Source organism: Paenibacillus doosanensis (assembly GCF_025060755.1).
Classification (GTDB): Bacteria; Bacillota; Bacilli; order Paenibacillales; family NBRC-103111; genus Paenibacillus_S; species Paenibacillus_S doosanensis.
In genome coordinates, this window is sequence record NZ_JANYUY010000062.1 from 1 (window position 1) to 41,164 (window position 41,164).

Genomic DNA, 41,164 nt, shown 5'->3' on the forward strand with positions numbered 1-41,164 from the left:
AGGGGGGAGTTATCCCCATGTGGATATTGGTTTCAAAATTTCGCTGGTCCCACTCCCACTTATTCACAGTTGTTGATCCGCTCCTGGATGATCGCCACCGCATTCTTATGCGCTTTCGAAATTCAGGTTTATAAAAAATAAAGCCCGTCTACAAAAATCGCATCAGCTCATACATAGCTTCGATCGCGCCCAGCGGCCGTACCTCCCGCTCCTCCATCCGAGCGGCTCCGGGGCCGTACGCCACGAACGGTACGCCGGCCAGCTGCGCCGCCATGCCGTCGATCCAAGAATCGCCCACGGATAACCAGCGATGCGGCGGGATGGCTTCATACTGCCGCAGGATGCGCTGCACGCCGTCCGGAGCCGGCTTCAGAGCCGTGGTGCCGTCCCTGCCGACAACCTTCGCGAAATACCGGTCGATGCCGGTTTCGCGGAGCGCCTTGAACGCCGCCGCATCCGCGTTATTGGTCAACACGGTGAGCACCAGCTTTCCGCTGATGGCCTCCAAACATTCGGCGACACCGGGTTCCAGGTCCGCTCCGGCCATCCCCTCCTCTTCGATAGCGGCCACGCGCCGCCAAACGGCCCGATCCACACTGTCCGTATAATTGCGGTGCGAACGCGCCGAGTCGATCATCGTTACTGTCGTGTGCCTGTCCCAAGCCGTCTCCTCTTCCATCACGCCGAAGCCGAGAAGCAATTCGCGCACTTCTCTTTTCATCCGGGCAAAATCAATATGCGACCGAAGCAGCGTGTTATCCATATCAAAAATAATTCCCGCGAAGCGAAGCGGTTTGGGATTCATTCCGGGCTCCTCCTGACCAGGTAACGATAATCGTCTTACTTAATACAATGCCGAATCGCGGGCGTTTTTGCAAGCCGGTTCATATATGGGGCGCAAAAAGGCCGCCGGTTGTGTGCACCGGCAGCCTCTTCCTGCATGTTTCAGTAAAGTTTAAACCCGTTTAAGCCGTGCCAAACGCACCGCAAAGTTAAATCGGTTCGCCAACCCGGCTATCGCTGCGGCTCAAAAATTCGGCGACTTCCTCGGCAGTCGGTATCGACTCTTGAGCTCCGGCCCGCGACACCGCAAGGGCTGAAGCGGCGCTGGCCTGCCGTAGCGCCTCCGTGATCGGCGTCCCCTGCTGCCCGGCTGCAATCAACGAACCGATGAACGTATCCCCGGCAGCCGTCGTATCCACCGCATGGACGGAGAATGCTGGAGTGAATATACTCTCTTCCTGATCGTTCATGTAGAAGGAACCTTTTTCCCCGAGGGTAATGATCACTTCCTGTACCCCTAGTGCGATAATCCGGCTTGCAGCTTGCTTTACATCGGATAATTCTTCACTAAGCCGAATGGAGGTAATGGATTCAGCCTCCGATTCGTTCAAAATCATAACATCCACCAGAGGAAATACGTCCCCTTCGATGCCTAATGCCGGAGCAGGATTGAAATAAGTCCGTACTCCATGATCCTTGGCCAGTTGCAAGGCGGCCCGCGTGCAAGTCCATGGAATTTCGTTCTGGACCAGCAGCACCGACGACGGGCCGAACAGCTCCGGCAGGTCTTTTAAATCTTCTACCGTCAAGCAACCGTTCGCGCCTTCGCTGATAACAATATTATTCTGGCCCGACTCCTCCACGGCGATAAAGGCCGTGCCTATATCACTCTTTTTCTGCATGATCCGGTCCGTATCGACGCGGTAATTTCTAAGCCCAAACACGATGTCCCTGCTGTAGGAATCGTTGCCGACCGCCCCGACCAAACTGACCTTCCCGCCGGAAAGCGCTGCGGCCACAGCCTGGTTCGCTCCTTTGCCCCCGGATTTCGTCTCCGTCCTGTAGCTTTGCACCGTTTCTCCGGGTTGCGGAAACCTGCGAATATAGCATACGAAATCCATATTAATGCTGCCGACGACTACGATATTTCCCATGGATACAACCTCCCCTGGCATCCAAGCCAAACCGATTTTTTTATCGCTCGCTGTAATCATTGATCGGCCGCTTTAAGCAAGCTACTCTTTCGATCCCGTGTTGGCGATCCCGTTGACAAAATAACGTTGAAGCGGCAGCAAGACAAGTACGGGGACGACGACGGCTATGATGATGCCGGCGAACATCTCGTTCCAGTACGTTGCAAATTCGGTGACAAAATCGCTTAAGGCGACCTGGATCACTTTATACGCTTTGGACCGGGTCGCAATCAACGGCCACATGAAAGACTCCCATTGATGGATGAAAATTAACAATCCCGCGCTTACGGTAACGGGCTTACAGAGCGGCAGAATGATCCCCGCATAAATTTTGAACCACGAAGCTCCGTCAATCCGCGCCGATTCGATAAGCGCCTTGGGAAGATCGAGGAAAAATTGCCTGTAGAGGAAGATGACCAGCCCGTTAGCCAACCCGGGAACAATGATGCCGGAATACGTATCGATCCATCCCAATTTATCGACGAGGCCGTACAAAGGAATCGCGATCACCTCAAACGGGATCATAAAGGTTAGAATCACGAGGAAGAACAGTAGAGTCCGGCCTCTAAATTCAAAATAGACGAAGGCAAAAGCGGCCATGGAAGCGATAACCAGCCCTACCACAACGTTGACCATCGAAACGTAAAACGTGTTGAAGAAAATCCGCCCGAAGCCTCTCTCCGTAAACAGCGAGACATAAGCGTCAAAAGTGATATGGGTCGGAATGAACGTCCTCCAGGAAACCGGCGACATATAACGGAAAATTTCATCCAGGGGGCGCAGCGACGAGACCATTGCAAACCCCAACGGAAGCAAAATGATAAGCCCCAGAAGGATATGTGCTATATACAGTACGGGAATCGAGCCCTTGTTGCGTTTCATGTGATCCCCCCTAGTGCTTGGCTTTCAAAAATTTAAACTGCAAGGCGACGATGCTTAAGGTTAAAAGCAGCAAGATAATGACGATCGCAGACGCTCTGCCGGAATCGGAATAGAGGAACGCGCTGTTGTAGCTCTCCAGCATCAAGACATTCGTGCTGTGCTCCGGGCCGCCCTGGGTAAGAATATACATCGGGGAAAACAGCAGGAAGTTAGAGACGGTAACCGATACCGCCACGAACGTGATGGACCGCTTCATCATCGGAAACGTAACCTGCATAAATTGCTGCCACCGGGAGGCTCCGTCCATGGAAGACGCCTCGTATAATGAAACGGATACCTCCTGCAAGCCGGCCAGAAAAAAGATCGCCCAATAGCCGATGCCTTTCCACGTCGAAATGCCGATAATCGATGCGAGAGCTTGCTTGGAGCTGGTGAGAAACGGCTGCTGCTCCAGCCCCAGCCCGACCAGCATGGAGTTCACGACTCCTTGTTCGGGGCTCAGCATAATATTCCATAAAATACAGGCAGTAGAAACCGATACGGCAACGGGAACAAAATGAATTCCCCGGAATATCCCGATATGCTTGAGCTTCGCATTAAGCAATAGCGCCAGCATAAAGGCAAGAATAACCTGTATCGGATTGACGAATACGTTGAATAATAGCGTAATTTTCAATGAATTCCAGAAAACCGGATCTGTAAAAAGAGTTGTATAGTTTTGCAATCCGACGAAGGCTTCGCTTGCGTTGAGAAAGGCCGGCGCATACAAGCTGTCCGTCAAGCCTTTAAACACCGGATACAGCTTGAACAGGAGCAAGCCGAGCATCGCCGGGAATAAAAATAAATAAGGAGTGATTCGCTGCGCTTTGATGTCATTCACCTTCTGTCGTCCAAATTTCTAGCTTCCTAAGAAAACTTATTGAAAGAAAAGGGACAGGACGGTTAGCCTATCCCTTGCCTTATAGTTACTTCACTACGGACTGATATTTCTTTAATTGACTGTCAATGAGCGTTGCAGCGTCATCCAATGCCTTTTTCGGGTCCGATCCGTTCTTAATATCCTCGAAGGCTTTGTTCACATTGGTTTCCCATTCCAGGTAGCCCGGCGTTTTGGGGCGTGTAGCCGCAGTTTCGCGCGCTTCCCCGGCCGCCAATTTCATAATGTTATTAGGAAACTCATTGTATTTGGGATCTTTATCGATCTGATCGAGCAGTTCCAGAGTAGCCGGAAGCGCCCCATTTTCATTGAACCAAATTTGCGAGCCTTTACCCAGCGTCAAATATTTGACGAACTTGGCTGCGGCTTCTTTTTTCGTGGAATATTTGGAGATGCCCACATGCCAGCTTCCTGTAGGCGTCACGACTTTCCCGCCTGCGAAATAAGGATGAGGAGCGATGCCGAAATTCATGCCTGCCTCTTGAATCCGCGGCATATTCTGGGTCGAAGCCAGGAACATGGCCACTTTACCTGAAATAAAGTAATCCAGCGCTTCCTCCCGTTTGATCTTCGGGCTCACTTTCTCTTTATTGAACAGATCCGAGTAGAACTGGAACGCGCTTACCATTTCGGGCGAATTCGTATAGCCCGTAGCCGTAAGGCCGTTGTCGCTCAGCAGCTTCGCATTTTTACTTTGCCCAAGAGAAATCAGCTGATAGGCTTTGCCAACCTGGTCGAAGCTGAAACCGAATACATCGTTTTGGTTATCGCCGTTCGTATCCTTGGATAATTTCCTGGCTACTTCCACCACATTCTCCCAGGTCATTCTATAATCCAATTGATCCGATGGAAACGGAATGCCCGCTTGCTGGAATAAATCCTTGTTATAGAACAGAACGACGCTGGAGGTGTTCATCGGAGCCGCCATTAATTGCCCCTGATACGAGCCCGCATCGGTGGCGGAAGGAATCCACTTCTGCTTGGCATCCTCGCCAATCAGCGAATCGAGCGGTTCCAAATATCCTTTCACCGCATATCCCATCGTTAACGGAACATCGACAGAGATAACGTCCAGATCCTGCGCTTTGGAAGCGAGCTTGATTTCTATCGTTTCGGTCAATTTGGTCGAAGGACTAAGCTGCAGATTCACCTTGATATTGGGGTTTTCCTTCTCAAATTCGTCAATGACCTTCTTGATCGGCTTCTCCCAGATCGAGTTGGCCAAATACGAAATTTCGGTCGTTCCGGAAGCGCTGTCCGCTTGTTTGGCGGACTGAGAATCTTTGCCCGAAGTGCCGGAGCAGCCTGCCAGAAGCAGCAGAGCCAGCGAGCAGGCGATGCTGGTTTGTAATTTTTTCAACGTGAAAGCCCCCTTTTTTATCTATCCAAGCCTATATCAGCTAAACACTCGTTCTTTAAGCAGCTGCAGGAACGATTCGCGGTCCACTTCAAGACAAACCTCAACATTCCCCTGCTCATCCAGTTCCCCTACCGTGATTCCCGTCGGATGTCGATGATCGTAATCGACCCGGACGCTCATTCTTCTCGTCGTCACCAATTCGCGGTTGATCAGAAGCGCTACGGCCAGCGGGTCATGCATGTAGGTGAAATCCCTTTGCCGGTAATCCATATATCCTTCAATTTGCTTGGTCAATGTAACGGCTAACGGGGTTCCCGAGACCGCAAGATCGTCCTTGTCCTCTCTTGTTATGGAAACCTGTCTCGTCACATCAAGCCCTACCATAAGAATCGGGGCCCCGCTCCCAAATACGACCGATGCCGCCTCAGGGTCGCATTTCACATTATGTTCAATCGGAGGAAGCTCTACGGCGGTGCTGCCCAAGCGAACGACGCCGCCCATCATAGCAATTTCTTTGACATTCTTCGCAATAGCGGGCTCCCGAATGATCGCCGCAGCTATATTCGTTAGCGGCCCGATAGGCACCAGCGTAATTTCGCCCGGATTGTTCATCACCGTCTCGATGATATAATCCACGGCATGCTTGCTGTCTTTCTCCTTAGAGTCCTCGATATCCAGCCCTTCACCCTCGATGCCGGCCCAGAACACCTCGCGGTTGCGCAGCAAAGTCTGTACGACCCCGGGGTACACGGCTACCTCTTCGTCTCCGGAGAGCCTCATGATTTTCCTGGCAATGTTCGCACGAACGTGCACATTCCCGTACACGGTCGTAACTCCTTCAAGCTTAATTTCCGGCGATCTCAGCGCGAGCGATAAAGCAACGGCATCATCCGAGTCTGTCCCTATATCCGTATCCAGTATAATGCGATTCACTATGAAGCCCCCTATTTGGTTTGAGTTGTTATAAAGCGGCGTTTCACCGTTCTTTTAAAGTATAAAATGGATAGGGGGCGGCGAACACGGATGATATTTTAAGATCCTAGTGGACAATCTAAAGATCTTGCTTACTCCCGGCCGACAAAAGCGCGATACTCTTGCGGCGATACTTCATAATAGTTCTTGAACAGCTTGGTAAAGTACGGCGTATATTGATACCCGAGCTGGGCCGCTATTTCGTAAATTTTGGCCTTCGAATTTCTTAACAGATAGGCGGCCTTTTCCATGCGGTACCGGTATATATATTCGCTCAAGTTCACGCCCGTTTCTTGCTTGTATGCCGCCGATAAATAAGCGGGATGCAGATGCACGTGCTCGCTAATCGCCTGGAGAGTGACATCCTCGGACAGATGGCGCTCAATATATTGATGGATTTGCAAAACGAGCGCGCTCTTGTTGACTTTAGCGCCGGCGCCGATCCGTTCTTTGATCCGCTCCAGCGCCTGAGACGCCCATCCGTGAAGCTGCTTGACCGTGCGAAATGCGGAGGCATGGGTTCCGCTCCTGTAGGAGTCCTCCAACACATCGGCCATCTGCAGCCCGTTCATATGAATCAGATAGGCGTAAGCATTCGATAACGATAAAAACACCTCCGACAATGACTCCGCCGTGTCCATCCCGTTGCCGCTCAGCTCTTCAAAAATATAGTCCAGCCGCTCTTCCGCATCCTGCCACCGTCCCGTTTCGATCAGCTGCAGTACCGTAGGCGGCTCATACAATCGCTGAAGAGGGCGCAGCGGCATATGCGGCGGCTGATCCCACAAGCGGTGGAACAGCTCCTGCTCGCTTTCGGGCATCCTTCTGAAGAGCGCCAATGCTTGCTGGTACCACTCGGCCACCGACAAGGGAAAGGTTGCAAAATCGCTGATGATGACAGAGATTTTCCCCTGGAGACACGATGCTATAGTCTGCTGCAATTGCGGGACCAGCTGCTCAAGAATCTTTTTGCTCGGCGCATCCGTCGAAACCCCGTTTCTCCGTTTGATCATGAAGGCCAGATAATGGCTGTCGTCTTGGCATGTCCAGACTTCGAAATATTCCTGCAGCACTTCCTCCGCGATATTGACGACGGCAAACTCGAATAAAGCGATGCTGCGCTCGTCATATTCCAAAAACCGGTTTTCAATGCGAATCAGCATAATAGCGACCTGCTCTCCGAATGAGAAGGGAATGTTCAGCTTCTCCGTTTGTTCCGTCCATTTCTCGGGAGTCCATCGCTTCCCTTTGAGCACATCCAGCAGGAGCGAAGCTTGGAGCTGGACCAGATGAGAGCGGACGGTCTCCTGCGCCTTTCGGCTGGCGAGCGCGGCTTCCCTCTTCTGCTTCAGCCTGTCCGCCGACTGCCGGATCGTCTGCAGCAGCTCCTCCTTCTTCACCGGCTTCAGCAAGTATGCCGCCGTATTGCTCTGCAGCGCCTGCCGGGCATATTCGAACTCCGCATAGCCCGATAAAAGAATGTATTCGATATCCAGCTGCTTTTGTTTGACATATTCGCATAATTCAAGACCCGACATCCCCGGCATGCGGATATCTGTCACCATAATATCTATGGGGGATTGCTCTAATATTTGAACCGCCTCGTGCCCGGAGCCGGCCGTATGCACATGGTCAAAGCACATCGTGTTTCTCATGAAAATTTCCAAATCCTCCAAAATCACCGGCTCATCGTCAACGAGAAGCAACTGCATCATAATCCGCATCCTTTCTCCAATATAAGGTCACACTAAGCCCCGTCAGGCCGGATGACGCCTTCAATTCCAAGCCTGCGTCTTCGCCGAACCAATATTGCAGCCGCTGCTGCACGTTCCAAAGCCCGTATCCCTTGGTCTCCTCCATAGGACGGTTAAGCTGCTCCGTGAGCAGCCGCAGCCTGTCGGCCGAAAGACCGACGCCGTCGTCTTCGATCGTAATTCGCCTGTATTCGCCGGAAGCCTCTCCCGTTATCACGAGAGTTCCTTTGCCCACTTTCATCTCCAGGCCATGGACAATCGCATTTTCCACGATAGGCTGTATGAGGAGTCTAGGCATGCGCAGGTTCATCATTTCTTCGGGAACATGAATGTCGTACCGGATTCTTTGCAGCCTTAGCTGATGAATCTCCAAATAGTTGGTCACCAGCTTCAGCTCATCCCGAAGACAAGAGTTATCGTCGTCAAGCCTTGTAATATAACGGTAATAATCGCTCAAATTGTAGGCCATGGCGATGACCGGTTCATTGCGCCCGAGATTGGCGGAACTAATGATGAAGTTCAGACTGTTATATAAAAAATGGGGGTTAATTTGCGCTTGAAGCTGCTTCAGCGTAGCCAGCCTCGACCGGTTTTTTTCTTCGTATACGTTTTCGATCAGATGCTGGATTTGCCCGGCCATATCGTTGAACCGAACAACGACAAAATCGAATTCGTTATGAAACCATTTGTTCAGCCTCACGCTAAAATCGCCGTGCTGAAATCTTTTCAATACCCCGGTAAGCGCGTGCAGCGGCTTCTGCACATGCTTGTACAGCAAGTAGGAAGCCATGACTCCCAGCACGAGCAGCAGGGCGATAAAGCCGTAAAAGAAATTTCGAATCTTGGTTAACGGAGACAGGATTTGCTCCAACGGCGTGTAATCGACAATATAATAGCCAAGCGCTTGGGAATACACGTAGCTGATCGAATACGTCTGACTGCCGATTTCCGTCACAACGTTTCCTTTATCCTCGAGCTTGTTTTGAAACAGAGCATGAACGACGGCGTCGGTCGTCTGCTTATCCGAGGTCCGGTTGTAGCTGATATGGTTTTGACGGTCCACCATAAACGGATCGCCCTTGCTGCCCGTCTTCAGCTGATCCATCAGCGATGTAATATTTTGCTCGTACAAAGCGATTTCGACAATCACTCCGCTCTCCTTCAGCGCGCCGTTCTCATTAATCGGTCCCCCCGCGTAATAGACGAAGGACGACATGTCCGGACGATCGGGGTCCGATCGGTAGCTCCAGCCGGCATTCCTTACCTCCGCGTTCAACTGCTGCTCATTGTACGGAGCTTGACGCAGCGTCGTAGACAGCGTTCTTTGGACCGAAGGAAAATACAAGGTAATATCGTTGTACCAAGTGTTCGCAGAGCTTTGAAGAGTCAGCTTCTCCTGAACTGTCGATTCGATTTGGTTCAAGAGCGGCTGTTCTCCGGTCTGCATCGTTCTCTCCATGCCCAGTATCGTCGTATCTCGGGTGAGTGTAATCGCATTCATGGCCAAGCTGAGAGCGATCGAGTCCAGCTGTTTGCGGAAAAACTCGAGCTGATTGCTCTTCTCCTTTTGCAGCAGCCCCTCTACTACGCGAACGCTGGCCTGATTCGACAAACCGTAAAGCAGGATAATGAGGATGAGAAAAACGAAAATAATCGCATTCATTTTGGAAAAAATATTTTTTTGGATGATCATCTGGATGCCCCTTTAGCCGTTTACTGGAGTTTGCCTTTATATTATCACATTGCTCTCCTATCGGATTATAGTATTTAATCCCGCGCTGCAGCACCCCCGTTCTCGTTACGCTGAATACCTTCCCCGACAAAACAATAAGGGCAGCATCGCGCTACCCTTAACATCGTTATTTATAATTCCTCGCTTGTACGACAGAGGAGCTTTGGCATTTTACGCTGCGGGGCAAACCCGCATCCAACATTTTAGGACCGTTAACTGTATTTGTCAAACAGGATGCCCGCCAGCACAACAAATCCCCCAAAAGCCATCCATGCCGCCGACGCGGCACCACAGACAATGGAAATGGGGTACCAAGAGTAATTTCCAGGGTAGTGGCGCGATGCTCTGAAGCTTATTCCGTCCGCATCCCGCTTCAGCCGGATCGGCGCCTAACCATTCCGCCGGGATCGTTCTATGGGTAGGCATTACTTTCGGGGGAGCCACCGGATATACAACAAAAAAACGACAGCCAGGCCATATGCCGACTGCCGTTCGCACTAACGTGTCTCCTTAGGTATCGCCAAAATGAAATCATTTCGCCAGCGCGTCGGGCTTGCGGGGAGGCGCGACCGTTCCGGCTCCCGCCTTGTTCAGCAGCAGGTAAGCGAGTACGGAGGTGACGCAGCCGAGAGCGCCGACCATCAGGAAGCCTTTCTCCAAGGACAGCCAATCCCCTGCGGCTCCCATGAATAAAGGACCTCCGAACATCCCCAGGCCGTAAATCGCTTGGTAGAACCCCATCGCCGTCGCTCGTTTTCCGGTATCCATATGCTTAATGCTAAGCGACATCAGCACGGGAGAGGTAAAGCCTCTTCCGAACCCGGCCAAAGCTTGCGTCAGCATAAGCACCCAGAGCGACGATGTGAAAGGAATCGCCACCGTGAACACCCCGCTAATAACGAATCCGGCAATGATCGTGTTGCGCTCACCCAGCTTTTGCGCCAGATGCCTTCCCCCGAACCAGGCGGCTAACGCGGTCGGGAACGTGGAAAAGAAGGTTAGCAGCCCCATGTCCAGCTTGCTCGCTCCCAGCGACTGGGCGAATACCGGCGTGAAGCCGAACACCGTGGCGAAGGTCAAAATTTGAAACAAAATGGATAAGAAGGAAACGGTGAGCAGCGTCCGGTCCTTGGCAACTTCCACAACGCCCTCGAACGTAATTTTTTGCGCCTGCTTATCCATCTTCTCCACTACAAACAACGCGCCGACAAGCCCGATCGCCCCGACGACCGCGCCGACGATAAACGAGGACTCCCATCCGAACCGGTCGGCAAACCATCCGCCGAGAAGGATGCCGAGCATCTGTCCCATCGAGTTGTAAAAGGACAGCGTCCCGAGCGCCCGGGTCGTGTCTTCCTTCTTAAAGTAGCTTACGAATAAGATCGTAAAATCGACCCAAGTGGCGGCCGCCGCACCCGCAAGTGCCCTCAGGATGAGAATCCAGGTAAGCTCCTGCGTGATCAGGATGCCGAGCCCTGCCAGTACGGAGAATAGCAAGCCGAACAAAATAAACAATTTACGCTTGTGAAAACGGTCGGAGAGCACGCCTACGGGAATCCGCAGCAGCATTTGGCTGAGCCCGTACATCCCGACAATAAAACCGGCCATTTGGTGGGATGCGCCCAGATACTCCACATACGAGGCCAAAATCGGAACGCAAGTATACATGGAAAACCAGAACAGCAGGGTTACCGCGCAAAAAAGAGGAATCCGATAATGAGCCTCGCCGTTAGCCAAAGTGATCACTCCGCCCATGTCAATGATTTATACCCACATCATAGTCAATAAGGGGGAGCATGACAAGGACTGTATTAAGCTCTACTTAGTAACCTGGAGGTAAGTGACGAAGCTGCTGGGTCCAGCGCAAGCTTGCCGTACCTCCCTCTCCACGGCTTGCCGGAACCGCCTGTCCCTGAACGCCCTGGCCGCCCGCTGCCGGGGACTCATTCCCTAAGCTCCGGCAGCATAGCGTACACCGCTTCCGCCACGCCGTTCCCGCAATTGCCTGCCGCGATGTAGCCGCGGGACGCCCGAAGGCGTGCTTTCACTTCCTCTTCGGCGTTGCCGGGGGCCGCGGCAGCGAAGCCGTGGCCGCCATCCAGCATGGACAGGTCGTTGCAGCTGTCCCCGATCGCGAGCGCCTGCTCCGGAGCGATCCGCAGCAGCTCGCAAGCGCGGGCCAGCACCGGACCCTTGCCTGCGCCCAAGCGGCGGATGGCGACGCCCGCCACATTGCGCACGGCCGAGTAAGGCAGCCCGCTCTGAGCCAGCCAGTCCGCGATAACCGCCTCGCCGGCTCGGGCCGCGTCGGCATGGGTGAACAGCACCTCGACGAAGCCTCTCGCCTCTTCCTTCCCGCTCTCGCATCGCCGCGAAGCGGCGTCCACAGAAGCCAGCTCCCCTTCGAGCAGCGCAGCGACGCCCGCAATGACGGCGCCGAAGTGCTCCCGCTCCGCGCGCTCAATCGCCTCGTTCCATTCCGCCTCGGGCGCATACTCGCCCTGCCCATTCAAGCGGTGGATGAACCGCTCTTCCGAGATGATCAGCTGCGGCCACCCTTCGCGCTCCGGCACAATGCCTTCGCGTTCAAGCAAGCCGAGAATGAACGGCAGCTCCCTGCCCGTCGCGACGGCTATCGTCTTGCCCTGTCCCGCCGCCCGGCGCAGAGCCTCGACTCCGGCCGGCAGCAAACCGTATCTGCCCGATGTTCCCCCGAGCAGCGTTCCGTCCAAATCCACCGCGATCAGCTTCATGCTTCTGTCTGCTCCTCTCTCAGTCCGATCAAGTATTTCCCTACCGCCGCGGCATACCGCAGCCCTTCTTCCCGCAGCGCTTGCGGCAGGACGACGATCGGCCGGTGCGTCTCGTACGTCAGATCGCCCTCATATTCCATCTTACGCAGAGCCTTCATCGCCGCCGTCCAATCGATCGAGCCTTGGAACGGAAGCAAATGCTGATCCGATAATCCGTCGTTATCGTTAATATGAGTCGCTTTCAGCCGCTTGCCCAATTGGACGTATTCGCTCGGATGAATGCCCTGTTCATGGGCATGACCCGTATCCAGACAAGCTCCGACCAGCGGATGATCCAGAGCGTCGACCAGTTCGACCAGCTCATCGAGCGCCGCGCAGTACTTTCGCCGCGCCGCATGGGGGCGCGGCGCGCGGTCGTAGAAGTTTTCGAGCGCGATGCCGACCCCCGTCCGTTCCATTACGGGAAACAGCCTACGGAAAAACTGCACGTTATACTCCGTCACTTCGCGGTAAGATTCCGTCCCCGAAATGCCGCTGCCGTGAAACACAACCCATGGTATGCCCAGAATGGACGCGGTCCGGATCGATCTCTCCGCCAATTGCAAGAAAGTTTCCGGCGTGAGTCCCAGCACCATATCGTGAAACAGCCCTCCATGCACCGGCCCGTGCATCTGCGTAAACGGCAAACCGTTCCGGTCGGCCAAATCGCGAATGCGATGCGCCCAAGCTTCCTCTTCCTCCGCCGTCTTTGCCATAACATCCTTCTGATGGTCCCAATAATTAAAATCCAACGCTTCAAAGCCTGCGGCCTTGCAAGCCGGAATCGCCCGTTCAAAGTCGGTTCCGAATCCGTTTAACGAGGTAGAAATGTTCATAACTGCAGAAACCTCCCAAAATTATTTCGTTCCCTGCGACTTGCTGCTCCCATTATCCGTCAAGCCTGCGGCGGTTAGGAATATCAAACGGTAGGCTGTTTTTTGGCAATTCGTAGGGAAGAAGAGGAAAGGGCTTTTAGAATCGCTGGGAGTGCGCTATGATGGGATAAAACGCTGACTATCCACTCATCCGAGCAACGGCAGGTGATTTCCGTGCAAGAGTATTCCCATGAATACGCCGACCGCTGGGTTCATGAAGCGGATTCCTTCGATACGGCCGGCGGCTTGTACTTCGTGCATATGGGACATAACGTCGCCAAGTCCAACTACAGCCTCGGTCCGCGACGAACAGGGCATTATACTATACATTTTGTCAGGGAAGGACGCGTCCGGTTTCTGTACGGCAGCCAAGAAGTCATCCTGGGCAAGGGGGATATGTTCTGCAAATTTCCCCATGTTCCTTACTCGTACCGGCTTGTGTCGTCCGAATCGCGGCTCAGGATGATCTGGTTCGGCTTCAACGGCAGCCAAGTTCCGGAGCTGATGACGATGGCCGGAATCACCCCGGAGCTGATGTACCAGCGCAAAGTCGTCGACCCCGACCTGGAATCGGTCTTTCACCAGATGACCCAGCTGCCCAAAAATCTCGGCAGGAAGCAGCTCATTCTGTGGAACAGCCTCATGCTCCGCATCTTCGCCAAGCTGCTCCCCGACCGGAAAGCGGAGGCCGATCCACGCATGCCGGATTTCTGGCTGAAAAAAAGCCTCGACTTCATTCATACCTGCTACGCCGAAAAAATTACCGTGAGCGACATCGCCGCCTACGTCAACATTCACCGCACCCATTTCTCCAAAACCTTCACCGAGCAGATCGGCATGCCGCCGGTGAAATATTTGCAAAAGGTGCGTCTGGACCAAGCGGCGCAGCTGCTGAAGGAGACGTCGATGCCGGTAACGGAGATCGCCTTGACGGTCGGCTATCCCGACTTGTTCTCGTTTACCAGAGCGTTCACCAGACAGCTCGGCTGCCCGCCCAGCAGGCTGAGAAGCGCGCCGCCCTTCACCGCGCCGTAAGCGCATGATTGTATCCGGAAGACAACAAAATAACCCCACAAAGTGAGGCCTTGGCTTCGAAGCCGATTCAGGTACTTTGCGGGGAGCCCCGAAATTTATAAGTTCTGGCGTGTGAACAAATCCCCAAAAAATGACGTGATGCTCTGAAGCTTATTCCGTCCGCATCCAGCCTAAGCTGGATCGGCGTCTAACCATTCCTCCGGGATCGTTCTATGGGTAGACATTACTTTCGGGGGAGCCCACGGATATCCACAGGATATGGCTGCGCATCATTTCCTATACAACAAAAAAGGCGCTTATCGCAAGCGCCGATTCGGAGCCGGAGGCTGCGACCCGCCGCCTCCCCGCCTTCTTCGTATCCAGGCAATGCATAAAAGAAGCGCCGGCAGCAGCAGCAGCACAGACAATTTGTAAAATACCCCCGTTGTCGATAAAAACATCATAATTTTTTGCGGATGCGACATTCCCCAAAAACCGTTTATGACGATCAAGAGGCCGCAGGGAAACACCAAAGCCCGATAATCCGGTAATTTTAACCATTGGGCTACGCCAACGACCAGAGAGTAATACCATAATGAGATCTGCACGAACCCGCCGACAATCCAAAAAGCCATCGCTATCGATTCCAAGTGGGCCAGAAAATCCGCGATGCTGATATACCGTACGGCCTGGAACGCGGGGAATGTAATGCCGGCTGCAAGCTTTTCTCCAAACAGGAACAGACAGGTCATATTCGTGATGACCAATACTACCATGAGTACGAACACCGATAGCATCCCGAACCTCATCCCTCTTTGATCTCCCAGGGCAGGAAACAGGAATGAAGAGAAAAAGAATTGTACGAACCACGAGTGCGGAACCAGCGACCCGGCAAAAGACGCCTTCAATCCCTTCTCCATGACCGGAAGCATATTCTCCGGAGAGAGATCGGAGCTTAACATAAGAATAAGCGTCAGAAATAAAATCAGCAAAACGGGAAAAAACACTTGAGTGCAGCGGGCGAGCACCTCCACGCCGGCATATACGGCAAAACTGCCGACAAGTATCAGACTGAATAAGATGAGGGCAACGGGAGTTTCCGGAAGAAATGCCACCGAAATGAATTCTCCGTATTCTCTAACGACCCCGCCTGCACCCTGCAGAAGAAGAAAAAGAAACACGAATCCGACCGCCTTCCCCACATACTGCCCGACTATCATCTCGCTGTATTGTATTGGCGTTTTGTTCGGATACAAAGCGTGAAGCCGCCATGCGATATAAACGACAAGAAAACCGCTAAGAGACCCCCAGATCGGCGATAACCACATATCGCGCCCCGCATGCTTCGCCGTAATGGAGGGAACGGCCAGAATGGCTGTAGCCCCAACCATCAGGAACATCATCATTCCCATTTGACCTGCGGATATATTCTCCTTATGAATGATGTCATCTCCCCTATCCGCTGCCGCTTGATTGGCATCAACCACCCGAGTGCCTGCGAGTCGTTTCCCAAGTTAGCTGTTTTTTATATTCATTTCCAATAATAAGATGCACATACCGTATCGTATAAAATAAAACCGGAAGAGCGCCCTATCCCGGACAGCTCGAACCGGCCCCGGCGGTAACGTCCGCTTCAGCCCCGAGTGAGCAGAATAGGTTTCACTCGTCCAAGCAATCTTTCGTTTCCGGCATTTACTAAAGTATAAGTATGTAAATTGGGAGAGTGATCCTATGCCGGCCAACAAAGCTTTGCATCACAAAAGAACCCGCGTCGTGTACACGACCGGCATTCTTAGAAGAAATCCCCGAACCAAATATGCTCTTGTAGACTGCGTCAATCTGGGGAAGCATTCCCGCAGGGTTACGGTCCAAGTGCTGGATTGGTCCAGCGGCTCCCCCGTACCTTTGAAAGTAAGCCCCTGCCGCACCACCCGGTGTACGGTAACGGTCGGCCCCCGTCAATCGGTGTTCCTGTTCGCGGACGTGTCCAAGGTTGCCTTTAAATACGAGGTTCGCATCACTCAATCAGCGGACCGCACCTTGGTAACCAACGTGTACGGCGTTACGAAAACGACGTTCAAGCCCTTGGAAGGCGGCACGGTGCTCCAGCGCGACCTGGTAAAGCTGCGAACGTTTCAAGTGTGAGCATGCAGAATAAGCCGTCAACCGCTATCGGTTTACGGCTTATTTGCGCTCTGCCCGCTTTCCGAGATAAGCGCGCCCTTCATGTCCGGGCCGCAGAACGGCAGAGCCGGTTGGCCCGCTTCCCGGCGGCGTCATCTCCCGCCCCGCTCCTCCCCCGTCTCCTTGGGACGAAACAGCTTCATCTGCCGCTCTGCATGGCGGATAAACCAATAATCCAGACTGCTTACGTCTTCCTCCCGGTACATAAGAAAAATTTGATTCAGCGGGAACGGATTGTGCTCGATCGGAATCGCTACCATCTCTCCCGATTCGATCTCCGGCTGCATATACAGCGGACAGGATAGAAAAATGCCCATCGTGCTTTTGATCCAAAATTTAATCAGCTGCAAATTGTTCGTCTCATAATGCGGATCGTACAGCATATTCAAATCTTTGAAGGTCAGGTCGATTTTTTTGCGGGAAATGCTGTCCGATTCATACAGAATAAGCCGCTCCTTCAGAACATCCTGCAGGGTGAGCGTCTCGCGCTTCGCATAAGGATGATCCCTGGAAATCACGGCGTAGGCCGGGTGAGCATAGAGCAGCTTGAAGGTAATGTCCGGGGCATTGGCGGTATAGCGGGTAATGCCGATTTGGATATGCTTGGACTTGAGCATGTTCACCTGTTCCTCCGTCGAGTAGCAGTACACCTTCATCGCAATGCCCGGATGCTCGGCCATGAAGCTCTCCAGAATCGGCGGCAGCATCGTGCCGGCGAACGAATTGTTGCAGCCGAGCGACAGCGTGCCCGGCATCCCCTGCTTCAGCTGATCGACCGCCTCGCGCCCTTGATCCAACGAGTTCAGCGCGCTTAAGGCATAGGGCAGGAACGCGCTGCCTTCCTGCGACAGCCGAACGGTTCCGTTCGCGCGGATGAGCAGCGGCTTGCCGAGCTCCCGCTCCAGCTGCTTGATCCGGTGCGATACGGTTGGCTGAGGCAGGTACAGCTTCTCCGCCGCCTTGGAGATGCTGCCCAGGCGATAGATGGTCACGAAGGTTAATATTTGATCGAATGTCATACGGCGCGCCGCCTTTCCCCCAAAAATCCGCTCATCCGCCGAGCCGGCCGAAGCTGCGGGAAGGATATTCAAAAAATGAATAAGGTCATTCATTTTCGCTCATTTACTTGTCTTCTCATTCTTCATAGTATAAAAAATACAAGTATTTTTCCACTAAAGAAAGGTGACTTGCTATGAATATGGAAAAAGCGGTGCGGGCCGTCGGAATATACGGCGGCGGGATTTTTTTCGGAGTGATGTCGGTGGCGCAGCCGTTTTTTACCTTGTATGCCGAAGCGCTGGGCGCGTCGACGGCATTGATCGGGCTTATTGTCACGCTGCGCGCGCTCGTGCCGATGTTTATCGCCATGCCGATCGGCCAGATGATCGATACGATGGGCCCGATGAAAATGACGAAGATCGGCTGTCTCATGCTGATCGTTTCCTTGGGACTCATGTCCTTCAGCACGACCTTGGCCTTCCTTGCGGTATCCCAGGTGCTTCTCGGCACGAGCATGATCATTATGGCTTCCTCGCTTCAAGTGCTGGCATCGGACGGGGAGCAGGACAAAGCGCGGCGCAATAAAAACATTAACCGCTTCTCGATGTGGAACTCGGCCGGCAATATGGTCGGTCCGCTGCTCGGCGGATTGGTCGTAACGCAAGCCGGCTCGTCCTTGTGGAGCTACCGGTCGGCCTTCGTGGCCTCGCTCGTCGTCTGCTCCGTCTGCTTCATCCTGATTCTGCTCATCCGAACCCCCGACGGCGCGGCCAAACGGGGCGCAACGAAGGAGCTGTTTCAGCCTAAGGAAATGCTGAACAGTTACGTGAGCGGCATTCATCTGACCCGGCACCGGGGGGTTCAGTTCGGCCTGGTCGGCACGTTCCTGATCATGTTCATTCAAGCGTTGTACGCCAGCTTCATTCCGCTTTACTTGAACGGCCACGGCTATTCCGCCTTCGTCATCTCCTCGGTCATCTCGCTGATGGGACTGTCGGGCTTCGTATCCCGCTTCCTGCTCGGGCGGCTGATGAAGCTGGCGACGCTGGAGAAAATCCTGATCGTCGCCGGCTGTATAGCCTCCGTCTGCCTAATCCTCATTCCGGTCGCGTCCTTGCACCTGATCGGCATCGCCGTTCTTACGTTTCTGCTCGGCAGCTCCATCGGTATGAACCTGCCGATCACCATTATGATTATGGTCGAGGAAACGAAGGATAACGAACGCGGCAAGGTGATGGGGCTGCGCCTGCTGACGAACCGGCTGTCGCAGATGGTCGCCCCGGCCATGTTCGGGCTGCTCGGCCAGGCGCTCGGCTTGACGGCCGCCTTCTATACCGGCGGCGGCGTCCTGCTCGCTACGATGCTCGGCTTCGCGGTGTACAGCTCGCACCGGGCTCCCGCGGCGGACAGCGGGGAAGCCCCCGCAGCGGCGGGGGAATCGTCCGGCAGTGGGTAACGGCCCCCGTCCCCTGCCGCGGCGGACGCCCGGCTCGGAGACAAGGCTTGCAGCACGCATAAGCTTTCGCACCGTTTGCGTTGACGCAGCGGTCATGACGAAGCTGGAAGAACGGCTTGTTTACGAGCTGCCGTTCTCCGGCTTTTTGTTATTTATGTCCGGCCATCCCTGTGAGCATCGGCTGCATATCGCCTAACCTCAACGTAACATAGTGACTCTTGCGAAACTAAGTTTCAAAATTTTCAGTCATTTCCTGCTTGGACAAACTCGCTTATAATGAAACTTAGTTGACGGAAAGGAGCAAGATTCATTTGTTGTATGAGCTGCGAATTTATCATATGCATCCCGGCCGCATGCAGGCGATCCGCGACCGGTTCGCCCATTTCACCCTGCAGATTTTCGCCAGGCACGGCATGCGGGTAAACGATTTCTGGGAGGATATGGACGCGGAGAACAACCGCCTCTACTACGTGATGCAGTATGCGGACATGGAGGAGAGAGACCGCCAATGGGAGGCGTTCCGCAACGATCCCGAATGGCAGAAGGTCAAGCAAGAGAGCGAGAAGGACGCTCCGATCGTCGAGCGCATCGAGAGCATTTATATGAAGCGCGCTCCGTTCTTCCCGCAATAATAATACAAGGAGAGTGACATCGCTATGAAATACCGTAAACTTGGCAAAAACGGGCCGGACATTTCCGTTATCGGCTTCGGTTCTTGGGCTATCGGCGGCGCCGGCTGGGCCAGCGCCTGGGGCGACCAGGACGATCAATCTTCCTTCGAGAGCGTGCGCGCGGCGCTCGATGCGGGGGTTACCTTCTATGATACCGCCGCCGTGTACGGACTGGGACACTCGGAGGAGGTGCTCGGCAAAGCGCTCAAGGACAGCCGCGATAAAGTCGTGCTCGCCACCAAATGCGGCCTTGTCTGGGACGAGAATAATGTTATCTCCAAGAACGGAACGTACGAATCCGTCATCCGCGAGGCGGAAGCTTCGCTGCGGCGGCTCGGAACCGACTATATCGATCTGTATCAGATGCATTGGCCGGATACCGATGCCAAGGCCCCTGCGGAAGAAACGATGCGGGCGATGGACAAGCTCGTTCAGGACGGCAAAATCCGTTACGTTGGCGTGAGCAACTACAACGTCGACCTGCTGGAGCAATCGCTGGCCGTACGGCATGTCGACTCGCTGCAGCCTCCCTACTCCATCCTGAGACCTGCCGTAGAGAAGGAAATTTTGCCGTTCTGCCTCGAACGCGGCATCGGCGTCGTCGCCTACAGCCCGCTTACTTCGGGTCTGCTGTCCGGCAACTATACCTACGACACGACCTTCCCGGCCAACGACTGGCGCTCGCGCAACGCCGCGCATACCGGCGAAGGCTTGCGCAAGAACGTCGACAAGGTCGAGAAGCTCAAAGCGATCGCCGCCCGCTTCGATCTGACAATGCCGCAGCTCGCCATCGCTTATGTGCTCGCCCATCCGGCGCTCGCCAGCGCGCTCGTCGGCGTGCGCAAGCCGAGCCACATTCTCGGCGTGCTGCCTGCGGCCGAGGCCGAGCTCGACGAAGCGACTCTCGCGGAAATCCGCGCCATCGCGGCGGAGTGAAGAACGTACAAGAAAACGACAAACAAGCCGGCTCCGATTGAAGCCGGCTTCCTCTCTCATGGAAATATTTGGATAAATGTCCGTCCACCGATTGACATTATGCACGCTGCATTGCCCGCACGGATACGACCCCGGCTTAATAGGGTACTTTAAACATATACCTTCTCGTCTCCAACGGATGTCCAGTCGCCTTGGAAAGAGCCAATGCATAAATCCGCAGAGCAAAATTGATTACAATCGGAGCCAAGTATCCCTTCACTTCCTCTTCAATTCCGGTCAAATCGAACTGCTTCGCATCAATCACCAGCACTTTTTCCCCGTACTGCTTCAGGAAGGTTAACGCCCGTTCCTCCAGCGGTCTCGTTTCATCCAGCCCCATCAGCAAGATGAACGGAACATCCTTGTCGAGAATTTCAAATGGTCCATGGAAAAATTCCCCCGCATGTATCGCATGCGAATGCTTCCACTGCATCTCCATCAAGATGCAAATCGCAAAGGAGTAGGCGACGCCATAGTTTGAGCCGCTCGCCATCGTGTAGATGATCTTCTCGTCTTTAACCGATTCTGCATACGCCTTGGCAGGCTCTGTTACCTGCTTCATCACCCTTTCGAATACTGCACCGAGTTGTTCCAGGCTGCTGACCAGCTTCTCATACTTCTTGTTGCCTTCCTTCACGTACAAAAGCCCCATGGATAATCTGTATAAAATGGCATAGTTCATCATCTCCGGCTCCGGCTCCATGTGCCCCGCCGAAACCCAGCTGTAGTTGACAGTGTAATCCGACTCATCCGCCAGAGGCGCCGTTTCCACATACATCAGCGATACGGTCAATGCGCCTTTGCTCTTGGCGAATTTGGCCGCCTCCGTCGTTTCCGGCGTTTTCCCCTTATGCGACATAAGAATGACCAACGATTCCGTATTCAGCGATTGCGGATTGCGATGGATAAATTCGTTTGAGCTGAATATTTCCGAAGTGATCGCCGCCGATTCGCGATCCAGAAAGTATTTGCTGGGAAACATCAATGCGGAAGAGCCACCGCACGCTACGAAGAAAACCCGGCGGATCGTTCTGGTTTTAAAGGCCTCAAAAATCGTTTCCAGCTGAGCTGTTATGTTCTGATTAGCAGTCGTTTGTTTCAAGATAAGAACCTCCCGGTAATGGATTTGAACTTTACTGAGAAAGCAGTTTAGAGCCAATGCTCTTCAGGCTTTGGCGCACGGCAGCTTCTGGGTCCCAATTGTACTTAGGGGAAATATGCTCCAGTGTCAAATATCCGTTGTAGTTGATTGTTTTCAAACCATCTATAAAGTTGTCCAGCGAAAATTTGCCTTCTCCCCATGCCAAGTGAGCCGTCGTCAAGCCGTCCCCGTCAAGAAAGTGAACGTGGACCAGCTCATTGCCAAACGCAGCTCCGTACTCCTCGATGGTTTCGCCGGCCAGCACCATCGGAATCGTATCGAGCATCACCTTCATTGCCGGAGAATTCACTTGTGCATGCATCCTTTGGAGTGTGTCGAGATTATAAATCACATTCGAGCCGATATTGGACATCGATTCGAGGACAAGCGTAACACCCGACTGCTCCGCATCCTGCGCCAGCACATGCAGTGATTGCGCAGCCCGCTTCCATGCTTCTTCCTCGGGTTCGCTATAGAAGCCGAAACCTACAATAACTAGCATTTTCGGGCACTCGAGCGCGTTGGTTACAGAAATGCACTTCCGGAAATATTCGATGCTGCGCTTACGGCAGGCGTCGTCCTTCGCGGACAGATTAATCGGATAAATCGCCTGCTCCGGCGTAAAGCAAACCAACTCCAAATTTCTTTGCTTGATTTGCTTCAATACCCCAGCCACTTCTTGAGCCGATGCGTCATCTACGTACAGATGGGGAGTGCCCGCCCATAGCTCGATCGCTTCCAAACCGGTGCGAACCGTTGAGTCCAAAAAATATTCCAGCGGATATCGGTGGTAATTTTGATTCATATTGGCAAGCTTCATTCTAGGGATTCCCTCCTTACTCTCCGAGCACCTGAATATATACTTTGCGGGCCTTCGGCCCATCAAATTCGGCTAAATACACATCCTGGGCGTCACCGGTCACCATCTTGCCGTCCTGAACGACAAAGAGACAACTGTTGCCCGACAGCATTGATTTCAAATGCGAAGGCGAATTGCTGCCGGTCGCCCCGTACGAGGGCAGAAAATGCGCGTGCGCATAGGGGGCATCCTTCGGAATAAGCCTCTCGAGCGCCTCTTCAATGTCCGTTTCCACGCATTCAAGCCCCTCGTTAACCATGATGCCGGTCGTCGTATGGGCCGTAACGACGGCCGCCAGTCCGTTCGTCACCCCCGACTCGGCTACGAAGGCGCGGACCTCCTCAGTAATCTTAATCATTTGAAATTCAGCCCGCGTTCGGATTATGATGCTTTTCAGCTTGACCATCTTCACTCCCTACCTTTCCAGCCCGATAAATTTCAGCGCATTGAGACCGAGAATTTTTTGCAGCGTCTTGTCTCTGAAATGGAGTCCCTTGAGCGCAGGCAGCAGCCGTTTGGCCCGAAAACGCGGTGCATTCGTACCGAACATAACTTTGTCGGCAAGATTGCGTTCAATCCACAACGGTCCCATATTTCGCGTGAAAACCTGTTCGTAAAAATCTTTCGCATTATCCATATGCAGCAAAGACGTGTCCGTATAAATATTCGGATATTTCAGCAGCAGCATCACCGTCTCGTGAATCCATGGCCAGCCGAAATGAGCGAGGCACATCCGCAGTTTGGGATAAGCGATAGCCACTTCCTCGAAGTGCAGCGGATGGGAATATTTCGCTGGCGCGTCCGGCTGCCAGCTCATTCCCGCATGGAACATGACCGGCTTGTCGTATTTGAGACATATCTCGTAGATAGGCTTCAGCATCTCCTCATAGGGATAAAACTGCTGCTTGGACGGATGCAGTTTAAGCCCCTTCAGGCCAAGGCTTGTAAAAGCGTGCTCCAGCACTTCCACTGCATCCGGACGGTGGGGATCGACGCTGGCAAAGCCGATAAAACGGTCCGGAGCGAGATCAACAATGCTCTTAATCTCCTCATTGGTGATAATGCAGCCGCCATGCAGCGTTGTAATATCCTCGGGCAGCAGAACTGTCTTGGCCACATCCATGTAGCCCATCTCGATGAGCGCCGATTCCAACGGGTATGGAGACTGCTTGAAAATGCCGAATTGCTCTTTGCGGAAATTCAGTGTTTCCTTGTCTCCGCATATGTCTTTGTAAAAAATCGGATGGGAATGGACGTCGATGATCATCTTGTTTGCCCTGCCTTTCGTTGTTTGGTAGAATCCGGCCTTAATACGGCTCAAACCTGGCGACCACGGCCGAGGCGACCTCGGCTCCGCTAAGCAGGCAGTTTTGAAGCGTCATGCCCTGGAATACGCCGTACATGAAGCCGGCACAAAACGAATCCCCCGCTCCGACGGTATTTACTACCCGCTCAGCCGCAACGATACCCTCACGATAAAACCGGGTGCCGTCGTAGGCGAGGCTGCCTTGTTCGCCCAAGGTTACGATCACCGCGCGGGGGCCGAGGCGCTGCGCCCACCGCATATACTCTTTAATGAAATCATCCTCCTGCTCATAAGAGAAAAAGGCATAGTCAATGTAAGGCAGTGCGAGCTCGGCCTCTTCTTTAAATACGCGCGTCGAGAAGTCGAATACCGTCAGCAGACCGCGATCTTTGAACGCGGGAAGCGAACCGGTTACTCTCCCGGAAAAATTCGTATGCACGCAATCATGTCCAGCGATGAATTCAATATCCTCATCGGTTAAAGCGAACCGGACCATGACGCCTTCGATTTTCTCCTTATGAACCCTGTCGTTTCCGTTCAGATTCATTCGAAACATCGCCGTCCGCCCCTCGGCGACATGCAAATGGCTGATGTCAACACCTTCCCTGCGCAGCACGCCCGCCATCTGCCGGCCGTAATCATCGGTACCGACGACGCTAACCATCGACGTATCCGCGCCGAGCCGGCTTAGATGGATAACGAAATCGACGCTATTGCCCGTCGGATAAGAACGACCCAAGTTTTCGTATATATCCATGCAGCTTAAACCTACTCCTGCTACCCGCATAGCTGGCCTCCTTGCCTAACCATGTGATTGAAGCGGCGTCGGGCCGCGTTTTGCATCAAATCATACATGGGCTGTTCCGCTCCGGCGCAGCTGCGCTGTCCGCTTTGCGTCAATCTCCAGCGTCTCCGGGATCAGCACCACGCCGTATTCCCTGGCAGCTTCATCCGGCTTGACATAGCCTAAGCGCGCATCCTCCCGTACCAGTTCGGGGTCTCTGGAGAACGGGTCCATGTAGCCGCCACCGCCCGGCGTACTAATGATCACAGTATCTCCTTTGTTTATCGCCAATGTCGCCTTGGGCGGCAAATTCGTCACTTCGCCTGAAGCTGTAATATGGATGCATTCCGACGCTGCGCCTTCCTTACCTCCAAACAAGCCCCATGGTCTCGTTCTCTGGCGTTCAGACGTGATCGTAACGATCACATCGTCCGATTCCGAAACAATCTCCCGGGTAATTCCCACGCCGCCGCGGAATTTGCCGTACCCGCCGCCGGTTTCAGCAAACGAATACTTCTTCACGAGCAGGGGATACGATTGTTCAATAACCTCGGTCGGCGTATTGCGCGTATTCGTCATATGCGTATGCACACCGTTCATCCCGTCCAGTCCGAGCACAGCGCCTTGTCCTCCTCCGCAGGTCTCGATGTATGAAAAGTATTCGCCGGTCGCTTCATTAAAGCCGCCAAAGTTAAGTCCGTTCATCGAGCCGGAGCAGGCGGCGATAGCCGCCTCGGGAAGCACGGGAGCAAGCGCCCCGAGAATCGCGTCGGTAATGCGCTGCGACGTGTTACCATTGGCGTTGGAGACCGCTGCCGGGAATTTCGCGTTGACGACGGTGCCCTCCTTGGCGTGAACGCGAACCGGCCGATAGGCTCCGTCGTTCGGCGGCACCTCCGGGTCGAGCAGCGCTTTGACGGCGTAATAGGCGCAGGCGCTTGTAACGCCGATCGTCGAATTGATAGAGCCTCGAGCCTGCGGCGAAGTCCCTTCGAACGAGACGTGAATTTCGTCGTCCTTGACGCAAACCTGCACCGCGATTTTGATCAAATCCCGGGTGAGGCCGTCGCCTTCCAAATAGTCCTCGAAGGTATACGTTCCGTTCGGAACCTTGCGAATTGCCGCCCGCAGCCTCCGTTCCGAATAGTTCATCAGCTCGTTCATGCACGTTTCCGTGAAATCGGTCGAATACCGCTCGAACAGCTCCTTTAGACGGGTTTCACCGATTTTGTTGGCGGCGAGCTGGGCGTAAATGTCGCCGAGCATCTCCTTGCCGGTCCGTGAGTTTTTCGTCAAAAGTCGCAGCACCTCCTCGTCCATAACGCCCGCTTTACGCACGCGAATGGCCGGCAGCCTGAGCCCCTCCTGAAAAATTTCTGTCGTTTTGACCGAGCAGCTCCCCGGAGTCATGCCGCCGACATCAATATGATGCGCAATGTTGGCGGTTAATGCGACAAGCCGACCTTGATGAAATACAGGGGAGATCATGAAAATATCTGGAAGATGCGAGCCGCTAATATACGGATCGTTAATCAGGATCGCATCGCCTTCCTTCAGTTCGTCAGGCTTGTAGATCTTCAGCACCTCGCCGACAACGGAAGGCATCAGCCCCAAGTGAAGCGGAATATGCTCCGCCTGAGCCACCAGCTTGCCGTCCTTCGTGTAAATTGCCGTAGAGCAGTCCATCCGGTCCTTGATATTCGTGGACAATGCCGTTTTGATCAAAGCGACGCCCATTTCTTCGGCAATGGTATGAAAAGCGTTCTTCATCACTTCTATCGTGATGGCATCAACTTTTGCGCTCATGGTCCGTCCTCCCTTGGATTCGTTATGCGTTATACAAATGGATGAGCAGATTACCGTAATCGTCGGTCTCAGCTTTTTGCCCTGGATGGATGACAATCGTGGAGTCGAGCTGCTCAAAGATGGCCGGCCCTTCTACAACTGCTCCCGCACGTAAACCGGAACGGTTGTACACCGGCGTTGCCACAAATCGGCCGTCAAAAAACACCTGGCGGGAAGGTAGTGCCTCCTGCGTTTCCGAACCCCCTTCCCTTTTGTCGAAACGAATTTTCGGAATCGCCCCAATGGCGATCAGCCGAATGTTAACCAGCTCGACCGTCTCCTCCTCCCGGCTGAAACCGTATATTTTATGATGCATCCTATGGAAGTCGTTCACTGCCTGCTCCAGCATCTCCCCGTTCAGCTTCAGCCCCCGGATCGGCACATCGATTTCATACGCCTGGCGCAAATAACGCAGATCGAGCGCAACTTGCAGGTGAATCTCCCCGTCGGCGAAGCCTTCCTTATGCAGCTGCCCTCGTGCTTCCTCCGCCAGGCGGGCGATGACATCATTGGCATCATCCAGCTTTAACTGAGCGACACCGGACAGCACGGTTTGTACAAAGTCGTGCCGCACATCGGCCATTAACATCCCCATCGCGCACGTGATCCCGGGATTCGGAGGAATAATGATTTCCTGGCAGCCCAGCTCCTTGCCTATCTCGACGGCATGTACCGGGCCCGCACCGCCGAAGGCGACAAGCGAGAAGTTGCGCGGATCGTGTCCTTTCTCGATCGAAATGACCCGGATGCCGCGAATCATATTCGCGTTCACGACCTTGAGAATCCCTTCAGCCGCCTCTTCTATCGTAATGCCGAGAGGGTCGGCGATTTTTTCCTTCATCACCTGACGGGCCAGCTCGAGATTCATTTTCATCTTCCCATTCAAAATGTAGCCCGGATTGATCCGCCCCAATATAACGTTCGCATCCGTTACGGTCGGCTCCATGCCGCCTTTGTTGTAGCTTACCGGGCCCGGCACGGCGCCCGCGCTCTGCGGCCCGACGCGCAGCGCTCCCCCCACATCGATCCAGGCGATGCTGCCGCCTCCCGAGCCGATCGTATGCATTTCGATCATCGGCAGCTTGATCGGGCTGCCTTCCACCTCGCTCATGGTGGTGTACTGCGGCCTGCCCTTCTCAATCAAAGCGGTGTCGAGACTGGTGCCTCCCATGTCGATAGTGATCAGATCCTTATAAGGCGTCGTTTCCACGATGAACAATCCCGCCAGAATCCCTCCCGCAGGGCCCGAAAGCACCGTCCTGGCCGGAGTGTGCATGGCGCTCTCCGCAGTTATGATCCCGCCGTTCGACTGCATAATGTATAGCTCCGACCGAACGCCGATTTCCTTCAAACTGCCTACCAGACGATTCAGATATCCCTTCATCTTTGGCAGTACATACGCATTTGCCGCCACCGTGCTGGTCCGCTCATATTCCTTGAACTCGGGAAGTACTTCGCTCGACAGCGTGACATAAGCTTCTGGGTATTCTTCCTGCAACGCTTGCCGGATCATATTCTCATGGGTGTCATTCATGTAGGAGTTGATCAGGCATATGGCGACGGACTGCACGCCTTCGCGTTTCAGTCTGTGCGCGATCTCACGTATTTCTTCCGGATCCAAAGGCTCCAGCACTTCCCCGTTCGCCTTAATCCGCTCGCTCACTTCAATACGCAGATCGCGCGAGACAAACGGAACCTTCTTCCTTGCTTTGAAATCGTACAGCTTCGGGCGGGACTGCCGGCCGATTTCCAACACATCGCGAAAGCCTTTGGTCGTGAGCAGCGCGGTCTTGGCGCCTTTGCGCTCCAGAAGCGCGTTCGTCGCCACGGTAGAGCCGTGGATGAAGAACGAGATGTTCTTCACGTCAATTCCCGTTTGACTCACAATTTCGCGTACCCCGTTAATAACAGCTTCGGACGGATCGTGAGGAGTCGAAGGCACCTTGGCTACATGCACCTCGCCTGTTTGTTCATGAATGAGAGCAATATCGGTAAACGTTCCGCCGGTATCGACACCAAGGCGATAACTCATGTTGAACACCTCTTTAAGTTGTTAAGTTTAATCTTTCATGGAACCGCTTGCCAGACCGCTAACGATATATTTTTGCAGCGATGCAAAAATGATGATGATGGGCAAGGCGGCTATCGCGGCAACCGCCATCAAATAATTCCACTGCGTACCGAATTCGCCGGTAAACTTGCTGAGGCCCATCGTCAAAGGCCGCACGCTTTCATCGGAGGTGAGCGTCAGCGCAAAGATGAAGTCCCCCCAGCCCCACAGAAAGCTGATCGCGCCGACGGTAAGCAACCCCGGTGTAACAAGCGGCAGCACGACTTTCCAGAACGCCCCCGCCTTATGACACCCGTCGATCAGCGCCGCCTCCTCCACCCCGCTTGGCACTCCTAGAAAATAAGGACGAAGCACCAGAACGGCAAAAGGCAACGTATGCGTCGTGTTGGCAATCACAAGTGCCGTATAGCTGTTGACAAGCTGCACCTTGGAGAACACGATGAACAGCGGCATCGCCACCATAATGCTCGGCAGCATTTGTGTAGCGAGGAGCACAATAAGCACGGCTCCCTTGCCCCGAATCGGCAGTCTGGCGAGGCCGTAAGCGGATGGCGAGGCCAGCAGCAGCGTAAGCAGCATCGTCCCGGTAGCAATGATAAAGCTGTTTCCGATGTAGCGGAAAATCCCGGTGTCCGCGACAAAGTTGTGCACGTACGCTTCCAGCGTCGGCGACACCGGAATATAATGCGGAGGATAAGCGAACAACTCGTTCATCGGTTTGATGGAGGTGACAAACAGCCAGTAGATCGGAAACAGATAGACAAGCGTTGCCGCAGCGGCTGCAGCAGCCGTAATATAGCTGCGGGCGCTGTATTTGCCGGATGCGATCATGACTTCTCCTCCTTCCGGGACATCCAGAGGTACACCGATGCGAGGGTAATCAGAAAGACGAACATCAGGCTTGCCACTGTCGATCCCATGCTGATTTCATAGTTGGTAAAAGCAAGCTTGTAAGCGAACAGTGGCAGCACCGTCGTCACGTTTACCGGCCCCCCGCCGGTCATGACGAAAATCAGATCAAACACCTTGAATGTGTAGATCAGCACAAGCATTAACACGATAAAAATAGTCGGCCTCATCAGCGGAACGGTAATTTGCATGAACTGCCTAAACCGGCCGGCTCCGTCGATTTTGGCGGCTTCGTACAGCTGATCCGGCAGCGCCTGCAACCCCGCAAGCAAAATGAGCATGTTAAACGGAATGCCGATCCATATATTGGCGATTGTCGCCGCCGTCAGCGCAGTACCCTGATCGGTCAGCCAAAACACTGGCTTATCAATCAGGCCGAGCATGATGAGCAGATGGTTGAATACCCCGGAGTCCCCCGATAAAATCCACTTGAACAACGTACCGGTAATGACAATCGGCATCATCCAGCCAAGCAGAATCAGAGAGCGCATCAAGTCCCGTCCGGGAAACCGGCGATGGAAAAACAACGCCAGCGCAAACCCTAGCCCGAATTGAAATACAAGACTGCCGGCCGTGAAAAACAGCGAGTGGCGCACAGAGTCCATAAAGAGCGGATCGGCAAACACTTTGGTATAATTGTCCCATCCGACAAAGCGGTGGCCGCCCTTCAAATTCATTAGCGTAACGTCCTGAAAGCTAATCCAAATATTATATAATATAGGGAATATAAGGAATGAAATAACAAACAATCCTCCGGGAAGAACGAACATATAGTTGGTCCAGCCCGCCCGTATCCTCCCAGGAGCCGATTTGGAGACAGCCCGCTCTGTCTTGGGCAATGCCTGATCCGTCATGGAGCTTCTCCCTCCCACGCTTCGATTGGGGGAGGAGCTTCCTCCCCGTTATAATGTGATTTTTCTTTATTGCAGCAGGGGCTTGATCTTGCCCGCCGCTTCCTTCACCGCGTCCTCCGGCGACTTCACACCGGTTACGGTTTGCTGAACCATATCCTGCACCGCCTCCGAAATTTTCGGATAGTTCGGTCCGTAGGCCCGCGCTTTGGCGTATTGATGCTGATCCGCAAAAATCTTCATATATTTGTCCGTTTGCCAATAGGAGTCGTTGATTAAATCTTTGCGGCTCGGAATTCTTGCTCCGCCGATGAGCAGTGGCTTCAAATATTCCGGCTTTTGGGAAAACTTGATGATGTCCCACGCAATGTCCTTGTGTTTGGAGGTAGCTGTAATGGCCCAGTCGTCCCCGCCGAGAATCGTCGCTTTTTCTTTGCCGGAAGGCAAGTCGGCCAGTCCCCACTTAAACTTGGCCTCATTAAGCGCAGGAAGCTGCCAAGGGCCGCTTAACACCATCGCTACTTTTCCGGCCATGAATTGCAGGAAAGTAGCCTGCTGATCCTGCGTCAAGACCTCTTTGGACATCGAGCCGCTAGCCACCAGATCCTTATACAGCTTGAGCGTATCTACCGTTCCCGGGTTATCGATGTTGGTCAAGTCGGAGCCGGCCTGCCAGAGGAAGGGGAGATACTGGAACGTTAGCTGCTCGCTTTTCGGAGCGGCGATGGCGAGGCCGTACACACCGTTGCCGCTAAGCTTTTTCGCCACAGTCTTCAGTTCATCCCATGTTTTGGGCGGCTCCACCCCGGCTTGCTTGAGAAGATCATCGTTATAAAATAAACCCAAATTATTGTTGCTCACGGGAATCCCGTAGTTTTTGCCTTTATACATTGTTGCATTCCACGGCGCTTCGAAATATTGATCCGCTTCCCCCCATGCCTTCACCTCTTCGGTAATGTCGGCAAGTACTCCGGCGGAGGCGAACGCCTGATGATCCGGCCCGTCGATCATAACTATGTCGGGGAGCTGGCCGGCGGCCGAGCCAAGCAGCAGCTTGTTTTTAATATCGGCGAACGGAACGAACGTTCTCTCGATTTTTACGTTTGGATGCTCCTTCTCATATGCGGCAATCAGATTTGTTAGAGCATCGATCATCGCCTGATTCGGCTGAAAATCCCACCATGTAATCTTGACCTGCTCATTCGGCGGATTCGACATCTCTGCCGATTCTTTGGGAGCCGGCGCGCTGCCCGTTTCGGACGAGCAGGCTGTGACGAACGAGAAAATCAGAGTAAGTGAAGCGAGCAACCATTTTTTCTTCATTTCAACTTGCCTCCTTTATGACCATTTACCGTGTTGGACTGAGGATGTTTCCGGAATGTCCTCTTGACTTCATTATAGGTCAGCAGGCGCTAATGAAATATAAACAAACTTAAGAGGATCATATATACAAATTTAATGTTCGTCCGCAGCTATCCTTGGGCGATGCCCATGTAGCAAAAAGAAGACGGCTAGTTACCGTCTTCCGTCTGCAAAGCACTTCATTATTCAACATGAATGTATGTCCGCGCTCGCTCAGCGCATCATTGTTCGGCGCCAATGCGTATCGTGATACGGGTTCCGGGTGAAGGTCCTCCGGATTCAATATTCATCCGGTACGTGTCGCCGAACATCAGCTTGAGCCGCGAATCGACGTTTTTCATACCATAGCTTGAGCCGCTCATCACTTCTTCCTCCCAAAGCCCGGAATCGATCAAGCACCGCTGGCTTGCAAGCACCTCCTCCGGCATGCCGACCCCGTTGTCCGAGACCGTCAGTACGATCCAGGAGCCGTCCATTTTCCCGGAGACCCTAATCATCCCTTTCGTTCGCAACCGGCGAATACCGTGCAAAAGCGCATTTTCCACAAGCGGCTGAAGCACAATCTTGCTGATTTTGTATTCTTGAACCTCGGGCGCCAGACGAAGCTCGTAGTCGAAGCGGTCCTCCAGACGAATTTTATGAATATCCAAATAAATCCGTATCATCTCGAACTCCTCGCGCAGCGTAATCGTTTCGCTTCCCTTGCTCAAGATGATCCGGAACAGCTTGGATAGTCCTTCCACCATCCGGCTGATTTGGGGCTGGTTGCTGTCCAGGGCAAGCCAGTGAATCGTATCCAGCGTATTATACAAAAAATGCGGATTGATCTGGTATTCAAGCACCCTTAGTTCAAACAACCGCTTCAGATGCTGCTGAACGGAAACGTCCTCCAGCAAATCTTCGATATGGGAGGCCATTGAATTAAACGTATTGCCTATGATGCTGATCTCATCGTTACCCCTGATCGTGATCCGCGTCCCCCACTGTTTCTTTCCGAACTGTCGCATCGCCTTCAGCACGCGCCCGATCCGTCGCGACAACACCGTCGCTCCGAATAAAGAGACACCTAACGCCACGATGAGAAATATAGCATAACCATATTTGAGACTATCGCTAATAGCCTTGGTCTGCTCGTGAATATACTGGTTGTCCAAACCGACAAATAAATAATTTCGCATTCCCGTTGCGGACGACTCCTCCATCCGTTTGACGATCATCCTCCATGAGCTGCCCCGGAATGATACGTCCGACTGTCGGTCCCCTATTTCGGCAAAAGGAAGAACCTCGCCTTCCTCCGCGGAAAATTGCCGCCCGTCGTAAACCATCCGTCCTTTACCAGAAGCATCGTATAGGCCAAATATCATGTTGCCAAAATAATTATAAGTATCGAATGAGCTTTGAATTTCGTTCAAAGAAAGATTAATGACGACGTGCCCGATCACTTGCTGGGGCATCGTAGTCCCGTATATTTTTCTGGCAATCGTAATCATATTGCTCTCCTTGGTTAACGCGTCGTTAACGCTCCATGGCAACGGGTCGTCGAAATCCGCTTTCAGCAATCGGGAAGCCAGAATATCCTCCGGGTAAATTTGATAATTTTGCGCCGTGCTTAAATACACATTGCCCTGCGTATCGATGATCGCCAGCGAGTAGATATTCGTCCAGACGAGACGGTACCGGGACAACAGTGAGAGCATTGCCGCCTGATTGTCATAGAGCGTCTGCAGCTTCCTAAGCTCGGCGTCCGGTGTAGGGGATTCGCCCTGGGCCAATCTATCGCGCCAACTGGATGTCAAAATCCGCTGTACGTCGGGCTCAATGATGAGTTGGTTGGTCAAGGTAGTGACGACCCCGAAGAGCGAACCGATCTCCCGGTTTACCGCATGCTCCAGCCCAAGCAGCGTATTGTGAATTTCGCTGGCCTTCTGTTGGACTTGCCGGTCGGTCAACTGCTGGATAACGAACATTAAGAGCAGATTAGGAATGAGAAGCAGTAAAAGAAGCTTGATAAAAATCGTTCGCGACATCGTGTTATACCAGCGATTTAAACGATAACGGAGGCGATCAATCATTGGGAGGAAAGTCCTTCCTTGTAATCGGATGGGCTTTTTCCGATCCACTTTTTAAAATAACTGCTGAAATACAAGTGGTTGTCGTAGCCGACTTTTTCGGCGATTTCGGAGATTTTCAGATCCGATTCGTGCAATAGCTTTTTCGCTTGCTCCATGCGCAGGCGCGCCAAATACTGCATGCATGAATAACCGGTCGTCTTGCGGAACATTTGCGTCAAATAGTTGGGATGCACATAGACGAGATCGGCCAAATGCTGCAAATTGAGACTCCCGTCGGCATAACACTCCTGCATATGCGCAATCACTTTGGTGACAATCTCGCTAGGATACTCCTGCCGGCGCGGCTCGAGTGCGGATACGCATTCCTGGAGCCACTGGTTCATCCGATCCATTAATCCGGTTCTCGGCAATCCGGCAAGCTGCGGCGCGGCAAACGGCAGCTCGAGCTCGCGAAATAATGCCTCCAGCGACTCGATCAGCTTGTAAAAGGAATGGAATACATAGTCGGAAGGCGCGGGGCTTGCGGCAATCGCTTCAATCATCAGCCGTATATTGGTCCTAGCTTCTTCCCGGTCCCCTGCGCGCATGGATACGCGAAGCTTCTGTTCGAGCTCCAACGGGTAGAAATGCCGTTCCTTGCTGGATTGCTCCATCGCTTCGCAGGCCTCGGCAAATATTTGGCGGAATTGCAGCAGATTGGCCGCTCTCGATCCCGTCCCGAAAACTACCGGAACGCCCAGCATTCTTGCCGACATATCTGCGAACTGGACCGCTTCCTTCCGCAGCCGCTCCGGCTTGTCCTCGCATACGCCAAACGCCAGCGTGCATGAATCCTTGAGCAGCACGAACCCGCGATACTCGGCCAGCACCGTCTCGGTGAACAAATGCTTGACCGCTACGGAATAGAGCAGGGAATCCCGTTGAGACATAGGCCGTCCCGTCTCTTGCAGACGGATGACGCCGCCGGAGAGCAAGGTCCCCTTCAAATCAAAATCAAAGCAATCGGCATGCTGAAGTATATCCGTGGATGAGATGAGACGCGACTCGAGTAAATCGGACAGCAGCTTGTCCCGGACGTACAAAACACTGCTTGCATGGCGCTGCTCCCATCGGAGCAAATCCATCTTACGCAGCTTCTCCTGCTCCACCTCATGGCGAATTTCGTCCAACGCATCGCGAAGCTCTTCCCGATTAATCGGCTTGGTCAAATAACGGCACACCTTCAGGCTGATCGCTTGCTGTGCAAGCCGAAAATCATCGTGACCGGACAATAACGCGCATTTGACGCTCGGATACTTCGCATTTACCATCCCTATTAATTCAAGGCCGTCGACATATTTCATGAAAATATCGGTAATGATCAGATCAGGTGGCGCAGTCTGGCTCTCCAACCATTGCAAAGCCGTCTCCCCGTCATCCGCCGTCCCCGCGACCCGATAGCCCAAATCACAAATCATCCGCTCCAAGCCCCTGCGAATCAAAGTTTCATCTTCGACAATCAGAATCTCCATAGTGCGAGCCCCTCCCGGCGTGTAATAAATGAAGACTCATCTCTTGCATACTTACCATCAGTGAACCTGAAAGCGAAACCGGTCTCCTCGAAACAACGTCTTGACGTATTCCATAACTTGATGATCCTCCGAATAAACGACCGCTGTCATCAGAAACAGCGGAGCACCGGTTTTGACGGAGAGCAGCTTGGCTTCCTTTGTCATCGCCCGGGCCAGCTCCAGCGTTTTGCTTGAATAGGCGGGGCGAATGCCGTATTTGCTATCAAGCAGGTGGTAGAGCGATTGCTTCGCCAAGTCTTCCTTCTCGAGGCCGGGACAGCGTTCCCCTGATAAACAGGTCGTTTCAATCGCAACGGGAACATCATCGCTTAACCGTAGCCTGACAATCTCAATCATGGAGGCGCCTTCAGCCATTCCTGACAACTCAGCCAGCTTTCCCGCAGCCTTAATCGCTCTCGCGCTGACAAGCCGCGAGCCAACTCGCATGCCTCGCGAGTTCATACGATCGGTAAAACTGGCCACATTGACGAGCTCCCGGTCGATTTTTCGTTCGGCTACAAAGGTCCCTTTCCCTTGACGACGCACGAGCAGCCCCTCCTGCACAAGCTCGGCAATCGCATTTCGTACCGTTATCCGGGCAACGCCGTATTGCTTGGCCAGCTCCAGCTCGGTGGGAAATCGTTCTCCGGCCTGCATCCCCCCGCTTTCGAGCATCGTCCGAAATATTTCTATGAGCTGTACATAGAGCGGCATATCCGTTCTCTGATCCATCAACTGGCTGCCCATCTGCCTATCCCCCCCATACCTATCGAATGGCTCCCGTCCTTAGATTCCACAACCCGTGTAAACCGTTCGGAACATATGACATAAAAATTGTCCTATAGTGCATCGTGCTTAAGCTACTCTATACATAATGTTATCGCTTTCATTTTAGCAAAAAAAGAGCTACAAGAAATACTTCTTCCCATACCCAAGACAAATTTGTTTTATAATGTTCTATTATTTTATTATAAAGTTCTTGTCCGATCGCGTCAACGACCGGTCCCTTCCGGAAAAAGAGGAAACTCCTCCCCCAAACAAAGTCAGTCAAGCTTACCGTCGAAGGTACCAAGTGACATAATAACTGTAAATTTGAGCATGATACCACACATAGGATGTTCCCCATAAAGTTCAACCATCCTTCCTCAGGTACAAGCTTGATGATTACCTCCACTGTTTAAAAACCTATTACATCTAATTTCGCCATAAAATCCCTCGCTATATTAACAATCCATACACCAATAAATAAAACAACATTCTCTCATATTTTCTCAAATCCTTCTTCTCTTCCTCTATCTGATTCCTCAGCAAGTTACCGCGGCTGGGAACCGAGAGGGTTTAATTAGGAGTAAGACGTCTGTGAATCCAACGTTTAGCCAGTTCCGCTTCTGTCAAACCTAGTAGTTGTTCCTCGTACGTTTCAATCTCCCTCCGGGTATCGTTAATCAGATGAATTAACATCATTTTCTTGAGATCATAGTCATTCGCATAATCTAACAGTGAACCATACCAAATATCCAGCTCTTCAAAGGCATGGTCCGATTCTCCAAGGGGGCGGTATAAAATCGTACCGACTTCTTCAGCGTTTATCGTTAGTATAACATCGAAGAAGTCCATGCCAGTTTCTTGAGTGATGTATTGCTGAATCGCTTGTAGAGGCAGCTTAGAAATGAGATATTTCAGCGGGATCACCTCACACAGAATAATGATACGCAATTAAGTACCAGCTTCATTTCTATTATATGGTACGTTTTTGCGTATAGCAATCATTACCTATATCCGTGCATAGCAGGTGATCCTTTTGGGCAAAAAAGTGATTATAAACATAACAAAGCTTACGCAAAAGCATCATATCTCTTTACGTGAGCTTTCCAGATTATCCGATGTGCGTCATGCTGCATTAAGCGAGCTTTCTAACGGCAAAAGGGAAAATATTCATTTTAGCCATATCGAAAGAATCGCCGAGGCGCTGGACATTAAAGATATTCGGGAGATTATAGATTTGATTGAGGTTGATGATTAATTGCGGGTTCGGGGGCTTTCGGTAAAATGAGAATATCCGCCGATTGCCCGGCGGACCTCTCGATTGACCTTGCCTTATTTTTCGCCGGATTTATTGTAATCAGCGGTGAATTCCTCGATAATTTTGTCTCCGCCATTTTTCCGCCACTTCTCTACCGCGTCATTCCAGCCCTTATCGTCCAGCTCGCCCAGTACATATTTCACTTGAGCGTCGGTAATTGCCTTCTTGAGATCCGTGCCTTTTTGCGTATTCGTATCGGATAACAGAGAGGCGCTCAGGTCTACTACGCCCAATTTGCTGTTGTCGTTGAAGAGTTTATCGATTTTTTGCTCCAATGGCGTTTTCTCCATCGTTACGCCGCCAAACTGGCTGCCCCAGCGGAAGTTTTGCCAATCCTCGGAACCTTTGGAGCCGGCGATTTTCTTCGCTTTCCCGCCTTCAAGCGTGTAATCCGTGCCTTCGACGCCCGCATTGATCAGAGACAGCATCGGCTCGTCGCTCATCTTATCGATGAAGGCAAGAATTTGCTTCAGCTTCGCTTCGTCTTTCACGCTAGACTTGGGAATTGCAATGAGAGAATCATAACCGACGGTACCCCTGACCCGCTGTCCTTGCGGTCCGTCGAAGTTTTCCGCAACCTCCACCTTCACCTTGGGGTCCTGCTTCATCATATCCACATGCCGTGTAGCCGCATCGTCGATCACCGAGAAGTACATGCCGGCTTTCCCTTGGTTGAAATAATCGTATTTTTTGGCGATAGGGAAATCCGGGCTAATTATTTTTTCGCTTACCATCTTTCGATACAAATCGAGAGCCGTCATAAATTCCGGGTACAGGAAGTCCGGCGTTACCTTGCCATCCTTCAGCCCCCATCCGTTCGGACCTCCGGCGTAAATCGTCAGCTGCTTCAATAATTCCATCGTCGCATCTTCCTGAATGCCGAACGTGTTCTTCTTGCCGTCCTTGTCCGGGTCATTCTCCGTAAACGCCTTGGCCACATTGTACAGCTCGTCAGCGGTCTTGGGCATCTGCAGCCCTAAATTATCCAACCAGTCTTGCCGGATAATCATGCCGTAACGGGATATGACGCGCTCGCGAGGAATTCCATACAGCTTGCCGCTAATGCTTGCGTTCTTTTGTGCGACCGGGTTCATTTGACTCAAATTTTTGAAATCTTTCAAGTACGGTGTCAGCTCCCAGAACACACCCGACAGCTGCGCATTCAGGTTAGCGGTTTCCTTATTCTTGCGAATCAGGATCACATCCGGCATATTTCCCGAGGCGATCGTTGCGCTGACCTTATCGTCATAGGCAGTACCGGCGCCCGGCACCCATGTAATATCCAGCTTCGTATTCGTATACTCTTCGATCTTCTTCAGGAAAGGGCTGTCCTTTTGGGGCGGCTCGGCCAATTGTTGAATCATCATTACCTTCAGCTCCAAAGGCTTGTTGGCTGAAGAGGCAGTCTCAGCAGGCGCCGCTTTATTGGAAGAGCTGCATGCCGCCACAAGAGAGGCGGAAAGACAAGTCATACACACGACATTGAGCAGTTTCATGGACTTACGGACTGAGCTTTTTCGGTTCATACGAATTCTCCTCTTTATTCATCGATTTGTTGTCTAACCTTTAACTGACCCCAGCAATGCACCTTTAGCAAAATGCTTTTGAAGAAACGGATATACGACAAGTATCGGTAATGTGGATAATACAATAACGGCCATCTTCACCGTCTCCGCCGGAGGAGGAATAAAATCCTCGCCGAACTGTGCGGAGTCGCCAATCCCCCCTTGAGCTAGTATTACGATCTGCCTGAGCCATACTTGAATAGGCCAATAAGCATTATCGTTGATATAGAGAATCGCGTTGAAGTAAGAATTCCAGTGGCCTACCGCATAAAACAAAGCCAATGACGCCAGTACCGGCGCCGAAAGCGGAAGCACGATGCGGAACAGAATGGCGATATCGCTGCAGCCGTCGATTCTGGCGGCCTCTTCAAGCCCGTCCGGGAGCTGCTGGAAGAAGCTGCGCATAATAATCAGGTTAAAGGCGCTGATTAAACCGGGAACAATCAAGGCAGCCGGGTTATCGAGCAGCCCTGTTTCCTTTACCACCAGATAAGTCGGAATCATCCCGCCGCTGAACAGCATGGAGAATACTACGAGTTTCATGATCAAGCTGACGCCCATGAGATCTTTTTGCGCAAGCGGATAGGCCATCAGCGCCGTAAAGAACAAATTTGCCATTGTACCCGCTACCGTAATGAAGACGGATACGCCCAAACTGGATAAAATCACATCGGTTGAAAGAATATATCGATAACCGACGAGTGACAGCTTTGTAGGAAACAGGATAAATCCTTTTTTGATCAATTCCGCAGGCTCGGTTATTGAAGCCGCCAGGATATAAATAAACGGAACGACACATACCGCCGCAATCAGTATTAGAAGTAAGTAATTGATCCCGTCCAGCAATCTGCCGGCGATGCTTTTATCCGCCATAACCGCGTCCTCCTCTCGATTAGTAAATGCCTTCTTCGCCAAACTTCTTGGCCAGACGATTGGCAATCACTACAAGCAGTAAGCCGACAGCAGACTTGAACATGCCGACTGCAGTGCTGTAGCTGAACTTGCCCTGCGTAATCCCTGTGCTGTAAACATAAGTATCGAACACTTCGCCAATTTCCCTGTTCATCGGATTGACCATCAGGAAGATCTGCTCGAAGCCCGAATCCATAAAATGACCGATCCGCAAAATAAGCAAGATAATAATAGTGCTTCGGATGGCCGGCAGCGTTATATGCCACATCTGTCTCCAGCGTCCCGCTCCATCCATCTTGGCCGCCTCGTACAGCTGCGGGTCCACGCCGGCGAGCGCCGCGAGGAAGATGATCGTCCCCCAGCCCGTATCCTTCCAAATCACCTGCGAGGTGATGATCGTACGGAACCAGTCGCTGCTGAGCAAGAAATTAACGGGCTCCATATTTGCTTTTGCCAACATGCTGTTGACGATGCCGTTGTCTGTAGAAAAGAACAGGAAGCTGATCCCGACGACTACAACCCATGAAACAAAATGCGGGATGTATATCATCGTTTGGATAAACCGTTTGAATACTTCCTTGCGAACCTCGTTAAGCATTAATGCGATGACAATGGGCATGGGGAAGAAAAACAAAATATTGTATATCGCTAAAATAAACGTATTGCGGAAGAGCATCAAGAAGCTTTCGTCCGTAAAAAACGTCTCAAAATGCTTCAAGCCCACCCATTTACTGCCGAAGAAGCCTTGGAACGGCTGATAATCTTGAAAAGCGATAAGCACGCCCCACATGGGCACATACTTATATATCAGGAAATAAAACAATCCCGGCAAGAGCATCATATAAAACCAACGATGGCGCTTCAGCCGTCGCATGAATCGTTCATTCTTCGTAAGCGTTCTCACGGAATGGGCCGATCCCGTTATTTCCATGTCCGATTCCTCCTTTTTTGTTTATCCGTTTGTCGTACCTGGACGGCTTGAATCCAATGTACTAAGGATGCTCGTTCCTGTCGACAATCCATATAGCAGATCCTTGCAGCTGCGGATAAAAACGTTGATGCGGCAAGGGTTTAGCGGCATTCATAATCCATACGGCAGATCCGGATAATCATTAGAGCAGACAGAACAAATGGCTGCGCATCATTTCCCTAGAGTAAAGGGCAGAGAAATCTGCCCCTCCTCATCAAACCGTACGTGAGGTTTTCCCTCATACGGCTTTCCGATGTTCGTCATTCATGTGCATGCAGATTACAAGAGCGTTTTAAGTCCATATT

General features: G+C 52.6%; 36 protein-coding genes. 6 read left to right on the forward strand and 30 right to left on the reverse strand.

All coding sequences use genetic code 11. The features are described from left to right. Positions 1–148 precede the first annotated feature (148 nt). The 11 genes from N0M98_RS29175 to N0M98_RS29225 form a co-directional block, all read right to left on the reverse strand. Entirely contained in the window at positions 149–805 is a 657-nt protein-coding gene (locus N0M98_RS29175) for an HAD family hydrolase (RefSeq protein WP_259619968.1), read from the reverse strand. A gap of 187 nt (positions 806–992) precedes the next feature. Next, positions 993–1,937, reverse strand: a complete 945-nt coding sequence (gene rbsK / locus N0M98_RS29180; protein ID WP_259619969.1) for a ribokinase — start codon at positions 1,935–1,937, stop codon at positions 993–995. Between the two features lie 81 nt (positions 1,938–2,018). Further along, positions 2,019–2,858: a carbohydrate ABC transporter permease gene (locus N0M98_RS29185; RefSeq protein ID WP_259619970.1), complete on the reverse strand. Its 840-nt coding sequence runs from the start codon at positions 2,856–2,858 to the stop codon at positions 2,019–2,021. A 10-nt stretch (positions 2,859–2,868) separates the two neighbouring features. Continuing rightward, positions 2,869–3,738: a carbohydrate ABC transporter permease gene (locus tag N0M98_RS29190; protein ID WP_249861216.1), complete on the reverse strand. Its 870-nt coding sequence runs from the start codon at positions 3,736–3,738 to the stop codon at positions 2,869–2,871. An 85-nt stretch (positions 3,739–3,823) separates the two neighbouring features. Continuing rightward, complete coding sequence (locus N0M98_RS29195) at positions 3,824–5,155, reverse strand: ABC transporter substrate-binding protein (protein ID WP_249861215.1); 1,332 nt, start codon at positions 5,153–5,155, stop codon at positions 3,824–3,826. Positions 5,156–5,191: 36 nt separating this feature from the next. Next, positions 5,192–6,088, reverse strand: coding sequence for a nucleoside hydrolase (locus N0M98_RS29200; protein ID WP_249861214.1), 897 nt, complete (start codon positions 6,086–6,088; stop codon positions 5,192–5,194). 131 nt (positions 6,089–6,219) lie between these two features. After that, complete coding sequence (locus N0M98_RS29205) at positions 6,220–7,842, reverse strand: response regulator (RefSeq protein WP_259619971.1); 1,623 nt, start codon at positions 7,840–7,842, stop codon at positions 6,220–6,222. Further along, a complete protein-coding gene (locus tag N0M98_RS29210) occupies positions 7,820–9,574 on the reverse strand; it encodes a sensor histidine kinase (RefSeq protein ID WP_259619972.1) in 1,755 nt (584 codons plus the stop codon). Before N0M98_RS29210 ends, N0M98_RS29205 begins: the two co-directional genes overlap by 23 nt. Before the next feature lie 570 nt (positions 9,575–10,144). Further along, complete coding sequence (locus tag N0M98_RS29215) at positions 10,145–11,350, reverse strand: MFS transporter (RefSeq protein WP_249861211.1); 1,206 nt, start codon at positions 11,348–11,350, stop codon at positions 10,145–10,147. A gap of 206 nt (positions 11,351–11,556) precedes the next feature. Further along, positions 11,557–12,366 carry an HAD family hydrolase gene (locus N0M98_RS29220; RefSeq protein ID WP_249861210.1) on the reverse strand — a complete coding sequence of 270 codons (810 nt, stop codon included), beginning with the start codon at positions 12,364–12,366 and terminating at the stop codon, positions 11,557–11,559. Next, positions 12,363–13,241, reverse strand: a complete 879-nt coding sequence (locus tag N0M98_RS29225; RefSeq protein ID WP_249861209.1) for a sugar phosphate isomerase/epimerase family protein — start codon at positions 13,239–13,241, stop codon at positions 12,363–12,365. Before N0M98_RS29225 ends, N0M98_RS29220 begins: the two co-directional genes overlap by 4 nt. Before the next feature lie 213 nt (positions 13,242–13,454). Here N0M98_RS29225 and N0M98_RS29230 point away from each other — a divergent pair, with 213 nt between their 5' ends. Continuing rightward, complete coding sequence (locus N0M98_RS29230; protein ID WP_259619973.1) at positions 13,455–14,315, forward strand: helix-turn-helix transcriptional regulator; 861 nt, start codon at positions 13,455–13,457, stop codon at positions 14,313–14,315. 296 nt (positions 14,316–14,611) lie between these two features. On the opposite strand, the gene N0M98_RS29235 is transcribed toward N0M98_RS29230, so the two are convergent. Next, on the reverse strand, positions 14,612–15,781 hold the full coding sequence (locus N0M98_RS29235; protein ID WP_259619974.1) for a GerAB/ArcD/ProY family transporter: 1,170 nt from the start codon (positions 15,779–15,781) through the stop codon (positions 14,612–14,614). A 244-nt stretch (positions 15,782–16,025) separates the two neighbouring features. Here N0M98_RS29235 and N0M98_RS29240 point away from each other — a divergent pair, with 244 nt between their 5' ends. After that, positions 16,026–16,439 carry a hypothetical protein gene (locus N0M98_RS29240; RefSeq protein ID WP_259619975.1) on the forward strand — a complete coding sequence of 138 codons (414 nt, stop codon included), beginning with the start codon at positions 16,026–16,028 and terminating at the stop codon, positions 16,437–16,439. 131 nt (positions 16,440–16,570) lie between these two features. Here the strand turns inward: N0M98_RS29240 and N0M98_RS29245 are convergent, their stop codons facing one another. Next, a complete protein-coding gene (locus tag N0M98_RS29245) occupies positions 16,571–17,497 on the reverse strand; it encodes a LysR family transcriptional regulator (protein ID WP_259619976.1) in 927 nt (308 codons plus the stop codon). A gap of 173 nt (positions 17,498–17,670) precedes the next feature. On the opposite strand from N0M98_RS29245, the gene N0M98_RS29250 reads away from it, so the two are divergent. From N0M98_RS29250 to N0M98_RS29260, 3 genes are all read left to right on the forward strand, one after another. After that, complete coding sequence (locus N0M98_RS29250) at positions 17,671–18,933, forward strand: MFS transporter (protein WP_249861204.1); 1,263 nt, start codon at positions 17,671–17,673, stop codon at positions 18,931–18,933. Positions 18,934–19,244: 311 nt separating this feature from the next. Next, positions 19,245–19,565, forward strand: a complete 321-nt coding sequence (locus tag N0M98_RS29255) for an NIPSNAP family protein (RefSeq protein ID WP_259619977.1) — start codon at positions 19,245–19,247, stop codon at positions 19,563–19,565. A 24-nt stretch (positions 19,566–19,589) separates the two neighbouring features. Beyond that, a complete protein-coding gene (locus tag N0M98_RS29260; protein ID WP_249861202.1) occupies positions 19,590–20,540 on the forward strand; it encodes an aldo/keto reductase in 951 nt (316 codons plus the stop codon). A 136-nt stretch (positions 20,541–20,676) separates the two neighbouring features. On the opposite strand, the gene N0M98_RS29265 is transcribed toward N0M98_RS29260, so the two are convergent. The 14 genes from N0M98_RS29265 to N0M98_RS29330 all read right to left on the reverse strand — a co-directional run bounded on the left by N0M98_RS29265 (position 20,677) and on the right by N0M98_RS29330 (position 37,045). Continuing rightward, complete coding sequence (locus N0M98_RS29265; RefSeq protein WP_375295563.1) at positions 20,677–21,681, reverse strand: SIS domain-containing protein; 1,005 nt, start codon at positions 21,679–21,681, stop codon at positions 20,677–20,679. A 31-nt stretch (positions 21,682–21,712) separates the two neighbouring features. Next, on the reverse strand, positions 21,713–22,540 hold the full coding sequence (locus N0M98_RS29270; RefSeq protein ID WP_249861201.1) for a sugar phosphate isomerase/epimerase family protein: 828 nt from the start codon (positions 22,538–22,540) through the stop codon (positions 21,713–21,715). Positions 22,541–22,556: 16 nt separating this feature from the next. Next, positions 22,557–22,985, reverse strand: a complete 429-nt coding sequence (locus N0M98_RS29275) for a secondary thiamine-phosphate synthase enzyme YjbQ (RefSeq protein ID WP_259619978.1) — start codon at positions 22,983–22,985, stop codon at positions 22,557–22,559. A 9-nt stretch (positions 22,986–22,994) separates the two neighbouring features. Next, a complete protein-coding gene (locus N0M98_RS29280; RefSeq protein ID WP_259619979.1) occupies positions 22,995–23,846 on the reverse strand; it encodes an amidohydrolase family protein in 852 nt (283 codons plus the stop codon). A 40-nt stretch (positions 23,847–23,886) separates the two neighbouring features. Continuing rightward, positions 23,887–24,672 (reverse strand): fructoselysine 6-kinase, encoded by a 786-nt coding sequence (frlD, locus tag N0M98_RS29285; protein WP_249861198.1) that lies wholly within the window; start codon positions 24,670–24,672, stop codon positions 23,887–23,889. 60 nt (positions 24,673–24,732) lie between these two features. After that, the gene (locus N0M98_RS29290; protein WP_249861197.1) at positions 24,733–26,475 is read right to left on the reverse strand and encodes a hydantoinase B/oxoprolinase family protein; all 1,743 of its coding nucleotides are present in this window, start codon (positions 26,473–26,475) and stop codon (positions 24,733–24,735) included. A gap of 22 nt (positions 26,476–26,497) precedes the next feature. Beyond that, entirely contained in the window at positions 26,498–28,546 is a 2,049-nt protein-coding gene (locus N0M98_RS29295; RefSeq protein ID WP_249861196.1) for a hydantoinase/oxoprolinase family protein, read from the reverse strand. Positions 28,547–28,573: 27 nt separating this feature from the next. Next, complete coding sequence (locus N0M98_RS29300) at positions 28,574–29,416, reverse strand: carbohydrate ABC transporter permease (RefSeq protein WP_249861195.1); 843 nt, start codon at positions 29,414–29,416, stop codon at positions 28,574–28,576. Beyond that, the gene (locus tag N0M98_RS29305; protein WP_259619980.1) at positions 29,413–30,348 is read right to left on the reverse strand and encodes a carbohydrate ABC transporter permease; all 936 of its coding nucleotides are present in this window, start codon (positions 30,346–30,348) and stop codon (positions 29,413–29,415) included. The genes N0M98_RS29300 and N0M98_RS29305 overlap by 4 nt, the downstream gene beginning before the upstream one ends. Before the next feature lie 66 nt (positions 30,349–30,414). Further along, a complete protein-coding gene (locus N0M98_RS29310) occupies positions 30,415–31,668 on the reverse strand; it encodes an ABC transporter substrate-binding protein (protein ID WP_249861192.1) in 1,254 nt (417 codons plus the stop codon). 260 nt (positions 31,669–31,928) lie between these two features. Continuing rightward, the gene (locus N0M98_RS29315; RefSeq protein WP_259619981.1) at positions 31,929–33,734 is read right to left on the reverse strand and encodes a cache domain-containing sensor histidine kinase; all 1,806 of its coding nucleotides are present in this window, start codon (positions 33,732–33,734) and stop codon (positions 31,929–31,931) included. 41 nt (positions 33,735–33,775) lie between these two features. Further along, on the reverse strand, positions 33,776–35,290 hold the full coding sequence (locus N0M98_RS29320; protein WP_249861190.1) for a response regulator: 1,515 nt from the start codon (positions 35,288–35,290) through the stop codon (positions 33,776–33,778). 57 nt (positions 35,291–35,347) lie between these two features. After that, positions 35,348–36,076, reverse strand: a complete 729-nt coding sequence (locus N0M98_RS29325; protein ID WP_249861189.1) for a GntR family transcriptional regulator — start codon at positions 36,074–36,076, stop codon at positions 35,348–35,350. 591 nt (positions 36,077–36,667) lie between these two features. Then, positions 36,668–37,045, reverse strand: a complete 378-nt coding sequence (locus N0M98_RS29330) for a hypothetical protein (protein WP_249861188.1) — start codon at positions 37,043–37,045, stop codon at positions 36,668–36,670. Between the two features lie 85 nt (positions 37,046–37,130). Between N0M98_RS29330 and N0M98_RS29335 the strand changes: the two genes are divergently transcribed. Then, positions 37,131–37,352: a helix-turn-helix domain-containing protein gene (locus N0M98_RS29335; RefSeq protein ID WP_249861187.1), complete on the forward strand. Its 222-nt coding sequence runs from the start codon at positions 37,131–37,133 to the stop codon at positions 37,350–37,352. A 74-nt stretch (positions 37,353–37,426) separates the two neighbouring features. Here the strand turns inward: N0M98_RS29335 and N0M98_RS29340 are convergent, their stop codons facing one another. The 3 genes from N0M98_RS29340 to N0M98_RS29350 are packed head-to-tail and all read right to left on the reverse strand — an operon-like array spanning position 37,427 to position 40,820. Continuing rightward, entirely contained in the window at positions 37,427–38,938 is a 1,512-nt protein-coding gene (locus N0M98_RS29340; protein ID WP_259619982.1) for an extracellular solute-binding protein, read from the reverse strand. Positions 38,939–38,971: 33 nt separating this feature from the next. Continuing rightward, on the reverse strand, positions 38,972–39,850 hold the full coding sequence (locus N0M98_RS29345) for a carbohydrate ABC transporter permease (protein WP_249861185.1): 879 nt from the start codon (positions 39,848–39,850) through the stop codon (positions 38,972–38,974). Positions 39,851–39,869: 19 nt separating this feature from the next. Next, the gene (locus tag N0M98_RS29350; protein WP_259619983.1) at positions 39,870–40,820 is read right to left on the reverse strand and encodes an ABC transporter permease; all 951 of its coding nucleotides are present in this window, start codon (positions 40,818–40,820) and stop codon (positions 39,870–39,872) included. Between the last annotated feature and the right edge of the window lie 344 nt (positions 40,821–41,164).

Coding starts and splice junctions, on each gene's coding strand:
- N0M98_RS29175 (WP_259619968.1), bottom strand. CDS start 805: ATGAATCCCAAACCGCTTCGCTTCGCGGGAATTATTTTTGATATGGAT.
- rbsK (WP_259619969.1), bottom strand. CDS start 1,937: ATGGGAAATATCGTAGTCGTCGGCAGCATTAATATGGATTTCGTATGC.
- N0M98_RS29185 (WP_259619970.1), bottom strand. CDS start 2,858: ATGAAACGCAACAAGGGCTCGATTCCCGTACTGTATATAGCACATATC.
- N0M98_RS29205 (WP_259619971.1), bottom strand. CDS start 7,842: ATGATGCAGTTGCTTCTCGTTGACGATGAGCCGGTGATTTTGGAGGAT.
- N0M98_RS29210 (WP_259619972.1), bottom strand. CDS start 9,574: ATGATCATCCAAAAAAATATTTTTTCCAAAATGAATGCGATTATTTTC.
- N0M98_RS29220 (WP_249861210.1), bottom strand. CDS start 12,366: ATGAAGCTGATCGCGGTGGATTTGGACGGAACGCTGCTCGGGGGAACA.
- N0M98_RS29225 (WP_249861209.1), bottom strand. CDS start 13,241: ATGAACATTTCTACCTCGTTAAACGGATTCGGAACCGACTTTGAACGG.
- N0M98_RS29240 (WP_259619975.1), top strand. CDS start 16,026: ATGCCGGCCAACAAAGCTTTGCATCACAAAAGAACCCGCGTCGTGTAC.
- N0M98_RS29245 (WP_259619976.1), bottom strand. CDS start 17,497: ATGACATTCGATCAAATATTAACCTTCGTGACCATCTATCGCCTGGGC.
- N0M98_RS29250 (WP_249861204.1), top strand. CDS start 17,671: ATGAATATGGAAAAAGCGGTGCGGGCCGTCGGAATATACGGCGGCGGG.
- N0M98_RS29260 (WP_249861202.1), top strand. CDS start 19,590: ATGAAATACCGTAAACTTGGCAAAAACGGGCCGGACATTTCCGTTATC.
- N0M98_RS29270 (WP_249861201.1), bottom strand. CDS start 22,540: ATGAAGCTTGCCAATATGAATCAAAATTACCACCGATATCCGCTGGAA.
- N0M98_RS29275 (WP_259619978.1), bottom strand. CDS start 22,985: ATGGTCAAGCTGAAAAGCATCATAATCCGAACGCGGGCTGAATTTCAA.
- N0M98_RS29280 (WP_259619979.1), bottom strand. CDS start 23,846: ATGATCATCGACGTCCATTCCCATCCGATTTTTTACAAAGACATATGC.
- frlD (WP_249861198.1), bottom strand. CDS start 24,672: ATGCGGGTAGCAGGAGTAGGTTTAAGCTGCATGGATATATACGAAAAC.
- N0M98_RS29290 (WP_249861197.1), bottom strand. CDS start 26,475: ATGAGCGCAAAAGTTGATGCCATCACGATAGAAGTGATGAAGAACGCT.
- N0M98_RS29295 (WP_249861196.1), bottom strand. CDS start 28,546: ATGAGTTATCGCCTTGGTGTCGATACCGGCGGAACGTTTACCGATATT.
- N0M98_RS29300 (WP_249861195.1), bottom strand. CDS start 29,416: ATGATCGCATCCGGCAAATACAGCGCCCGCAGCTATATTACGGCTGCT.
- N0M98_RS29305 (WP_259619980.1), bottom strand. CDS start 30,348: ATGACGGATCAGGCATTGCCCAAGACAGAGCGGGCTGTCTCCAAATCG.
- N0M98_RS29310 (WP_249861192.1), bottom strand. CDS start 31,668: ATGAAGAAAAAATGGTTGCTCGCTTCACTTACTCTGATTTTCTCGTTC.
- N0M98_RS29315 (WP_259619981.1), bottom strand. CDS start 33,734: ATGTCGCGAACGATTTTTATCAAGCTTCTTTTACTGCTTCTCATTCCT.
- N0M98_RS29320 (WP_249861190.1), bottom strand. CDS start 35,290: ATGGAGATTCTGATTGTCGAAGATGAAACTTTGATTCGCAGGGGCTTG.
- N0M98_RS29325 (WP_249861189.1), bottom strand. CDS start 36,076: ATGGGCAGCCAGTTGATGGATCAGAGAACGGATATGCCGCTCTATGTA.
- N0M98_RS29340 (WP_259619982.1), bottom strand. CDS start 38,938: ATGAACCGAAAAAGCTCAGTCCGTAAGTCCATGAAACTGCTCAATGTC.
- N0M98_RS29345 (WP_249861185.1), bottom strand. CDS start 39,850: ATGGCGGATAAAAGCATCGCCGGCAGATTGCTGGACGGGATCAATTAC.
- N0M98_RS29350 (WP_259619983.1), bottom strand. CDS start 40,820: ATGGAAATAACGGGATCGGCCCATTCCGTGAGAACGCTTACGAAGAAT.